Source organism: Microbispora triticiradicis, from assembly GCF_005864065.1.
Taxonomy (GTDB): Bacteria; Actinomycetota; Actinomycetes; order Streptosporangiales; family Streptosporangiaceae; genus Microbispora; species Microbispora triticiradicis.
In genome coordinates, this window is sequence record NZ_VANP01000023.1 from 1 (window position 1) to 56,074 (window position 56,074).

Annotated in this window: 50 protein-coding genes and 1 pseudogene (1 of these 51 cut by a window edge); 24 read left to right on the forward strand and 27 right to left on the reverse strand. The window is 72.2% G+C overall.

Annotated elements, in window-relative coordinates:
• Positions 1-625: 625 nt before the first annotated feature.
• Positions 626-1,750: an AI-2E family transporter gene (locus tag FED44_RS33910; RefSeq protein ID WP_138463222.1), complete on the forward strand. Its 1,125-nt coding sequence runs from the start codon at positions 626-628 to the stop codon at positions 1,748-1,750.
• Between the two features lie 100 nt (positions 1,751-1,850).
• Positions 1,851-2,261: a hypothetical protein gene (locus FED44_RS33915; protein WP_117409155.1), complete on the forward strand. Its 411-nt coding sequence runs from the start codon at positions 1,851-1,853 to the stop codon at positions 2,259-2,261.
• Between the two features lie 35 nt (positions 2,262-2,296).
• Here FED44_RS33915 and FED44_RS33920 read toward each other — a convergent pair whose 3' ends face one another.
• The 3 genes from FED44_RS33920 to FED44_RS33930 all read right to left on the reverse strand — a co-directional run bounded on the left by FED44_RS33920 (position 2,297) and on the right by FED44_RS33930 (position 7,093).
• A complete protein-coding gene (locus FED44_RS33920) occupies positions 2,297-3,670 on the reverse strand; it encodes a hypothetical protein (protein ID WP_138463223.1) in 1,374 nt (457 codons plus the stop codon).
• Positions 3,671-4,113: 443 nt separating this feature from the next.
• A complete protein-coding gene (locus tag FED44_RS33925) occupies positions 4,114-5,589 on the reverse strand; it encodes a carbohydrate-binding protein (RefSeq protein WP_138463224.1) in 1,476 nt (491 codons plus the stop codon).
• A gap of 49 nt (positions 5,590-5,638) precedes the next feature.
• Positions 5,639-7,093, reverse strand: a complete 1,455-nt coding sequence (locus FED44_RS33930) for a carbohydrate binding domain-containing protein (protein WP_138463225.1) — start codon at positions 7,091-7,093, stop codon at positions 5,639-5,641.
• Between the two features lie 646 nt (positions 7,094-7,739).
• On the opposite strand from FED44_RS33930, the gene FED44_RS33935 reads away from it, so the two are divergent.
• From FED44_RS33935 to FED44_RS33945, 3 genes are all read left to right on the forward strand, one after another.
• Positions 7,740-10,619 (forward strand): AfsR/SARP family transcriptional regulator, encoded by a 2,880-nt coding sequence (locus tag FED44_RS33935; protein ID WP_138463226.1) that lies wholly within the window; start codon positions 7,740-7,742, stop codon positions 10,617-10,619.
• 255 nt (positions 10,620-10,874) lie between these two features.
• Positions 10,875-12,305: an NAD(P)/FAD-dependent oxidoreductase gene (locus tag FED44_RS33940; RefSeq protein ID WP_187406078.1), complete on the forward strand. Its 1,431-nt coding sequence runs from the start codon at positions 10,875-10,877 to the stop codon at positions 12,303-12,305.
• A 70-nt stretch (positions 12,306-12,375) separates the two neighbouring features.
• Positions 12,376-12,714: a hypothetical protein gene (locus tag FED44_RS33945; RefSeq protein ID WP_138463227.1), complete on the forward strand. Its 339-nt coding sequence runs from the start codon at positions 12,376-12,378 to the stop codon at positions 12,712-12,714.
• A 48-nt stretch (positions 12,715-12,762) separates the two neighbouring features.
• On the opposite strand, the gene FED44_RS33950 is transcribed toward FED44_RS33945, so the two are convergent.
• From FED44_RS33950 to FED44_RS33960, 3 genes are all read right to left on the reverse strand, one after another.
• Positions 12,763-13,911 carry a glycoside hydrolase family 18 protein gene (locus FED44_RS33950; protein ID WP_138463228.1) on the reverse strand — a complete coding sequence of 383 codons (1,149 nt, stop codon included), beginning with the start codon at positions 13,909-13,911 and terminating at the stop codon, positions 12,763-12,765.
• A gap of 242 nt (positions 13,912-14,153) precedes the next feature.
• Positions 14,154-14,753 (reverse strand): hypothetical protein, encoded by a 600-nt coding sequence (locus FED44_RS33955; RefSeq protein WP_138463229.1) that lies wholly within the window; start codon positions 14,751-14,753, stop codon positions 14,154-14,156.
• Positions 14,750-16,138 (reverse strand): selenium-binding protein SBP56-related protein, encoded by a 1,389-nt coding sequence (locus FED44_RS33960; RefSeq protein ID WP_138463230.1) that lies wholly within the window; start codon positions 16,136-16,138, stop codon positions 14,750-14,752. Before FED44_RS33960 ends, FED44_RS33955 begins: the two co-directional genes overlap by 4 nt.
• 120 nt (positions 16,139-16,258) lie before the next feature.
• On the opposite strand from FED44_RS33960, the gene leuE reads away from it, so the two are divergent.
• Positions 16,259-16,981: a leucine efflux protein LeuE gene (leuE, locus tag FED44_RS33965; RefSeq protein ID WP_111701923.1), complete on the forward strand. Its 723-nt coding sequence runs from the start codon at positions 16,259-16,261 to the stop codon at positions 16,979-16,981.
• Positions 16,982-17,000: 19 nt separating this feature from the next.
• On the opposite strand, the gene FED44_RS33970 is transcribed toward leuE, so the two are convergent.
• Complete coding sequence (locus FED44_RS33970) at positions 17,001-17,846, reverse strand: LLM class F420-dependent oxidoreductase (RefSeq protein ID WP_138463231.1); 846 nt, start codon at positions 17,844-17,846, stop codon at positions 17,001-17,003.
• A 281-nt stretch (positions 17,847-18,127) separates the two neighbouring features.
• Here FED44_RS33970 and FED44_RS33975 point away from each other — a divergent pair, with 281 nt between their 5' ends.
• Positions 18,128-18,769 carry a VC0807 family protein gene (locus FED44_RS33975; protein WP_138463232.1) on the forward strand — a complete coding sequence of 214 codons (642 nt, stop codon included), beginning with the start codon at positions 18,128-18,130 and terminating at the stop codon, positions 18,767-18,769.
• A gap of 117 nt (positions 18,770-18,886) precedes the next feature.
• On the opposite strand, the gene FED44_RS33980 is transcribed toward FED44_RS33975, so the two are convergent.
• The gene (locus tag FED44_RS33980) at positions 18,887-19,345 is read right to left on the reverse strand and encodes a nuclear transport factor 2 family protein (protein WP_167521665.1); all 459 of its coding nucleotides are present in this window, start codon (positions 19,343-19,345) and stop codon (positions 18,887-18,889) included.
• A gap of 44 nt (positions 19,346-19,389) precedes the next feature.
• Here FED44_RS33980 and FED44_RS33985 point away from each other — a divergent pair, with 44 nt between their 5' ends.
• On the forward strand, positions 19,390-20,115 hold the full coding sequence (locus FED44_RS33985) for an SDR family oxidoreductase (protein ID WP_138463234.1): 726 nt from the start codon (positions 19,390-19,392) through the stop codon (positions 20,113-20,115).
• 73 nt (positions 20,116-20,188) lie between these two features.
• Positions 20,189-21,082: a phosphotriesterase family protein gene (locus FED44_RS33990; protein WP_138463235.1), complete on the forward strand. Its 894-nt coding sequence runs from the start codon at positions 20,189-20,191 to the stop codon at positions 21,080-21,082.
• Positions 21,083-21,110: 28 nt separating this feature from the next.
• Here the strand turns inward: FED44_RS33990 and FED44_RS33995 are convergent, their stop codons facing one another.
• The 4 genes from FED44_RS33995 to FED44_RS34010 all read right to left on the reverse strand — a co-directional run bounded on the left by FED44_RS33995 (position 21,111) and on the right by FED44_RS34010 (position 25,631).
• Complete coding sequence (locus FED44_RS33995; RefSeq protein ID WP_138463236.1) at positions 21,111-22,190, reverse strand: sensor histidine kinase; 1,080 nt, start codon at positions 22,188-22,190, stop codon at positions 21,111-21,113.
• Positions 22,187-22,855: a response regulator transcription factor gene (locus tag FED44_RS34000; RefSeq protein WP_138463237.1), complete on the reverse strand. Its 669-nt coding sequence runs from the start codon at positions 22,853-22,855 to the stop codon at positions 22,187-22,189. Before FED44_RS34000 ends, FED44_RS33995 begins: the two co-directional genes overlap by 4 nt.
• Positions 22,856-22,861: 6 nt before the next feature.
• Positions 22,862-24,568, reverse strand: coding sequence for a serine hydrolase domain-containing protein (locus FED44_RS34005; RefSeq protein WP_138463238.1), 1,707 nt, complete (start codon positions 24,566-24,568; stop codon positions 22,862-22,864).
• 91 nt (positions 24,569-24,659) lie between these two features.
• Positions 24,660-25,631 carry a helix-turn-helix transcriptional regulator gene (locus FED44_RS34010; protein ID WP_138463239.1) on the reverse strand — a complete coding sequence of 324 codons (972 nt, stop codon included), beginning with the start codon at positions 25,629-25,631 and terminating at the stop codon, positions 24,660-24,662.
• A 90-nt stretch (positions 25,632-25,721) separates the two neighbouring features.
• On the opposite strand from FED44_RS34010, the gene FED44_RS34015 reads away from it, so the two are divergent.
• Entirely contained in the window at positions 25,722-26,126 is a 405-nt protein-coding gene (locus FED44_RS34015; RefSeq protein ID WP_111701943.1) for a VOC family protein, read from the forward strand.
• A gap of 13 nt (positions 26,127-26,139) precedes the next feature.
• Here FED44_RS34015 and FED44_RS34020 read toward each other — a convergent pair whose 3' ends face one another.
• From FED44_RS34020 to FED44_RS34045, 6 genes are read right to left on the reverse strand one after another with little or no spacing between them, the layout of a single operon-like run.
• Positions 26,140-27,534, reverse strand: a complete 1,395-nt coding sequence (locus tag FED44_RS34020) for an NAD(P)/FAD-dependent oxidoreductase (protein WP_138463262.1) — start codon at positions 27,532-27,534, stop codon at positions 26,140-26,142.
• Between the two features lie 16 nt (positions 27,535-27,550).
• Positions 27,551-28,342, reverse strand: coding sequence for an ABC transporter permease (locus FED44_RS34025; RefSeq protein WP_111701945.1), 792 nt, complete (start codon positions 28,340-28,342; stop codon positions 27,551-27,553).
• Positions 28,339-29,202, reverse strand: coding sequence for an ABC transporter permease (locus FED44_RS34030; RefSeq protein WP_111701947.1), 864 nt, complete (start codon positions 29,200-29,202; stop codon positions 28,339-28,341). The genes FED44_RS34025 and FED44_RS34030 overlap by 4 nt, the downstream gene beginning before the upstream one ends.
• Entirely contained in the window at positions 29,199-30,458 is a 1,260-nt protein-coding gene (locus FED44_RS34035) for a polyamine ABC transporter substrate-binding protein (protein WP_138463240.1), read from the reverse strand. The genes FED44_RS34030 and FED44_RS34035 overlap by 4 nt, the downstream gene beginning before the upstream one ends.
• Before the next feature lie 31 nt (positions 30,459-30,489).
• Positions 30,490-31,635 carry an ABC transporter ATP-binding protein gene (locus FED44_RS34040; RefSeq protein ID WP_138463241.1) on the reverse strand — a complete coding sequence of 382 codons (1,146 nt, stop codon included), beginning with the start codon at positions 31,633-31,635 and terminating at the stop codon, positions 30,490-30,492.
• A gap of 52 nt (positions 31,636-31,687) precedes the next feature.
• The gene (locus FED44_RS34045; RefSeq protein WP_138463242.1) at positions 31,688-33,121 is read right to left on the reverse strand and encodes a gamma-aminobutyraldehyde dehydrogenase; all 1,434 of its coding nucleotides are present in this window, start codon (positions 33,119-33,121) and stop codon (positions 31,688-31,690) included.
• 223 nt (positions 33,122-33,344) lie between these two features.
• Here FED44_RS34045 and FED44_RS34050 point away from each other — a divergent pair, with 223 nt between their 5' ends.
• On the forward strand, positions 33,345-33,836 hold the full coding sequence (locus FED44_RS34050) for an Lrp/AsnC family transcriptional regulator (RefSeq protein ID WP_138463243.1): 492 nt from the start codon (positions 33,345-33,347) through the stop codon (positions 33,834-33,836).
• 7 nt (positions 33,837-33,843) lie between these two features.
• Here the strand turns inward: FED44_RS34050 and FED44_RS34055 are convergent, their stop codons facing one another.
• Positions 33,844-34,497 (reverse strand): cyclase family protein, encoded by a 654-nt coding sequence (locus FED44_RS34055; protein WP_138463244.1) that lies wholly within the window; start codon positions 34,495-34,497, stop codon positions 33,844-33,846.
• A gap of 221 nt (positions 34,498-34,718) precedes the next feature.
• On the opposite strand from FED44_RS34055, the gene FED44_RS34060 reads away from it, so the two are divergent.
• Positions 34,719-36,242 (forward strand): PucR family transcriptional regulator, encoded by a 1,524-nt coding sequence (locus FED44_RS34060; protein WP_138463245.1) that lies wholly within the window; start codon positions 34,719-34,721, stop codon positions 36,240-36,242.
• 82 nt (positions 36,243-36,324) lie between these two features.
• Here FED44_RS34060 and FED44_RS34065 read toward each other — a convergent pair whose 3' ends face one another.
• Positions 36,325-37,221, reverse strand: a complete 897-nt coding sequence (locus tag FED44_RS34065) for a sigma-70 family RNA polymerase sigma factor (protein WP_138463246.1) — start codon at positions 37,219-37,221, stop codon at positions 36,325-36,327.
• 83 nt (positions 37,222-37,304) lie between these two features.
• On the opposite strand from FED44_RS34065, the gene FED44_RS34070 reads away from it, so the two are divergent.
• Positions 37,305-37,754: a carboxymuconolactone decarboxylase family protein gene (locus FED44_RS34070; protein ID WP_111701963.1), complete on the forward strand. Its 450-nt coding sequence runs from the start codon at positions 37,305-37,307 to the stop codon at positions 37,752-37,754.
• 96 nt (positions 37,755-37,850) lie between these two features.
• On the opposite strand, the gene FED44_RS34075 is transcribed toward FED44_RS34070, so the two are convergent.
• The gene (locus tag FED44_RS34075; RefSeq protein WP_111701965.1) at positions 37,851-38,594 is read right to left on the reverse strand and encodes a GntR family transcriptional regulator; all 744 of its coding nucleotides are present in this window, start codon (positions 38,592-38,594) and stop codon (positions 37,851-37,853) included.
• Positions 38,595-38,842: 248 nt separating this feature from the next.
• On the opposite strand from FED44_RS34075, the gene FED44_RS34080 reads away from it, so the two are divergent.
• The 8 genes and pseudogenes from FED44_RS34080 (at position 38,843) to FED44_RS34110 (ending at position 47,707) form a co-directional block, all read left to right on the forward strand.
• Positions 38,843-39,961 carry an ABC transporter substrate-binding protein gene (locus FED44_RS34080; RefSeq protein ID WP_244302498.1) on the forward strand — a complete coding sequence of 373 codons (1,119 nt, stop codon included), beginning with the start codon at positions 38,843-38,845 and terminating at the stop codon, positions 39,959-39,961.
• Between the two features lie 184 nt (positions 39,962-40,145).
• Positions 40,146-40,511: pseudogene (locus tag FED44_RS38640) on the forward strand (ATP-binding cassette domain-containing protein); the annotation flags it as partial.
• 261 nt (positions 40,512-40,772) lie between these two features.
• Positions 40,773-41,516 carry an ATP-binding cassette domain-containing protein gene (locus tag FED44_RS38645; RefSeq protein ID WP_463674811.1) on the forward strand — a complete coding sequence of 248 codons (744 nt, stop codon included), beginning with the start codon at positions 40,773-40,775 and terminating at the stop codon, positions 41,514-41,516.
• Entirely contained in the window at positions 41,516-42,475 is a 960-nt protein-coding gene (locus FED44_RS34090; protein WP_138463248.1) for an ABC transporter permease, read from the forward strand. Before FED44_RS38645 ends, FED44_RS34090 begins: the two co-directional genes overlap by 1 nt.
• Entirely contained in the window at positions 42,472-43,518 is a 1,047-nt protein-coding gene (locus FED44_RS34095; protein ID WP_138463249.1) for an ABC transporter permease, read from the forward strand. Before FED44_RS34090 ends, FED44_RS34095 begins: the two co-directional genes overlap by 4 nt.
• A complete protein-coding gene (gene lsrF / locus FED44_RS34100) occupies positions 43,511-44,395 on the forward strand; it encodes a 3-hydroxy-5-phosphonooxypentane-2,4-dione thiolase (RefSeq protein WP_138463250.1) in 885 nt (294 codons plus the stop codon). Before FED44_RS34095 ends, lsrF begins: the two co-directional genes overlap by 8 nt.
• Positions 44,396-44,465: 70 nt before the next feature.
• Positions 44,466-46,157 carry a glycerol-3-phosphate dehydrogenase/oxidase gene (locus FED44_RS34105; RefSeq protein ID WP_138463251.1) on the forward strand — a complete coding sequence of 564 codons (1,692 nt, stop codon included), beginning with the start codon at positions 44,466-44,468 and terminating at the stop codon, positions 46,155-46,157.
• The gene (locus FED44_RS34110; RefSeq protein ID WP_111701978.1) at positions 46,154-47,707 is read left to right on the forward strand and encodes an FGGY-family carbohydrate kinase; all 1,554 of its coding nucleotides are present in this window, start codon (positions 46,154-46,156) and stop codon (positions 47,705-47,707) included. The genes FED44_RS34105 and FED44_RS34110 overlap by 4 nt, the downstream gene beginning before the upstream one ends.
• 347 nt (positions 47,708-48,054) lie before the next feature.
• Here the strand turns inward: FED44_RS34110 and FED44_RS34115 are convergent, their stop codons facing one another.
• A complete protein-coding gene (locus FED44_RS34115) occupies positions 48,055-49,458 on the reverse strand; it encodes a M1 family metallopeptidase (protein ID WP_138463252.1) in 1,404 nt (467 codons plus the stop codon).
• Positions 49,459-49,613: 155 nt separating this feature from the next.
• Between FED44_RS34115 and FED44_RS34120 the strand changes: the two genes are divergently transcribed.
• Both FED44_RS34120 and FED44_RS34125 read left to right on the forward strand, forming a co-directional pair.
• Positions 49,614-50,360, forward strand: a complete 747-nt coding sequence (locus FED44_RS34120) for an ABC transporter ATP-binding protein (protein ID WP_138463253.1) — start codon at positions 49,614-49,616, stop codon at positions 50,358-50,360.
• Complete coding sequence (locus FED44_RS34125; protein WP_138463254.1) at positions 50,357-51,028, forward strand: hypothetical protein; 672 nt, start codon at positions 50,357-50,359, stop codon at positions 51,026-51,028. Before FED44_RS34120 ends, FED44_RS34125 begins: the two co-directional genes overlap by 4 nt.
• Before the next feature lie 58 nt (positions 51,029-51,086).
• Here FED44_RS34125 and rlmN read toward each other — a convergent pair whose 3' ends face one another.
• Complete coding sequence (rlmN, locus tag FED44_RS34130) at positions 51,087-52,202, reverse strand: dual-specificity RNA methyltransferase RlmN (RefSeq protein ID WP_111701984.1); 1,116 nt, start codon at positions 52,200-52,202, stop codon at positions 51,087-51,089.
• Between the two features lie 105 nt (positions 52,203-52,307).
• On the opposite strand from rlmN, the gene FED44_RS34135 reads away from it, so the two are divergent.
• Positions 52,308-53,342, forward strand: coding sequence for a suppressor of fused domain protein (locus FED44_RS34135; RefSeq protein ID WP_111701986.1), 1,035 nt, complete (start codon positions 52,308-52,310; stop codon positions 53,340-53,342).
• A 63-nt stretch (positions 53,343-53,405) separates the two neighbouring features.
• Here the strand turns inward: FED44_RS34135 and FED44_RS34140 are convergent, their stop codons facing one another.
• The 4 genes from FED44_RS34140 to tsf all read right to left on the reverse strand — a co-directional run.
• Positions 53,406-54,350, reverse strand: coding sequence for a phosphatidate cytidylyltransferase (locus FED44_RS34140; RefSeq protein ID WP_111701988.1), 945 nt, complete (start codon positions 54,348-54,350; stop codon positions 53,406-53,408).
• A 100-nt stretch (positions 54,351-54,450) separates the two neighbouring features.
• The gene (frr, locus tag FED44_RS34145; protein WP_111701990.1) at positions 54,451-55,008 is read right to left on the reverse strand and encodes a ribosome recycling factor; all 558 of its coding nucleotides are present in this window, start codon (positions 55,006-55,008) and stop codon (positions 54,451-54,453) included.
• A gap of 9 nt (positions 55,009-55,017) precedes the next feature.
• On the reverse strand, positions 55,018-55,716 hold the full coding sequence (gene pyrH / locus FED44_RS34150; protein ID WP_244460937.1) for a UMP kinase: 699 nt from the start codon (positions 55,714-55,716) through the stop codon (positions 55,018-55,020).
• 118 nt (positions 55,717-55,834) lie between these two features.
• Positions 55,835-56,074, reverse strand: the 3' portion of a protein-coding gene (gene tsf / locus FED44_RS34155) for a translation elongation factor Ts (RefSeq protein ID WP_111701995.1). 594 nt of this gene lie beyond the right edge of the window; only the last 240 of its 834 coding nucleotides appear in the window; its start codon lies beyond the right edge, outside the window; the stop codon is at positions 55,835-55,837.

Here is a 56,074-nt window from a genome sequence, read left to right on the forward strand (position 1 = left end):
ACGGGGTCATGCATGATTCATGCACTGGCTTTTAGCACACTGTTGAGTTCTCAAGAAACGGACGCGACCACCATCACCCAGAACCCTTGAACCAGGTCCCACGCTCCGGGGCGTTTCGTTTCGCTTGTGGTCTTAATCCTTCCCGACCGGCCATTCCGTGTCAAATCCGCCCTGTTCAGAACCGACTTGACCCGAAACCCGCCAACCGACAGGAATTCGACCGCCCCGTTTCCGGGGCAACCCCTCTAACTTACCCGAACCCTCACCCCGACGCAAAACCACCGGTTCGAAGACCCAGAAGCCACAGGAGACGCCGACCAACCGGCCGCGCACACACAACACAACCACCCAGGTGATCGAAGAGGAGTGCGCCGGACCGCGCCGACATCACAAGATTACCAGGCCCTGTCACCGTCTTGGCCCGGTTCGCGTCCAACGCACTCGCGCACGGATCTGTTCCCAGCTCAGTGCTGGGAGGGAAGTTCCGCGGAGCCGCGGGCCCCGGGTGAACGACGTGCCGCCCGGCTTCATTCCCGTCACGAGTCGCGTACACGCGCAGGGGCAGAGACAGGGGCGTGCTAGGACTGGTCCACCTTGGGTGGCGAAGAAGGGGTAGGAGCCGGACGTGATTCGACAGGGATTCCCTCGTGCCCTGATCGTGCTGGTCGGTACCGCGGCCGCGGTCATCACCCTCGCCGGTGTCCAGGCGGTGGGTTCGATCGTCGGCCCGGTCGTCCTGGCGCTGACGCTCGTCATCGCCGTCTCCCCGGTGCGCGGGTGGCTTGTCCGCCGCCGGGCCCCGGTGTGGCTGCAGGTGGCCGTACCCCTGGCGCTGGTGCTGCTGGTCCTGCTCGGCATGGTCGCGGTGCTCAGCATCGCCGCCGCGCAACTCGCCATCCTGGCGCCGACCTACACGGTCCAGTTCAACGCCATGGTCACCGACCTGCAGCACTGGGCCGCCGGCCTCGGTTACGGCAGCGACCAGCTCAACAAGGCCCTGTCGTCGCTCGATCCCGGCAAGCTGATCGGCGTCGCCCAGAGTCTGCTGAGCAGTCTCCTCGGCGTGTTGTCGAGCCTGTTCCTCATCGTCGTCCTGCTCCTGGCCATGAGCCTGGACGCCCCCGTCATCACGCGGATCGTCGACGCCGCCTCCACCGAGCGGCCGGCGCTCACCAACGCTCTCAAGACGTTCAGCTCCAAGACCCGCCGCTATCTGATCGTCTCGACGGTCTTCGGCCTGATCTGCTCGGTCCTCGACGTGACCGCGCTGTACATCCTGGACGTGCCGCTCCCACTGCTGTGGGGCGTCCTGGCCCTGATCACCAATTACATCCCCAACATCGGATTCATCCTCGGCCTCATCCCCCCGGCGCTGCTCGGACTGCTGGAGGGCGGGCCCAAGACGATGCTGCTGGTGATCGCGGCCTACATGGCGATCAACGTGGTGATCCAGTCGTTCATCCAGCCGAAGTTCCTGGGGGACGCCGTGGGCCTGTCCACGACGGCCACGTTCCTCTCGCTGATCGTCTGGGGATGGGTGCTGGGCCCGCTGGGCGCCCTGCTCGCGATTCCGCTGAGCCTGCTCGTCCGCGCTCTGCTCGTCGACAGCGATCCGGACGGCGCCTGGACCGCCGCACTCATCTCCGGGCGGCTGCCGGAAGGGTCTTCGCAACCCCGCCCCGATACGCGTCCCAATACGCACCCCGACCCGCGCCCTGGAACGCGCTCGGAGCAGTCCGGCGATCACTGACGGCTCTCCGGCCGGCCACGGGCCCGGCGCTCCCCGACACGGAGCGGTTCCGCAGGGTGCGGCAGGGGTACGGCGGGGTGCTCCGGCTTAGGGTCTGGTCATGCGGCGATGGGACGACGACGAGCGGCTGACCGGGATCACGGACGCCTCGGCGATGGAGCCACAGGTGCGGGCCCTGCTCGACGCGATGGGGAGGGACGGGTGGGTCACCGAGGAGCCCGAGGCGCACCTGCTCCCCCATCTGCGCCGGGCGTGCGGCTCGGAGTGGCTGCTCACCGGTGAACGTCTGCTCGACGACGGCGTGTACGAGGTGACGGTCTCGCTGGCCGGCGACAGGGAGGGCGTCCACGTGCACCGCGACGTGATCCGCCTGCTGTCGTCGATCGCCGAGACCGCCTTCTTCGTACGGGAGGCGGGGCCGGGCGTCTTCGAGTGCGTGACCGGGCGGCTCGACGGCGATCCGCCCGGTTACAAGAGCCATGGTCACCTGGTCCGGCTCATCGTGACCTGAGCGACCTTCGCGAGACCGAACCCGACCGGCCGGGCTCAGACGGCCTGTACGCGCGCTCTCCCGTCCGGCGAGGGCAACGGCGCGCCCTCGGCGTTCCTGCGCTTCCACGGGATGGCCGCCGCCAGCAGCGGGAAGACCAGCAGCGAACTGATCGCCCACGGCGCGTGCAGTTCCATCCACGCGGGCCCGTGGAACTGGGTGAGCACGATGTATCCGGCCGCGGCCCACAGCGTGCTGCCGAGGATCGCCGGCCAGGCCCAGCGGGTGGGCCGGGCGACCAGGAACGGCATGAACCACAGCAGGTACTGCGCGCCGAGGCGCGGCGTGAAGATCATGAACGACAGCAGGATGGCGATCGTGACGTCGACGGGGTCGGCCCTGCGCCACCAGACGAGGCAGGCGACGATCGAGGCGTAGATGAGGTACTGGCCGATCCGCGCCGGAGTCGGGTCGAGGTTCCAGTTGCCGCCGCTGACCAGCGCGGTCCAGCCCCAGTCTCCGGTGATCGGGCGGACGTCGCTGGGCCGCAGGCCGATGGTGTTCAGCACCTCCGGTAGCTGCCGCCACTCCGTCCAGCCGCCGATCGGGAGCGTCAGCAGGAAGAACACCGGCGGGACGGCGACGGCGACCAGCGAGACCAGCCGGCTGCGCAGCCCCGGCAGGAACATCAGCATCGCCGGGACGAGGATCACCGGCCAGCTCTTCGCGCACAGCGCGAGGCCCATGAGCACGCCCGCCCAGGCCGCCCGCCACATCGCCGCGCGGTCCTCCTCCGACGGGCGGACGAGCCTCCGGACGATCTCCCCCGGCGGGATCCACGGCAGCGGCAGTGCGCGGTCCGCGATCCGCAGGCGGGCCCACGGCAGCGGCTCCGGCCGCCGCCACTCGCCCGGGCCGCGCGCCACGACGTACGCCGCGACGCCGAAGACCAGCGACACCGGCTCGACCTGGCCGTGTACGGAGGCGACGAGGATCGCGAGGGGGCTGCAGGCGTACTGGAAGGCGCGCAGTTTCGCGGTCCGCCCCCCGGCCAGCCTGCCGACCAGCGGGATCAGCACGATGTCGGAGACGACCGTGACGATCCGGCCGGCGTAGTCCCAGGTGACGCCCAGCCACAGCAGCAGGCCGTACAGGTAGGGGATCATCGGCAGGAAGTGCCAGCCGCCGTTGCTTTCGAGCACCGGGTCGCGGCCGTCCACGATCGCCCGGCCCGCGGGCTGGAAGCTGTTGACGTAGTCGACCGGCTGGAACCTGGTGTCCTTCGCCGCGAGAATCATGATCAGCACACGTACGGCGATGCCGAGCGTCAGCGTGACGGCCAGAGACGGCCGCCAGCCCTTCCACTGGGCGACGAGCGCCAGTACGACGCCGGCGGCGAGGACGATGCTGGTGGGGATCGCGTATTCCATGACGGTGCCAAGCCTGCCCGACGAACGGCAAAACCCGCGACTCAAGGGCGTATTCGGTCGCCCGACCGTCGCGCTACGTCACCTTTCGGGGTACTGTGAGCACGGAGCGTAGCATTCAGGAGACCTCGATGAAGATTCGCCTCTGGATCACTCTTGTCATGGCCGTGATCGTCGGGATGTTGATCGGCCTGCTGGCCCCCACACACGGGGGCGACCGGCGCGACGCGTAGGGGGTGTCGGGCTCGCGGCGCCGGCCGCCTGCCGAGGAGCGCCCGGTCTCCCAGGGCGCGCGGCCGATGGGGTCGCGGGTTGCGTGGTCGTGTCGAGCGGCCCTCTCGAACGGCCCTGTCGAGCGGCCCTCTCGAGCGGCCGTGGCGGGGGCCGGGCCCGGTGTGCCGGGCCCGGCCCCTTTCACCAGGGCCTGCTTCTCCCGGTCGCCGGGGTCAGAAGCCCGCGGTGACCCGGGTGAAGTCCCAGTCGCTCTGCGCGATGCCGCTGCAGTTCGACACCACGCCGCCGCCCGGGCAGCCGCGGTCGCGGTTGACCGACCAGAAGGCGAGCCGGCCCAGGCCCTTCGACTTGGCGTAGTCGCGGATCTGGGTCCAGGTGGACACCGAGGTCAGCTCCTGCTGGTCGGACAGGCCGTTCATGCCGGAGATGCCCATGCGGGCGTACGCCTGGGCGTCGCTCCAGCCCCAGGCCGACTTGAGCGCGTTCTTCAGGCCCTCGGCCGCGTTGACGGTGTTCTGGTACATGTTCGCGCCGCCGCCGAAGTCGAACGGCATGATCGTGTAGTTGTCGATGTTCACGCCGAGCGCCTTGGACTGGTTGATGAGCCGCGTGCCCCACCAGCTCGGGCCGGTCGTGCTGGTGCCGAAGGTGACGACCACCTTGACGTTCGGGTTGTTCTGCTTGACGATCTTGAGCCCGCCGAGGATGCGGTCCTGGACGGCCTCGTTCTCGAACTCGTCGATGTTCTCGATGTCGAAGTCGACTGCGGCGGGGTTGTACGCGTTGATCACCTGCTGGACCGCCGAGGCGAAGGCGGACGAGCTGGAGCAGTTCGGGCCGAGCTTGTTGCCCTGCCAACCGCCGAAGGAGATCTGGACGTTGCCGCCGGCCGCCTTGATCTGCGAGATCGCGGTGGCGTCGGCGCTGCCGGACAGCGGGCGCGAGCCGTCCCACGCCGGGACGCAGCCGCCGCCGGAGAGCATGAAGGCCATCGTGAACTGCTTGACCCCGGTGGCGCTCATGACGGTGGCCGGGTTCGGCGGGTTGCCCCAGCCCTCGTACAGGTAGGGCGCGCCGGGAAGCTTGCCGCCGCTCGCGGGGCAGCCCGTGGTGGTGCCGGTCACCGACGCGCTCGCCGCGGACTCGCCGTTGTTGTTGTACGCCTTGACCGTGTACGTGTGGGTGGTGCAGGTGCCGAGGCCGGAGATCGTGGCGCTGGTGCCGCTGACGGTCGCCCGGACCGACGTGCCCTCGTAGACGCGGTATCCGGTCACCGTGCCGCTCGACGCCGACCAGGACAGCGAGATCGACGAACTGCCGGTGCCGGTCACGGACGGGTTGCCCGGCTTGCCCGGCGCGCCCGACGGCGGCGTCGGCGAGGGACTCTGCGATGGCGTGCCGCCGCCGACCGGCTTCCACAGCGCCGGGACGATCGGCGGCTCCCAGCCGGTCAGGGAGGTGTGCGCCTGGATGCACTCGTAGTCGACGCCCTGGTAGGTGACGCGGGCGCCGATGGCGTACCAGGTGTTCGGGGCCCAGGCGGGGTAGGCCAGCACGACCAGGCCGCTCGGGGCCGCCGAGGCGGAGGCGGTGGTTCCCGCGACCAGTCCGGCGACCGCCAGGAGGAGGGAGGCGACCAGGGCGAGCGCGGCCCTGACGTGCCGGCCCGTACGGAGGCGAAGCTGCATTCTTCCTCGCAAGGTGGGTTGGGGGGTGAGTGGGGGGATCGAGGAGGGCTCAGCCCGTGAAGGCCTTGAAGATGTTCGTGAACTCGTAGGCGGACTGGGAGACGCCGCTGCAGGTGGGCGAGAGGGTGCCGTTCGGGCAGCCGCCGTTGTCCCGGCCCACCGACCAGAAGCCGATCCGTCCCACGTGGTTCGCCTGCGCGTACGACAGGAGCGTGCGGGCGTCGGCCTGGTAGGTCACCTGGCCCGTGTCGTTCTTGCCGATCATCGGGGTGAGGCCGAGCATCCGCTTGATCTGCGCGTCGGTCTTCGACGGCCAGATCTGCTTCATCTGGGCCACGGTGGCGTTCGCCGCCCCGACCATCGCGGCGCCCCAGGAGCCGGAGTAGCCGAAGTCCATCAGCATCGGGTTGACCAGGACGTTCAGGCCCTTGGCCGCCGCGTCCTGGAGGATCTGCACCGAGAACGGATCGACGCCGTAGTCCTGGCCCTGCACCCGCAGCGTGTAGCTGATCACGGTGCCCCGCTCGGCCTGCAACTGCCTGAGCGCCGTGTTGACCTTGCCGGCGTCGATGGCCGCCTCGACGTCCACGTCGAGGTAGTTGGTGCCGACCGTGTCCAGCACCTTCTTGTACGCCGCGAGCAGCGCCGCCGAGGTGCCGCAGGTGTGCTCCAGGTAGGGCCCCACGGCGCCTCCGGTGGCCACGATCACCTGGCCGCCCCTGGCCTGCAGGGCCTTGACGTCGCCCACGATCCGCGCGTCGCCGATCGGGATCGTGCCGCCCCAGGCCGGGTTGCAGCCCGTGCTGTCCCCCAGCGCGAAGGCGAGGGTGTAGTTCTTCACCCCGGTCGCCGTGTACGCGCTGACCAGCGACGGCGTGGTCATCGTGATGTCGACGTACGGCGCGAAGGTGATGGCGCCCGGGTCGGGCGGCGGCCCGGAGGGCGACGGGCTCGCGCTCGGCGAGGGCGAGGGCGACCGCGACGGACTGGCCGAGGCCGACGGGGACGGCGAGGGCGCGGTGCCCGGGCCGTCGAGGACGACGTCGTCCGCGTAGTAGGTGCCCTGGCCGTACCAGCCGTTGAGGTAGACCGTCACGCTCGTCGTGGCGGATCCCGTGGTGAAGGACGTGGCCAGGCGCGACCACGCCGCCCCGGGCGCGCCCCATGTCTGGACTTCGACGGCGGCGCCGGTCGCGCCCAGGAACACGTAGTTGCCCTGGACCCAGGCCGACAACGCGTACGTCGTGGACGGCCTCACCGCGATCGTCTGCTGACACCGGGCGTAGTCGTTGCCGGCCGGCGTCGCCGACAGCGCCTTCGACCCGCCGTGCACCGGACTCGACACCACCTGCGCCGTCGGCGCGCACGTCCAGCCCGACAGGCCCGACTCGAAGCCCGGATTGGCGGCGATGTTCGCGGCCCGGGCCGTTCCGGTGAAGGTGCCGGTGAGCAGGGCGGCGAAGGCGAGGGACGCCGCCGTGGCGATGCCGACGAGCTTTCTCATGCGCGCCGTCCCGGGTGCGGGGCGAGGGTCGTGGAGGACGCGCGGCGCGGATTCGTGATCTGCATGGTCACAACCTCTGTGGGGGGTGAACGGGAGGTTGGCGGAGCTCCGTACGACCGGCGCCTGACGGAGGCGGCCGATCGGGGGACACCGGCCGTACGGAAGCCGGGAGCGCGACGGGACGCGAAGAGGAGGAGACGTCAGGGATGGGAAGAGGCCATGTCGGCTCCCGGGGGCGCTCTTTTAGGAAAGTTTCCTAAGAGTTGTACGGATCGTAGCCTCGTGGTCGCGGGTCCACAAGACCCAATTCGACAGCGTTCCTAACGGAGACTGTCAGGCCGGGGTCGAGGCCACGGGCGCGTTATGCGGGCGTTAAGGACGGGCTGTTCGTCCGTTAAGCGGACATCTCCCCCGCCGCGCCATACCTGCCACAGGAGCACGGACGGCGGCGACAAGCATCGACCGATCAAGGGAGTGTCCTGTGATCACGTTCGCGGCATTATTGCCTCATGGCCGAACCGGTGCCGTTAGACGGCTGCCCTCACGTCCCTCGGACGACGGTCCCCCGGGTGTCCCGCGGAGGCGCGCCGCCGCCGTCGCGCTCGGGGATACACGTCCCGGCCGGTGAACCGGGGAGGGCCCGGCGGTGAGCGTCGCCGAGAGCGTGCGGTTCGGGGTGCTCGGCACGCTGCGCGCGGAGGTGGACGGACGCCCGGCGCACCTCGGCGGTCCCCGGCAGCGGGCCGTGCTGGCGATGCTGCTGATCGCGCGGGGCAGGAACGTCTCCGCGGAGCGGATCCTCACGGACGTGTGGGAGGACTCCCGGCCGCCCTCCATGACGACCCTGCACGGATACGTCGCCGACCTGCGCAGGGCGCTGGAGCCGGAGCGGGCGTCCGGCGCCCCGGCCCGGCTGCTGGTGCGCGAAGGAGCCGGATACGCCCTGCGTGCCGCCCCGGCCATGGTCGACGCCGAGCGCTTCACGGACCTGGCCGCGCGCGGCCGGCGCGCGCTGGAGGACGGCGAGCCGGACCACGCCGCGGAGCTGCTCGGGCAGGCGCTCGCGCTCTGGCGTGGCCCCGCCTACGCGGAGGTGGCCGAGGCCGCGTTCGCGGTGCCCGACGCGACCCGGCTGGAGGAGCTGCGGGCCGCCGTGCGCGAGGACCGGCTCGCCGCCGTCGTCGCGTCGGGGCGGCACGTCGCCGCCGTGGGCGAGCTGGAGGCGCTGGTCTCCGAGCAGCCGCTGCGGGAACGCGGCTGGGAGCTGCTCGCCCTCGCCCTCTACCGGTCGGGACGGCAGGCCGAGGCCCTCGCCGCGCTGCGGAGGGTTCGCCGGCGGCTGGCGGACGAGCTGGGCGTCGAGCCCGGCCGCGGCCTGCGCGACCTGGAGGCGGCCGTGCTCGCCCAGGACCCCCGGCTGGCCCCGCCGCCCGCGCGGTCCGGCCCCGCGCGGTCCGGCCCCGCGCGGTCCCCGCGGGTCGCGGAGCCCCCGCCGTCCTCGGGCAACCTGCCGTTCGCGCTGTCCGGATTCGTCGGCCGCCACACCGACCTCGCGGCCGTCGCCGGCCTGCTGGAGGAGCACCGGCTCGTCACGCTCACCGGGCCGGGAGGGGTGGGCAAGACCCGGCTGGCCCTGGAGGTCGCCCGCGCCCGCGCCCACAACGGCACCCGCGACGGCGGCGACGGGCCCTGGCTCGTGGAGCTGGGCGCGCTGCGCGCCCCCGATCTGCTGGCGGCGACCGTCGCGACCACTCTTGGCCTGCCCGCCGCGTCGTCCGCCGAGCAGCTGGCCGCGATGCTCGCCGGGCGCGACGCGCTGCTCGTCCTCGACAACTGCGAGCACCTGCTGACTCCGGTCGCGACGCTGGCCCACACCCTGCTGACCCGTTGCGGAGCCGTACGGATCCTCGGCACGAGCCGCGAGGCTCTGGGCCTCACCGGTGAGGCGGTCTACGAGGTGCCGCCTCTGGACGCCGCCACGGAGGCCGCCGACCTCTTCCTCAGCCGTGCGTCCGCCGCCGTTCCCGGCTGGACGACGGGGCCGGACGACAGGGACAGGATCACCGCCCTGTGCGCGGGGCTCGACGGGATCCCGCTGGCCATCGAGCTCGCCGCCGCGCAGTGCCGCACGCTGTCCGTGGACCAGATCGCCGACGCGCTGGAGGACCGCTTCACCCTGCTCGTGGGCGGGCCGGCCGGGCGTCCCGACCGCCACCGGACCCTGCTGGACACGATCGCGTGGAGCGACCACCTGCTGCTGCCGGACGAACGCCTCCTCTTCCACCGGCTCGGGGTGCTCGGCGGCGGCTTCGACCTGGAGACGGCGGCCGCCGTCGGCGGGATCGCGCCCGTCCTCCCCCCGCTGTCGGCGCTGGTCCGCAAGTCGCTGGTCACCGCCGAGCCCGGTACGACGCCACGCCGCTACCGGATGCTGGAGACCGTGCGCCAGTACGCCCTGGCCGCGCTCTCCCCGGAGGAACTGGAGGAGACGCGGGCACGCCATCGCACCTGGGCGCTCGCGCGGGCCGAGAGCGTCGAACGCCACCTGCGCGGCCCGCAGGGCGCGGCGTTGCTCGACGGGCTGAGCCGCGACCAGCCGGAGTTCCGCGCCGCGTTCGCCTCCGCGCTGGCGGCGGGCGACGGCGACTACGCGCTGCGGCTGGGCGGCGCGCTCTTCTGGTTCTGGTTCCGGATGGGCCACGTGGCGGAGGGCCTGGCCTGGCTTTCGGAGGCGTTCGCGGCCGCCCCGGAGGCCGGGCCCGGTGTCCGCGCACGTGCCCGCTTCGCCATGACGGCGCTGCTCTACCTGGCCGGACAGACCGCGCGGTCCCACGAGGCGGCCCGTGCGGCCGTCGAGGAGGCCCGCGAGGCCGGTGACCCTGTGACGGAGGCGGGCGCCACCGCCTACGGCGCGTACACGGGCGTGCTGGCCGGCCTGCCGGTCGACGCCGCGGCCCTGACCGGGCGGGCCGTCGAGATCGCCCGGAACACCGCGCTGTCCTGGCTGGAGGCCGAGACGCTCATGGTGCGGGGCATGGCGCTGCGGGCCCTGGGAGATCTGCCGGCCGCCGACGCGGTCTTCCAGGAGGCGATCGCCGCCGCCCACGCCAGCGGCCACGACTGGGCCGCGGACGGCGCCGCCTGGTGCGACATGAAGACCGCTTCGGACCGCGGGGACGGCGACAGGGCGCTGGCCGTCGCGGGGGACCTCCTGGCGGCCATGGACCGCTACGGAGACATCTCCTTCTGGCTGGTGACGGTGCACAGCACGGCGCGGGCGCTGGCGCTGACCGGCCGGGCGGAGGAGGCCGCCGTGCTGATGGGGGCGGTGGAGGCGATCGGCGCCCGGGCAGGCGTGTCCCCTGAGCTGATGGACCCGCTGGACGGCCCGCGCGAGGCCGCCGCGGTCCGCGGGGCGCTGCCGCCGCACGAGTACGAGCGCCATGCCGCCCGCGGGCGGGAGCTGTCCCGGGAGGAGACGAGCCGGTTGGTCAGGACCCTGGTCCCGGGCCGCCGGTCCCGGTGACGCGGAAGACGGTCCTCCCGGCGACCACGGTCTTCCCAGCGACCCAAGCTCTCCCGATGTCCAGGGCCTCGCCGAAGGCCAGGACCTCTCCGTGACCAGGGCCTTCCCGCCGGCCGGCGCCTTCCCGGCCGCCGGGAACCACTGGGAAAGCCGCTGGGAAAGCCGGTTCCCAGCGGCCCCCCAGCGGGCCCGCACATCCTCGTCTTCGTGAGCAGGCGCCGCCCTCACCCGGGCGGCCTGACGACGAGGAAGACCATGATCAAGCGAGTGACGCGCACCCCGGCCGAAATCCGGCCGGACAGGCACGCCGTCGTCGCCGGGGCGGGAATCGGCGGGCTGCTGGCGGCCCGGGTGCTGACCGAGACGTTCGGCCGGGTCACGGTGATCGACCGTGACGAGCTACCGGACCAGGGCGTCCCCCGGCGGGGGGTGCCGCAGGGCCACCACGCCCACGGGCTGCTGTCCCGGGGCTGCGAGATCCTCGAGGACCTGTTCCCCGGGCTGACCGCGGACCTGATCGCCGCGGGCGCCACCCCCTGTGACATCCAGAACGACGTCCGCTGGTACAACGACGGCCGGCGGCTGCGGTCCGCTCCCTCGCGGATGCGCGGCCTGACGGTGAGCAGACCGCGGCTGGAGGCGTCCCTGCTGTCCCGGGTCGCGGCCCTTCCCGGCGTGACGATCCTGGAACGCCGCGAGGTGGTCGAACCGGTCACCGGCTCCGGCGGCGCGGTGACCGCCGTGCGGCTGGCGGGCGCCGGTCATGAGGCGGGGCACGGGCCGGAGGAAATGCCCGCGGACCTCGTGGTCAACGCCACGGGCCGGGGCAACCGGGGCACCGAGTGGCTGCGCCGGCTGGGGTACGAGCCCGCTCCCGAGGAGCGCGTCGACTCGCGGCTGGTGTACGTCTCGCGCGAGTACCGGCGCCGTCCCGGTGACGCCGAGTTCGTCGCCCTCATCGTGGGGCACACCGCGTCGGTGCCGAGGGGCGGGGTCGCGCTCAGCGGGGAGGGCGACCGCTGGCTGGTCACCCTGTTCGGCATGGGCGACGACGTGCCGCCCGTCGACCCGGACGGCTACCACCGCTTCGCCGCCCGGCTCCCGGTGCCGGACCTGCACCTCCTCCTGGAGCGCCTGGAACCGCTCAGCGAGCCGCGGCTGATGCGCATTCCGGTGAGCATCCGCCGCCGGTACGAACGGCTGGACCGTTTCCCCGAGGGCTACCTGGTCTTCGGCGACGCGCTGTGCCAGTTCAACCCGTCGTACGGGCAGGGCATGACGGTCGCCGCCTGCGAGGCCGCCGCGCTGCGCGAATGCCTGGCCGGCGGCGGGGGCGCCGGCCTGGCCCGCCGCTTCTTCGAGCGCGCCGGGCGGATCATCGACGTGCCGTGGGACATGTCGGTCGGCGGCGATCTGCGGTTCCCCTCAGTCGAGGGACCGCGCACCCCGCGCACGAAGCTGCTGAACCGCTACATCTCCCGGCTGCACGTGGCGGCGGAGGCGGACCCGGTGGTCGGGCACGCGTTCCTCAGCGTCGCCAACCTGCAGGCGCCTCCGCAGCACCTGATGTCTCCGGGCGTCCTCGCCCGGGTGCTCCGGCCGCGGGCCGGCCGCACCCCGACATCACCCCCGGCATCACCCCCGGCGGACCCCCGGGCCACGCCCCGGGACCAGGTCCCGGCCTGAACGGCTCACCCGAGCCCTGTCTCCCCACCAGAGCGGTCCCCAAGGGGACCGGAAAGAAAGGACACCTCTCATGATGAAGCGCACCTCCATCCGTCTCGCCCTCGCCGCCGCCGCCGTCGCCGGTGGGCTGGCCGCCGCCTCCGCCCCGGCCCTGGCGGCCACGGGCGTCACGGCCAACTCGGGCCGGGTCGCCCCCGGCGCCACCGGGACCTTCCTGGCGATCTGCCCGTCGTACGCGCCGCACATGCTGGCCGACACCATCAAGATCACTGCCCCGGCGGGGGTGGCGATCTCGACCAGCCTGACCCGCGACTCCGACGTCTTCCACCGCGACCTGCTCAAGGTGACGGCCGTCAACGGGACCGCGGCGAGCGCCTACGTGGCCGTCACGGCCTCGTGCACGAGCTGATCTCTCCTCCCCGGCCGGCGCCCGCCCGGGCACCGCGCCGGAGCGCGTTCAGCGGAGGATGGTGCCCTCGCGCAGGGCGTGCCGTCCTCCGCTCTGGACGGTGACGAAGTCGACCACTCCGGTCAGCTTCTGCAGGTCGAAGCCCGCCTTGACGCGGTCCGGCTCGGCCGGCACGTAGACCGTGAGCAGGTAGCGGCGGCCGTTGGCCGCGCCGAGCGCGTCGAGTTGCGCGCGGAACTCCGCAAGCAGGGCCGTCAGGTGACGCTTGTCCTCAGCGCCGACGTGGTTGCCCAGGTGGCCCTCGCCGCCGGGCCACTCCCAGTCGACGTCGATGCCGTCGAAGACGCCCGCGGCGCTGCCGGGGCCGCCGCGGCTGCCCACGCCCGGCAGGTCACCCCTGATGTACGCGTCGAGGCACGACTTGACGAACCGCTGCCGGGTGGCGGCGGTGCGCGCGACGTCCGAGAAGTACTTGGAATACGTCCAGCCTCCGATGGAGATGAGCGTCCTCAGGTTGGGGTGCCGGGCCTTCAGCTTCTTCAACTGGTTGAAGTTGCCGGCGAGCCGGGCGTCCGGCGGATCCGCCCTGCCGTCCAGCGACTCGGCCGCCGTGAAACCCCGCTGGTAGTCGGCCCAGGCGTCACCCGCGCCGTCGCCCTGGTCGGGGTCCTCGGGGTCGGGCGCGGGCGGCCGGGTGACACCGGCCAGACAGGTCAGCGACGTCGGGTCGATGTTCGCGAAGGCGTAGACGGCGTGCGTCAGCCGGCTCGCCTGGCCGCTCTCCTCCAGGTCGTGCACGGTCGACGTGGCGCCGTACGCGCCGCGCTGGGGGACGTACCCGACCCTGATCGGGCGCGGCGAGGGGGAGGGTTTGGGAGAGGGTCTGGGGGTGACCGTCACGGTGACCGTCACCTCGGGCATGGGCACGGACTCGCTCTCCAGCCGGGCCGCCGCGGCCTTCACCGGCACCATCGCGCCCTGCGCGGCGCCCCGTATCGAAACCTGTGCCGGAGCCGCCGCCCTGACGGGCGGCGCGGCGGCGGGTGGCGCGACGAGACGCGGCTTCACCTGCGTGTTCCGCGCGGCGGGGGCGGCGGTCCCGGTTGCCCGGGCCGGGTCGAAGCAGGCGATGAACAGAGCGGAAAGTACGGCCGACAGGACCACGACGGTGAAGACGCCACGCGTGATCGCTTGCATGGTTGCTCCGAACGGAAAAGGGACCTCCGGCGTCGAAACGCCGAGGGAGGGAATGCCGCGGGAGCGTAGTGACGTCTTCGACCGGCGGACAACCGGCCCAGCCTTAAGGCCGGGTTATGCCCAGCTCATGCCCCAGGCGGGCACGTTCCAGCGGGCCGGCCCGCTGTGTCCATCATGCCCGTCATCTCTGCAAATTTCACTCGTGCGGCAGGGAGCGCGCGCACGCGGGCCGATCCCTGCGGTCAGACGGCGGCGACGAGGGTGAAGACGCCCGCGCCGACCAGGGCGAAGGCCCACATCCGGTCGAGGTTGAACCAGGCCCGGCGCAGGACGGCGACGCCGACGAACTCGAACACGACCACCGCGACCGCGGTCGCCGTGAGGAACATCGCGAGCGTGTGCACGCCCGCGACGAACAGCCCGCCGGACAGCGCGTGCCCGTGGTGCCCTGCGGGCATCCGGGTGAGGACGGGGAGCAGCATCAGCCCGGCGCCGTGCACCGACGACATCAGGAACGACCAGGCGGCCAGTTGCGGCAGCGACAGCCGCATGCCCACCCAGCGGAAGTGCCGCCGGGCGAGCAGGTGCCACAGCCCGAACCCGACGAGCAGGATCCCCGCCCCGATCGCGAGGGCCGTCCCGGTCACGAGCGACCCGGTCGCGGACACCACCGCCACCACGAGGGCCACCGACGCGAGGTGGCCCAGCGCGATGACCGGGAGGGACTGCAGGAGCAGGTCGCGGCTGCGCTCCTGCAGTCCCCGGGCGACGGCGAACAGCCAGCCCATCGCGGGGTTGATCCCGTGAAAGGCGCCGAGCAGGATGACCGCGGTCAGCGTCACGGGTAGCAGTAGGAGTCGGAGGACGCGTCGCCGCCCTGCAGCCGGGTCTGGTGCGGGCGCAGGCCGCGGAAGTCGTCGCCGTGCGGGAAGAACCGCTCGTCGAGCGTGAAGCCGTCCGCGTCGATCTTCGCCATCCACGCGCCGACCCCGTCCGGGTAGAACTGGTCGTCCCAGGCGCCGTAGAGGGAGTTGGTGACGTAGACCCGGCGGCCGTCGCGGCTCACCTCGACCATCTGCGGCCCGCCGGCGAGGCGCTCGTCCGGGGCGGCGGGGTGGGCGGCCCTGTCCACGATGCCGCCGAGGCGGATCGAGCCGATCTCGACCGGCTTGAACGGGTCGGACACGTCGTACTGCTTGAGCTCGCCGGTGCCCCAGCACGACACGTACAGACGCTGGTCGTCCACCGACAGGTCGATGTCGGTGACGAGCGGCGGCACCGCGCCGAACGGCTTCAGCACGTCGGGCAGGTCGTCCGGCGACGCGGGCTCGGCCGGGATCGTGATGACCTTGGTCGCCGCCCAGCGGGAGCCCTCCTTGTGCCACACCCACACCGAGGCCGACAGGTCCTCGACGCTGACGACGACCCCGGCGAAGCCGTACGTCTTCGTCGGGTCGTGGGCGGGGCGGAGCTCCAGCGTCATCTGGTGCTGGTCGCCGAGGTCGACCTCCTGGACGTGCCGGCGCTTGCGCAGGTCCCAGAAGTGCAGCTTGTGGCCGTACTTGCGGCCGAGCAGCAGTTCGCCGACCACGCCGTCCTCGATCATTGAGGGCGTGCCCCACTCGGAGGTGACCAGCACGTCGTGGTTGATGTGCCACCAGAAGTCGTAGGCGAGGTACTGCGGGCCGCGGTCGACCTCCCACCTGCCGAGGACCTCGAAGGTGTTGTGGTCGAGGATGGCGATGCCGCCCGGGCCGTCGTCGCCGTAGCCGCCGAGCGCGCTGACGTACAGCCCCTCGGGGCCGCAGTGGACGGTGTGCGGGCGGGAGTAGCCGGCCCGCTTGCCCAGCTCCTCGGGCTCGACGACCTTCACGAGCTCGGGACTGACCCGGTCCTTGGTGTCGTACACGTAGATGCGCGACGACCGCAGGCCGGGGACGATCAGGTAGCGCCGCTCCACGTGGGGGTGCGGCGCATACGGGCAGAGGGCGCTGCTGCAGGCGTTCCAGCCGAAGTGGTGCAGCTCGTCCCCCGTGTGCGGCAGGTCCGTCCAGCCGACCACCGTCCCGTACGCCGAAGAGGCGGGGTCGGTGTCGAGCACGGCGAGCGCGTCGGGCCGCTGGGCCGACCGGTCGAAGGCGGCCACGTAGGCCAGCTTCTCCGGCGGCGCCTCGGCGGCGTCGCGGGGCGAGGGATAGAAGGTCGGATCGGGCTTCCACAGCGTCATGGAGTCAAGAATTGTCCTTATTACCCACAGGGTCAATAGGGATCTTCGGTGTCTTATCCTGCCGTGACCACAGACGGTGATGACCTATACCCTGACTTATCTCGCTTTACGGAGGCAGGGTTGTTCTTCGGCATCACCAACATCTGGACCTACGTGGTCGGCTCGTTCCTGATCATTCTGCTGCCCGGGCCGAACTCGCTGTTCGTCCTGTCCACCGCCGCCCAGCACGGGATCCGGCGGGGCTACCGGGCGGCCGCCGGGGTCTTCGCCGGCGACTCGGCGCTGATGTTCCTGTCGGCCGCCGGGGTCGCGTCGCTGCTCAAGTCCACGCCGGTCCTGTTCACGATCGTGAAGTACTCGGGCGCGGTCTACCTCGGCTGGATCGGCTTCGGCATGCTGCGCGGCGCCTGGCGCTCGCTGCGCGCCTCCCGCGCCAGAACCTCACCGCCCGGGACCACGGCCGGGACGGCGCCCGGGACGACGACGGGAGGCGCGGCCGTCGCTCCGTCCTCCACCCCGGCCGGGGCGGCCGGTGAGGGGCGCGACCCGTTCCGGAAGGCGCTCACGATCAGCCTCCTCAACCCCAAGGCGATCCTGTTCTTCGTGGCCTTCTTCGTGCAGTTCGTGGACCCGTCGTACGGCGCGCCGGCGCTGTCGTTCCTGATCCTGGCGCTGATCGTGCAGGTGTTCAGCGTGACCTACCTGACCACCCTCATCTTCGGCGGCACGTTCCTCGCGGCGCACTTCCGCCGCCGTCGCAGGCTCGCGGCCGGGCTGACGTCCGGGGTGGGCGCGCTCTTCCTGGGCTTCGGCGCCAAACTGGCCACCGCCACGCTGAACTGATCGCGCCGGGGTCACGAGCTCACTCGCCGTGCGCTTCGGCGAGTGCGGTCTCGAAGGCGTCCATCTCCCGCTGGACCCGGTCGTAGCCGGCCGACGGCAGCCAGGCCATGACGCGGGAGACCCCCGCCTCCTCGCACCGCTCCAGCGCGCCGGGGTCCGCCGGGACCGCCAGCATCACGACCTCGACGCGCCGGCCCGCCTCCTCCGCCCGCCGGAACAGTTCGGGGATCCGCTCCAGAATCCCCGGGCCGTAGTTGGGCAGCCAGGCGTCCCCGTACTCCAGGACCCGGTCGAACACCCGCGGCCCGACGCCGCCCACGAGGATCGGCGGGTGCGGGCGCTGGGCCGGCTTGGGCCAGGACCAGACGGGGTCGAACGACACGAACTCCCCGTGGAACTCCGCCTCGTCGCGGGTCCAGATCTCCCGCATGGCCTGCACGCGCTCGCGCATCAGCGCGAACCGGCGGGCCGGGTCGGTCCCGTGGTTGCGCATCTCCTCGCGGTTCCAGCCCGCGCCGATGCCGAACTCGAAGCGCCCGCCGGTCAGGTCGTCCACGCTCGCGACCGTCTTCGCGAGGCCGATGGGCTCGTGCTCCGGCACCAGGCAGATGCCGGTGCCCACCCGCAGCCGGGTCGTCGCGGCCCCGGCCGCCATCGAGGCGACGAACGGGTCGTAGGTGTGCCAGTAGCGCCGCGGCAGTTCGCCGCCCCGCTCGTCCTTCGGCGCCTCGCCGCCGGGTGGCACGGGAATGTGCGTGTGTTCGGTGAACAGCAGCGCCGCGTGGCCGCGCTGCTCCACGAGGCGGGCGAGCGTATCCGGACGAACCGCATCATGAGTTGCGAAGTACCCGAATCCCGTATTCATCTCGTCACCGTAACCCGCGTCCGTGTTCACGGGGGAAGCGGCCCGAGTCGCGTGACGAAGCGATGACCAGTGCGTTCGTTCCGTCGACGGACTCTCAAATGACATGCCGCATCGGTATCGGATGTCACCTCAGACAGTGCTTCCGGCCCGTCAAGGCCGTACCGTCAGGTACGGTAAGCCACCGATGCAACACCTTTCCTGGGCGTTTCCGACCGCGATGTCCGGGTAGGCGCGTTTGCCAACTACAGCGTCGGTCTCCCCCGCCGGCCCGTTGGAGTGTCATGAACCACACGCCCTTCGCCATGCCCAGGCTCACCGCCCTGATCAAACAGGCGGTCCCCCGGCTCCTCGAAGGCGTGGTGGCTCCTCTCGCCGTGTTCTACGCGGCGCTCGCGGTGCTCGGCCTGCGCGGCGCGCTGATGGCCGCGATCTCCTGGGTCTACCTGGGCGTGCTGTGGCGGCTGGTGCGCCGCCAGCCGGTGCCCGGCACCATGATCTTCGCCGCAATCGCCATCACCGTACGGACGGTGCTCGGCCTGTGGAGCGGCAGCGCGGTGGTCTACTTCATCCAGCCGGAACTCGGCACGATCGTCATCAGCATGGTGTTGCTGGCGTCCGTCCGGATGCGCCGCCCCCTCGTGGAGAAGCTGACGCTCGACTACATCCACCTGCCGTCGTTCGTGCTGCGGCACCAGCGCGTCCAGCAGTTCTTCGCCCGGATCACGCTGCTGTGGGCGTTCGTCCTGCTGGTCAACTCGAGCGTGAGCATCTGGCTGCTGCTGCACCAGTCGATCGGCACCTACCTGCTGGTGCGGACGACGGCCGTGGCGGTCATCACCGGGATCGCGTTCCTCGCGTCCGTCTGGGCGTTCCGCCGGGTCCTGCGGCGGCTGCACACGGAGGCCCCGGCGGTCACCGGTTAGCGACGGCCGCCCTCGACCGGGCTGGACGGGCTCCTGGCCGGCCGCGCCTCTCCCGGCTGAGGCGCGGGCCCCGGCATCGCGTGAGCGGCCACTTCGCCCCCCGGCGGCCGCGGGATCTCAGTCCATCGTGTGGGCGCGCACCGCCTCATCGCCCCGGGTGTGCCAGGCGTCGAACGTCAGGGCCGTGACCTTCCAGCCCTCGGCCTGCCGTACGAGCCCGAGCCGGTAGACGCCCCACACCTCCCACAGGCCGCCGCCGAGCCCCTCGTCGAGCACGTTGTAGGCGTAGCCCTTCGCGGTCACGTGCGCCTCGGCGCCGTCCACGGTCACCGCGAAGTTGCTCACGGTGTGGAAGCTCTGCTTGCGGGCGTGCAGCCCGGTACGCCAGCCGTCCACGAGGGCGTCGGCGCTGATCCGGGCCGGCTCCCCGCCGTTCAGGCTGGTGAAGTCGACGTCGACCCACTCGTCGAACAGTTCCCGGCACACCGGCCAGTTCTTTGCGTCCACGGTGTCGAAGACTGCGGTCACCACGTCCACGATCTCGGCGCGGTCGACCAGTGCGGCGATCTGATCCATGCGCCCCATCATGCCCATGAGATCGTGTGATAGGCACGGTTCCCATGGGAATCGCACTTGTCACCGGCGCCTCGCGAGGGCTCGGCGCCGTCATCGCGGAACGGCTCGCCGCGGACGGCTGGCACGTCGCCGTCAACTACGCCAACGACACCGCCGGAGCGTCCGCCGTCGCCGACCGCATCACCGCCGCCGGCGGCTCGGCGGCCCCGGCCCGGTTCGACGTCACCGACGAGCAGTCGGTACGGGAGGGCGTGGCCGCGCTCGGGCGGGTCGACGTCGTGGTGAACAACGCCACCGGCCCGCAGCCGATGATGCCGGTGGAGAAGCAGACCTGGGACGACCACCTCGGCCAGCTCCGCTTCTTCGTCAAGGCCCCGCTGCTGCTCCTGCAGGCCGTGCTGCCCGGCATGCGCGAGGCCGGCTCGGGCCGGATCGTGAACGTGGGGAGCGAGGTCGCCGACCTCGGCAACGCCGAGTTCGGGCACTACGTCTCGGCCAAGGCCGCGATGCACGGGCTCACCCGGTCGTGGGCGCGGGAGCTGGGGCCGTACGGGATCACCGTCAACACGGTCGAGCCCGGCTGGATCCCGGTGGAGCGCCACGCGGACGTGCCGCCCGAGGACTACACCGGCTATCTGCGTGACGTGCCGCTGGGACACATGGGCGTGCCGCTCGACATCGCCGAGGCGGTGGCGTTCCTGGCCTCCCCCGGCGCCCGGTTCGTGACGGGTCAACGCCTCGCCGTCAACGGCGGCAGGACGATGAGCTGACCAAACCTCGAGAGAGGTAAAGAATCTGGAGATCCAGAGAGGGTTTCGTCAAAAAATGAGTTAATGTCCGTTCATGTCCGGCGCATATTTCCCCCGCATCCAAACCGTCACCGGCGCCCTTCCCGTCTCTGAGATCGACGGGCCGGTGCTCCCCCACGAGCACCTGCGCACCGACACCCGCTGGGGGATCGGCGTGGACTCCGATCCCGCCCGGTGGCTGGACGAGGAGCGGTACGTGCTGGCCGAGATCAAGGATCTCGGCAGGGGCCGGGAGCTGGGTCTCGTCGTCGAGCACAGCTGCGTCGGCATGGCCCGCGACCCCGCGTCCCTCGCCCGGATCTCCATGGGCGCGCGGGTCCCGATCGTCGCCGCCACCGGCTTCGCCGCCCAGCCGTTCGCCGGCGCGGCGATCACCCGGTACGGCGTCGACGACCTGACCGCGGACCTGCTCCACGAGATCGGCGCCGGGCTGGACGGGACCGGCGCCCGGCCGGGCGTCATCGTCGCCGCGTCGTGGGACGAGACGCCCACCCCCGCCGAGGAGCGGGCGGTCACGGCCGCCGCCCGGGCCTCGCTGCGCACCGACCTCCCGGTGGCCGCCGGCGGGCTGGAGCTGCTGGAACTGCTGCTCTCCCAGAACGTGCCCGCCCAGCGGCTCAGCGCCCCGGGCGCCGACACGCCGGCCCAGCGCAAGATCGCCGAGACCGGCGCGTACGTGAGCGTCTCCGGTGCGGAGGACGTGCTCACCCTCCTCGACGCCGGTCACGCGGAGCGCATCCTGGTCAGCAGCGGCGTACGGCTGCGCGAGCACCTCGCCGGTTACGGCGGGCAGGGGTACGGCCGGCTGTTCTCCTCGGTCGTCCCGGCCCTGCGGGCGGCAGGGGTGGACGACGTCACCCTCCGCCTCGTCACCCGCGACAACCCCGTCCGCTGGCTCACCGCCGGCCAGGGCCGCCTCGCCGCCTGACCACACAGCCCGACCACACCGCCTGATCTCACCGCCGTACCTGGCCGCGCGGGCGGCGCAGGGTGAGGCGGAAGGCGCAGCCCGGGGCGCCGGGATCGCCGGACACGACAGTGAGGTCGCCCCCGTGGGCCCGGGCGATCTGCCGGGCGATGGGCAGGCCGAGGCCGGTGCCGGGCACGTCGCGATGGCCGCGCCAGAACCGCTCGAACACGCGCTCCCGCTCCTCCTCGGGAATGCCCGTCCCCCGGTCGGCGACCGTGACCACGGCCAGGCCGGGCGTGAGGCCGATCTCCACGGTCACCGGCGTGCCCTCCGGGCCGTAGCGGACGGCGTTGTCGACGAGGTTCGCGAGGGCGCGGGTCACCGTGGCCTCGTCGACCGGGCACACGGCCTCCGCCGGGCCTGCCAAGGACAGCGTCATCCGCTTCCCGGCGGCCAGGACCTCGGCCTGCCGGAGCACGTCACGCGCCACCTCCATGAGGTCGGCCGGCCGGTGGTCGAGCGTACGGGCGCGTCCGCGGGCCTCGGTCAGCAGGTCGTCGACGGTCGCCCGCAACCGCCGCGCCACGCTCTCCGAACGGCGCAGCCCGTCGCGGTAGACCTCCAGGGTGGGCCGGGGGTGGGCGAGCAGGACCTCCGCGTTGGTCATCAGCACCGACAGCGGGCTGCGCAGCTCGTGGCTCGTCTCCTCCAGCAGCCGCCGCTGGGCCGCCGCGGCCGCCGCCAGCCGGTCCAGCATCGCGTCGAACTCGGCGGCCAGCGCCACCACCTCCAGTGGGCCGTGGCCGAGCCCGATCCGGCGGCTCAGGTCGGTGCCGCCGATCTCCCGGGCCACCGCGCGGACCCGGTTGATCGGGGCGACGGCCCGTCCCGCCCACCACCAGGCGGCCGCGGCGGCGGCCGGGGCGAGCGCGAGGAGGGTCCAGGAGAGCCACGGCAGGCGGTGCGCCGAGGCGCTGCGCAGGTGCTCGGCCCCGTTGAGCGCCTGCGCGGTCGTCTCGGTGTCGGTCAGCAGGACCACGCCGAACAGCACCAGCGGCGGGACGTAGAACCCCAGGAAGGCGAGCACGGCGAGCCGGACGCGGAGCGAGCGCCAGGGCCGCGTCACGGTCCCTCCAGGCGGTAACCGGCGGCGGTGACGGTGGTGATGACGGGCGGGTCGCCGAGCTTCCTGCGCAGCCGGCTGAGGATCACCCGTACCGAGGTGGTGAAGGGGTTGGCGTTCGCGTCCCACACGTGCTCCAGCAGGTCCTCGGCCGACAGCACCCGGCCGGGGTGGTGCATGAAGTAGCGCAGCAGGGCGAACTCGCGCGACGTCAGCTCCAGCTCGTCGCCCGCCCGCCAGGCCCGGTGGGTGACCTGGTCGAGCTCCAGGTCGCCCACCCGCAGCAGCGAGCCGTGCTGGTCGCCGCGACGGCCCAGCGCCCGCAGCCGGGCCACCAGCTCGGCGAAGTGGAACGGCTTGACCAGGTAGTCGTCGGCGCCCGCGTCCAGCCCCGCGACGCGGTCGCCGACCGCGTCACGGGCGGTGACGACGAGCGTTCGCCGGGGGCGGCGCAGGTGCGCGTCGCCGGCGAGCCGGCGCAGCAGGTCCAGGCCGTCGCCGTCGGGCAGCCCCAGATCGAGGCAGGCCACGTCGTAGGAGGTGACCCGCAGCGACTCCTCGGCCTCGCGGTACGTCGCCGCCACGTCCACGGCGTACGACTCGTTGCGCAGGCCGAGGGCGACCAGTTCCGACAGCTCGGGGTCGTCTTCGACGAGGAGCACGCGCACGGCGGGTCAGCCGGACCGCTCGGCGGTGACGGTGCCGGACGCGCCGGTGACGGTCATGCGGCGGCCCTCGAACGCGACCTCGACGCGGGGGCCGGTGCCGGTGGGATCGTCCGGGCGGAACCGGCCGGCGCCGCCCGACGGCACGAGCGTCAGCGCCGGCGGCTTCGCCGGGACCTCGGCGGCCATCACCCCGCCCTGCTCGTTGACCGCGTACCAGGCCAGGACCGGCCCCCTGCCGGTGGTGAGCGTGACGTACGTGCGGGTGTCGGCGCCCTTCGTGACCGTGCCGGCGAGCGTGAGCCCCGACACCGCGCCGAACGCCTTCCCAAGGGAGGCCCGTTCCCTGCGGCCCTCCTGGGTCCGGCCGTTCAGCAGCGCCAGCACCCGCTGTTCGTGCGCGCGCAGCGCCGCCTCCGTCACCTCCGGGCCGGGCGGCGCCAGCGCGCGGACCGCGCCAGCCCCGGTCGCGGAGACGGTCAGCCTGCCCCCTTCGGCGGACACCTGGAACCCGCCTCCCCTCTCCAGCCGGTACGTCCCGACCATAGCCGCGAGATCGCCGCCGCGGGCGGGGCCCGCGGCAGTGGTGGCGGGGCTGGGCGCGGGCAGCGGGCGGCCGGCCAGCAGCGCCGGTCCCACCGCCCGCAGCAGCGCCTCGGCCGGCAGCTTCGCGGTGTTCGACGCGATGGCGACCACGCGCCGCTGGGCCGGGACCCAGGCGACGACCGCGTTGTGGCCGACGTCGCCACCGCCGCCTGCGGCGCTCAGGAACCGCTCGCCGTAGACCGACCGGTCGAAGGCGACCCAGCCGGGCGTCTCGGACCTGCCGTTCCCCAGCGGCCACCCCGGGCGGGCGACGAGTCCGGCCGACGCGGGCGTGACCACCCGGCCGGTGAACAGCGCGTACGTCCACTCCGCCAGATCGGGCATGGTCATCGCCAGCCCGCCGTTGCCCTCCGCACCCCAGTACGGCCCGGCGAAGCCGCCCTGGTGTCCCGGCTTGCCGTCGTCGAGGTAGCCGACCGCTCTCGGGCCCGGCGCGGCCGGGCGCCCGTCCCAGAACCCGCCCGCCGTACGACCGCCGGGCAGCCGCAGGACGGCGGAGCCCACGTAGTCGCGGTAGCCGCGGCCCGACAGGCGTTCGACGACGAGGGCCAGCAGGGTGTATCCGGCGTTGGAGTAGACGTACCCGGTGCCCGGCGGGAAGGCGAGCTTCAGCCTGCCGATCGCGGCCAGCGCCGCGTCCGGCGACAGCGGCTCGTAGTCACCGCCGTGGGTGCCGTTGAGCCCGCTCGTGTGCAGCAGAAGCTGCCTGACCGTCGCGCCGGCCACCGGGCCGCGCAGCCGCGGCAGGATCGCGCCCACCCGGTCGTCGAGCGACAGCCGCCCCTCGTCGGCGAGCCGGAGGATCGCGGCCGCGGTGACCGCCTTGGTCACCGAGCCGATGCTGAACACCGTGCCGGGCGTGTTCGGCCGGTGGGCGGCGGCGTCGGCCGTGCCGTACGCGGCGCGGCACTCGAACGCGCCGTCCCGGAGTATCGCGACCGACCCGCTGAACCCCGCGTCCGCCCAGGCCCCGAACGCGCGGCCGAGTGCGGGGGCGCACGCGGGCGCCTCAGGGGTACGCGCCGGGCGGCCGGGCCCGGCGCCGCAGGCCGTCAGGAGCAGGGAGGCGACGGTCAGTCCCGCCGGCAGTCCCACCAGGAGTCTTCGCATGCGGGAAACGTACGGACCCCCGCGCGAACCTGATGTGAACGGAGCCGACGGCGACTCGCCGGCCCAGGACGGCCGGAGAACCCCGGCCGTCCTAGGCCGGCTCCCGTCCCGAGTAGCGGGCGACGAGTTCGGCGCCGATGCGGGCGAGCTCGTCCCGGACGGCGCTCGGCTCGACGACCTCGATCATGGCGCCCCACCCCGCGAGGTGGCGGGCGACGTCCAGCGGGGTCGGGGCGGCGAGGCGCACCCGGACACGGCCCCGGCCCGCCTCGCCTTCGGTGTGGCAGTGCCGTCCGAACCGGTCGCGCAGGACCGGCACGAACCGCTCCTCGACGAGCACGGTCGCCCAGGTGCGCGAACGCCGCCGCTCGATCTCCTCGACCACCTCCTGCCAGGCGGCGGCGAGGACGAGGCCGGCGGGGCGTTCGGCGGTCTCGCCGGTCGCCTCGGCCCGGACGATCCTGTCGACGCGGAAGGTCCGCCGCCCCCGGTCGGTTCCCGCCAGCAGGTACCAGACGTCGTCCTTGTCGATCAGTCCCCACGGGTCGACCAGCCGCTCCGCGGGTTCCGCGTCCCTGCCGGCGTAGGTCAGGCGGACCCTGCGACGGCTCACCACGGCGCTCTGCAGCAGGTCGACCGTGGCGGGCCGCGGGCGGTCGCGTTCCCCCCACCGGACGGGATCGACCAGGGTCGCGTCGCGGGCGGCCTCAGCGTCGGCCCGGAAGGTCCGGGGCAGGGCCGCCAGGAGCTTGCGCAGCGCCGCTCCGGCCTCGGCCGGCCCCGACGCGGACGGCCCGGCCGTTGCCGGGCCGAGGAGCAGGAACAGCGCCTGCGCCTCGGCCGCCGACAGGCCGCTGAGGTCGGTACGGGCGCCGCCGACCAGCGACCAGCCGCCGCCACGCCCCGGCTGCGGATAGACCGGGACGCCCGCCGCCGACAGCGCCTCCAGGTCCCGGCGGGCGGTGGCCACGGACACCTCGAGTTCGCCGGCCAGCTCGGCCGCGGTCACCCGGCCGCGCGCCTGCATCAGCAGCAGGACGGCGACGAGACGGTCGGCGCGCATGGTTCCCGATTCTGCCCGGAAAAGTGCTCAGAAGGTGAGCACTTCAGGCCGGAGGATTGACGACATCACCCGTCGAGAAGGGAGACCCCGATGTTGCGAGGCCTCAGCACCGTCAGCTTTTACGCCGACGACGTCACCGCCGCCACCCGCTGGTACGCCGGACTGCTCGGCGTCGAGCCGTACTTCACGCGCTCCGTCGAGGGGACGCTCGCCTACGCCGAGTTCCGGATCGGCGACCACGAGGACGAGCTCGGCGTCGTCGACAGCCGCTTCGCCCCCCGCCCCCGGCCGGACGAGCCCGCGGGCGCGGTCGTCTACTGGCATGTGGACGACGTCGAGGCGGCCGTCGACCGGCTGCTCGCCCTCGGCGCCACGACGTACGAGAAGCCCGTGGAGCGCGGCCCGGGATTCGTCACCGCCTCCGTGGTCGATCCCTTCGGCAACGTCCTCGGCGTCATGTACAACCGGCACTTCCTGGAGGTCCGCGGCCGGTGACGCGGCCGCCGCGTCAGGAGTCGAAGCCCACGCCGAAGGCGTCGAGGGTGCGCAGCCAGGCGTTGCGGCGGCCCTCGTGCTCGTCGGCGCGGGCGATGGCCCAGCGGGTGAGCTGGATGACGCCCGACCGCACCGGCTCGGGCGGGAAGGGCATCGGCTTGTGCCGCACCATCTCCAGCTCGGTCCGCTCGGTGAGACGCCCCTGGAGCAGGTCGAGCATGACGTTGGCGCCGAAGCGGGTCGCCCCCACGCCGAGACCGGTGTATCCGGCGGCGTAGGCGAGACGCGAGCCGTACGCCGTGCCGAAGAAAGCGCTGAACCGGCTGCAGGTGTCGATGACCCCGCCCCACCGGTGGGTGAAGCGCAGGCCGTGGAGCTGCGGGAACGTCTCGAAGAAGTGGGTGGCGAGCTTCTCGAAGGTGGCGTCGCGCTGGTCGTACTCCGGCCTGACCAGCCCGCCGTTGTGGTAGACGGCGTCGTAGCCGCCCCACAGGATGCGGTTGTCGTCGGTCAGGCGGTAGTAGTGGAACCGGTTGGCCGAGTCGCCGACGCCCTGGCGGTTCCGCCAGCCGATCTCCGCCAGCAGGCCGTCCGGCACCGGCTCGGTCATCAGCGCGTAGTCGTACACCGGCACCAGGAAGTGCCGGAGCCGGCGCAGCAGCGGCGGGAAGGCGCCGGTGCCGAGCGCCACCCGCCCGGCCCTGACCCGGCCCTTCGGCGTCCCCAGCTCCAGCGCCGGGCCGTCCTCGTGCAGCGAGCGCACCGGCGTGTGCTCGAAGACGCGCACGCCGAGCCGGACGCAGACGTCGCGCAGCCCCCAGGCGAGGCGCGCCGGGTCGACCATGGCGACGCCGTCCCGGTCCCACACCCCGCCGAGGTACGTCGGCGAGTCGATCTCGGCCCGCACCCGCTCCCGGTCGAGCCGCTCCAGCCGCACGCCGAGCGAGGCCGCCGCGCTGACGTCCTCGTCGAGCCCGGGGAGCTGCCACTCCTCGGTGGCGACGCGCAGCTCGCCGGTCCGCTCGAAGGAGCAGTCGACGCCGTGGCGGGAGAGGGTCCGCTCGATCTCGTCCAGGTTCTCCCGGCCGAGCCGCTCCAGCGTCGCGATCTCCGCCGGCCAGCGGTCCCGGCCGTTGCCGAGCCCGTGCGTCAGGCTCGCCGCGCAGAACCCGCCGTTGCGGCCGGAGGCGGCCCACCCGACCGCGCGGCCCTCCAGGAGGACCACGTCGAGCGAGGGGTCGCGCTCCTTGGCCATCAGGGCGGTCCACAGCCCGGTGAAGCCGCCGCCGACCACCGCGAGGTCCGCCGTGGCGTCTCCGGTCAGCGGCGGCAGCGGCTCGGGTGCGAGCGGCCGGTCCAGCCAGTACGGCCTGCGCTCCGCGTCGGCGAGCGCCTTCGACGGAACCACGAATTCCACTTCCTTCTTAGGCGTTGGCGCGGCGGCGGGCCAGGAGGGCGTTGCCGAGGGCGATCAGCACACCGGCCGCGAAGATCAGCGTGCCCATGACGTTCACCTGCGGCGGGATGCCGACCCGGGTGGCGCCCCAGATCCACAGCGGGAACGTCACCGTGCCGCCGGAGTTGAAGTTGGTGATGACGAAGTCGTCGATCGACAGCGCGAACGCCAGCATCGAGCCCGCCAGCACACCCGGGAAGATCATCGGCAGGGTGACCAGGCGGAACGTCGTCCACGGCCCCGCGCCGAGGTCGCGCGCCGCCTCCTCCAGGGAGGCGTCCAGCGTCATCACCCTGGCCCGCACGGTCACGGCCACGAACGAGATCGAGAACATGACGTGCGAGATCACGATCGTCCAGAACCCGAGCGGCACGGCGAGCGTGACGAACAGCGACAGCAGCGACGCGCCCATCACGATCTCGGCGCAGGAGATCGCCGCGAACATGACCAGGTTCATCGCCCCGGCCCCGCGGAAGCGGTAGCGGCCGAGCGCCAGCCCGATCAGCGACCCGAGCACCCCGGCGACCAGCATCGTCAGCACGGCGATGACCAGCGAGTTCACCAGGGCCTGGGTGAGGTCGCCGATCTCGAACAGCTTGCCGTACCACTTGAGCGTGAAGCCCTGCCAGCTCGTGTTGAACCGGCCGTGGGTGTCGTTGAAGCCGAAGAGGATCATGACGGCGATCGGCAGCACCAGCCACGCGATCACGAGCCAGGTGTAGATCTGCAGGAGGCGGCCCCGCAGCAGGCCACGCTTCATCGCGCCGCCACCTCCAGCACGTCCTCGGTGCCGAGCGCCCTCGCGTACGCGAAGATGCCCACCAGCAGCAGGGCCATCAGCGTGAACGACAGCGCCGAGGCGGTCGGGTAGTCCTGGTTGATCAGGAACTGGTTCTGGATGACGTTGCCGACCATCGTGTTGCTGGTGCCGCCGAGCACGGACGCGTTGACGTAGTCGGACGTGGCCGGGACGAACGTCATCAGCACCCCGGCGAAGACCCCCGGCAGCGACAGCGGCAGCACCACCCGCAGGAAGGTCTGCGCCTTGCTGGCGTACAGGTCCTGCGCGGCCTCCAGGACGCGCGGGTCGATCCGCTCCAGCGCGACGTACATCGGCAGGATCATGAACGGCAGGAAGTTGTACGCCAGGCCGCCGATCACCGCCGCGCTCGTGGCCAGGATGTGGAAGTCCTGCGGCACCAGCCCGGCCGACTTCAGCGGCCCGAGCAGCAGGCCGTTGTCGGACAGGAAGAACTGCCAGGAGATGGTGCGCAGCACGAACGACACGAGGAACGGCAGCAGCAGCATGAACAGGTAGACCGACTTGCGGCTACCCCCCTTGAAGGCGATCCAGTACGCCACGGGGAACCCGATGACGATCTGGATCAGGGTCGAGGCCAGGCCGTACACCAGGGACCGGATGATCTGGTCGTGGTAGGTGCTGATCCCGTCCACGTAGCTGTGCCAGTTGAACGTGAACGCGTAGCCGTTGACCACGTCGCCGGACTGCAGCGACAGCGACAGCATGACCACCGTCGGGATGACGAAGAAGATCGCCAGCCAGAGCGTGCCCGGGAAGAGCAGCGCGTACGGCGTCAGCGAAGCCCTGAGCCTGCTCATGCCGTCGTGATCGCCTGGAAGATGGACTCGAACTTCTTCTGCTCCTGCGGCGTCGCGAAGTTCTTGTAGCTGCGCAGCCTGGCGTAGTCGTCCTCGGCCGGGAACACCAGCTCGCTGGCCGCCACCGCGTCGAGGAGCTTCTTGTCCTCACCGGTGGCCTTCGCGGCGTCGGCCGCGATGACGTCCTTGGCGGCCGGGACCGGGGTGACGTAGTTGATGAACTCGGCCAGCCGCCCGGCGACGTTCACGTCGTAGAAGAAGTCCATCAGCGTGATCGCGTCGACCGGGTTCGTCGCGGTCTTCGGGATCATCATGTTGTCGGTCCAGATGGTCGCGCCCTCCTTGGGGAGCACGAACTTCAGGTCCGTGCCGTCGGAGACGTTCTTCTGGAAGACGTCGCCCGACCACGCCATGGTGAGCCAGATGTCGCCCTTCGCCAGCGGGTCGATGTACGCCTGGTCGTAGTACTTGCGCACGATGCCGGCGTCGCGCTGCTCCCGGAGCTTGGCCGCGGCCTTCTCCCAGTCGGCCTCGGTCGACTTGTCGGGGTCGATGCCGAGCGCGAACAGGCCGAAGTTGGCGATCTCCTGGGAGTCGGACATCATGCCGACCTTGCCCTTGTACTTGGGGTTCCACAGGTCGGCCATGCTGGTCGGCGGCGTGTCGACGTACTTCGGGTTGTACGCGATGCCGGTCATGCCGGACGCCCACGGGATGCTGTAGACGTTGCCGGGGTCGAACGACTCGTTCTTGTACCGGTCGCCGGCGTTGGCCGCGAAGTTCGGCAGCTTGGAGTGGTCGAGCGGGACGAGGTAGCCGAGCTGCACGAGCTGGGTGAAGTGCAGGCCGTTGGTGACGACCATCAGGTCGTAGTCGATCGACTGCCCGGCCGCGAGCTGCGGCTGGATCTTGGCGAACCAGCTCGGGTTGTCCTGGATGACCTCCTTGTAGGTCACCGTGATCCCGGTCTGCTTGGTGAACTGCTTGAGCTCGGGCTGCTTGGGGTCCATGTAGAGCGGCCAGTTGGCGAAGTCCACGTGGCCGTTCTTGGTCTTGCCCGACCAGTACTTCTCCACCTCGGACTGGGCCTGCGCGGAGGAGGTCGGCTTGGCCGTGCCCTTGCCCTGCACGCCGCAGGCGGCGAGGGCGAGCCCGGCGGCCGACAGTCCCGCGAGCCGGAAGGCGTCGCGCCTGCCGAGCCGGCGCTGGGTCGTGCCGCGGAGGAAGGCGGGGTCCTGCCTGTGAGGATGGTTCATGGGGTTCGTGTGCTCCGGGGAGTTCGGGGTTTTACCTCAGCGCGTAGGAGTGCCAGGGCTGCCAGGAGAGCCATACCTCGTCGCCGCGCTCGGCGGTGATCGTGCTGTCGTTCGCGTTCTGCTCGAACACCGTGATCTCGGCCCCGTCGCCGAGCACCACGACGTAGCTGTTGTACGTCCCGAGGTAGACGACCTCGGCCACGGTCCCCCGGACGACGCTCAGATCGCCCTCCGGCTGCTCCTTGGCGAGCTTGATCTTCTCGGGGCGGACGGTGAGATCGACCGCCTGCCCGGTGGAGAGCGCGCCGTCCGCGGGGACGAGGATCCGGTCGCTCGGGCCGAGGGCGAGCACGGCCGTGTCGCCGCTCACCTGCTGCACCGTGCCGCTGAACAGGTTGGAGGTGCCGATGAAGCCGGCGACGAACTTGCTGGCGGGCCGCTCGTAGATCTCGCGGGGTTCGGCGAGCTGCTCCACCAGGCCGTCGTTCATGACCGCGATGCGGTCGCTCATCGTCAGCGCCTCGCTCTGGTCGTGCGTCACGTAGACGAACGTGATGCCGACCTCGCGCTGGATCCGCTTGAGCTCGATCTGCATGGCCTGGCGGAGCTTGAGGTCGAGCGCGCCGAGCGGCTCGTCGAGCAGCAGCGCGCGGGGCCGGTTGACCAGCGCGCGGGCGAGCGCGACCCGCTGCTGCTGGCCGCCGGACATCTCCTTGGGACGGCGCTTCTCACGGCCGGTGAGGTCCACGACCTCCAGGATCTCGCCGACGCGGCGCGTGATCTCCGCGTCGGGGACCTTCTTGCGCCTGAGCCCGAACGCGACGTTGTCCCAGACGTTCATGTGCGGGAACAACGCGTACGACTGGAACACCATGTTGATGTCACGCTTGTTCGGCGGGACGTGCGTGACGTCCTCCCCGTGGAGCCTGACGACCCCCTGCGTGGGGTCCTCGAACCCGGCGATCATTCGCATACTGGTGGTCTTGCCGCAGCCGGAGGGCCCGAGGAGGGAGAAGAACTCCCCTTCCGCGATCGCGAGGCTCACGCCCTTGACCGCCCGTACGACCTCGCCGTGCGAGGCGTACTCCTTGACCACGTTGTCGAGTTCGATGGCGGGCACGCTGACTGATCCGGGGGCGGCGACCGCCGCCCCCGGGCCCGCCTGGATATCTGTCATTCCAGGCTTATCCCTCTTTATCGATAGGTCGTACGGCTCGCGCCGGGGGAACCTATTCGCCGATGTAGTGCATCACGTGCTTGACGCGGGTGTAGTCGTGCAGCCCGAAGACGGACAGGTCCTTGCCGTAGCCCGAGTGCTTGAAGCCGCCGTGCGGCATCTCGGACACGAACGGGATGTGGGTGTTGACCCAGACCACGCCGAAGTCGAGGCGCTTGGACATCCGCATCGCGCGCCCGTGGTCGGAGGTCCAGACCGAGCCCGACAGGCCGTAGCGGACACCGTTCGCCTTGGCCAGCGCGTCGGCCTCGTCGGTGAACGTCTGGACGGTGATGACGGGGCCGAAGATCTCGTCCTGCACCATCTCGTCGTCCTGCCGCAGCCCGTCGACCACCGTGGGGGCGAAGAAGTAGCCCTTGTCGCCGACGCGGGCGCCGCCGGTGAGGACCTTCGCGTGCTCGGGAAGCCGCTCGAAGAACGACTCGACCCGGGCGAGCTGGTTGGCGTTGTTCAGCGGGCCGAAGTAGGCGTCCTCCTCGTCGAGCCCGCCCAGCTTGGTGGCGGCGGCGGCCTCGGTCAGCGCCGCGGCGAACTCGTCGTGGATGCTCTCGTGCACCAGCACCCGGCAGGCCGCGGTGCAGTCCTGACCCGCGTTGTAGAGGGCCGCCCCGGCGATCCCCTCGGCGACGGCCCTGATGTCCTTCACGTCGTCGAAGACCACGACGGGGGCCTTGCCGCCCAGCTCCAGGTGGACCCGCTTGACGTCGTCGGCGGCGGTCTTCGCGACCGCCATGCCCGCGCCCACCGAGCCGGTGATCGCGACCATGCTCGCGGCCGGGTGACCGACCACCAGCGCGCCGGTCTCCCGGTCGCCGGTGACGACGTTGAAGACGCCGGCCGGCAGGACGTCGCCCAGGATCTCGGCCAGCTTCAGCGTGGAGGCCGGGGTGGTGTCGGACGGCTTGAGCACGACCGTGTTGCCGGCCGCGAGCGCGGGAGCGATCTTCCACACGGCCATCATCATCGGGTAGTTCCACGGCGTGACCTGGCCGATGACGCCGATCGGCTCGTGCCGGATGACGGAGGTGTGGTCGGCCATGAACTCGCCGGAGGTCGGGCCCTCCAGGGTGCGGGCCGCGCCCGCGAAGAAGCGGAAGTGGTCGGCGGCGACCGGGGTCTCGTCCTCGGCCATGCGCGCCCGGGGCTTGCCGGTGTTGCGGCACTCGGCCTCGTTGATCTCGTCGGCCCGGGCCTCGATCGCGTCGGCGACCTTCAGCAGCAGCGCCGCGCGCTCACCCGGCGTCGTCTGGCCCCACGTCTCGAAGGCGGCCGTCGCGGCGGCGTACGCGGCGTCGACGTCCTCCTGTCCCGACACCGGTGCCTGGGCGTAGACCTCTCCCGTCGTAGGGTCTACGACGTCGGAGAAACGGCCGCTCGCGGCGTCGACGAACTTCCCGTTCACGAAGTTCTGGAGACGGGTGGTCACCGTTGACCTCCTGTTGAGGTAGCTAGGATGTCGCGACTCTGACAGAGGAAAGAGCCTACGACAAGGGATTTCGTGGCTAAGATACCAAATTGCTACGGAATCGCTTGACGGAAGCGACTGAGCTGACACCATGTCAGACCACGATCGCAACATGGCAAAAACGGTGCCGTAACACGAGGTCGGTAGGACCGACGCGCTCTCCAAGAGAGGACACCCCCCGAGGATGACGACTCCGCCTAGATCCCGCGCGGCTGCCGCGAAGGGCGGGCCGGTGGTGCTCGACGAGATCTCCAAGCAGATCATCGAGCAGCTTCAGACGGACGGGCGCAAGCCGTACGCCTCGATCGGCAAGGCCGTGGGCCTGTCGGAGGCGGCGGTGCGCCAGCGGGTGCAGCGCCTGCTGGATCTCGGCGTCATGCAGATCGTCGCCGTGACCGACCCGCTGACCCTGGGCTTCCCGCGCCAGGCGATGATCGGCATCAAGTGCGAGGGCGACCTGGAGCAGGTCGCCGACGAACTGTCGCAGATCCCCGAGATCGACTACGTCGTGCTCACGGCCGGCTCGGTGGACATCATGGTCGAGGTGGTCTGCGAGGGCGACACCCACCTGCTGGAGATCCTCGGCAAGATCCGGGCCATCTCCAGCGTTCGCGCCACCGAGACGTTCGTCTACCTCAAGCTGCACAAGCAGACCTACTCCTGGGGCACGCGCTGACCTCCTCCTAGCGCGTGACCGCGACGGCGCGTACGGGAGACCCGTCGGCCGCGTGGAGGCGCAGCGGCAGCAGGGAGACCTCGATCGGACGACCGGCGGCCTGGGCCTCCAGGAGCGGGCCGAGGTTGCGCAGGTTCTCCGCGATGACGGCGTGCGCGCCGCACAGCACGCGGTGCGCGGGCAGGTCGGCGGGGGCGGGAGTCGGGTCGACGCTGAGGGCGTCGACGCCGACGGTCCGCACGCCCGCGGCGACGATCAGGCGGGCGGTCTCCGGCTCCAGGTACGGGTGGGCCAGGTAGCCGGGGGTGCCCCAGTGGGCGTCCCAGCCGGTGGCGACCAGCAGGACGGTCCCCGGCCCGAGCCGCCCGCCGACCGGGCCGAGCATCGCGGGGGTGATCGGCGCATGCGGCGGCAGGCCCCGGGCGTCGAGTACCGCCGCCGGGCCGAGGAACCGCTCCAGCGGCAGGTCGTCGAGCGTGGGCAGCGCGTCGTCGATGTGGCACGGCGCGTCCACGTGAGTGCCCGACTGCGACCCGAGGTGCAGGCGGAGCACGTTCACGCCCTCCTCCGCCACCGTGAGAGCGGGCGCGATCTCCACCTCCGGATCGCCGGGGTAGACGGGCATGCCGCTCACGACGGGCACCGACAGGTCGACGATCATTGCTTCTCCCCGGCGTCAGGCCGTGCCCGGCGCGAGCAGGCCGCTCAGATCGTAGGCCACGTCGAGCGCCGGTAGAGGTCCGTCCGGCGGTCCCGCCGGGGCGTCGATCAGGGTGGGGCGGCCGGTCATGCGTTCCTCCAGGTCAAGGGAGACCGCTTGAGTGTGCCCCACCCCTCCGAATAAGGACAATTGGGTCTATCACCAGAAATAAGCTCCACGATGTGGACACGCACACCACGGTGGAGGACCTGCTGCGCTCCCCCGCGCTGCAACTGAGGGTCGTGGCCGGTGAGCGCGGCCTCGGCAGGTCGGTCTCCTGGGCGCACGTGAGCGAGCTCGACGACCCGACCCCCTGGCTGCTCGGGGCCGAGGTCATCATGACGACCGGCATCGGCGTGCCGCGCGCCGCCGCCGCGCAGCGCGCGTACCTGGAACGGCTGGACGACGCGGGGGTGGCCGCGCTCGCGCTCAGCGCGGGCCTGCACGTCCCGCCGCTGCGCCGGGCCTTCCTCGACGCCGCCGAGGAGCGGGGGTTCCCGGTGCTGGAGGTGCCGCTGGCCGTGCCGTTCATCGCGATCGCGCAGGAGGTCGCGGCGGCCGTGCAGGAGGACGCCCGGCAGCGGCTGGGAGCCCAGCTACAGGTGTTCGGCGCGCTGCGCTGGCTCGCCTCGGAAGGGCTGGACACGGCCGGGCTGTTCCAGCGGCTCGAACGGCTGTCGGGGTACGCCATCCACCTGAGCACCCCGCAGGGGCGGCCGCTGCTGCCCGGCGTGCCCGCGCCCCCTCCCGGCGTACGGCTGCCCGCCTCGGCGGACGCGCCGCCGACCATCCCCGGCGGTTTCGCGCTCCCGGTCCCCGCGCCCGGCGGCCCGGCGGGATGGCTGGTGGCCTTCGAGCGGCAGGGCGCCCGCCCGGCCGGACTGGCCGTGGTGCAGCACATCGCGACCGTCGCCGCGCTGCGGCTCGCGATGGTGCGCAGCCGGCGCGAGACGCTGCGGCGGCAGGGCGCGGAGACGCTGGCCGAACTGCTGCAGGACGTGCTCGACCCGGAGACCGCCCGGCGCAGGCTCGCCCTCATGGGCCTCCTCCCGGACGTCGAGGTCGTGCTGCTCGTGGCGCGCGACGCCGAGGACGACGCCGTCGTGGGCGCCCTCGGCGAGCACCCCCACCTCATGCTCCGCCGGCACCGCGACCTGTACGTGCTGACGCCGGCCTCCGTGATCACCGGCGACGCGGGGACGGGCGCCGCGCCGCGTGGGGAGGACGGCGGGGCGGGCGCCGGAGAGGCGGGGGCGGCGTTGCGGGAGATCCCGGGGATCGCGGCGGGCGTCAGCCGCCCGCTCCCGCCCGGGTCGTCGCTGCGGGTCGCCCAGCCCGAGGCGCTGTGGGCGGCCTCCCGCGCCGCCGAGTCCGGCCGGCCGCTGGTGACGTACGGCGAGGACACCACGGGCCGGTGGCTGCCGGACGACGTGGGCGTGCTGGCCGCCCTGGTCGAGCACGTGCTCGGCGACGCCCTGCGGTACGACACCGCGCACGGATCGGACCTGGTCGCGTCGGTGCGGACCTGGATGGAGCGCGACCGCCGCGTCGACGACGCCGCGCGGGCCCTGCACGTCCACCCCAACACGCTGGCGTACCGGCTGCGCCGGTTCGGCGCGCTGACCGGCCGCGACCTGTCGGCGACCGGCGACTTCGCCGAGGTGTGGCTCGCCATCCGCGCCGCCTCCCAGCTCGGCGGTCTCTAGGACCGGTACGGACTTCGGTCTCCACGACGACTTCGCGGGCCCGGGTGGCCCACGGTGCCGCGATCTCATGCCCGGCGGTGGCTCACGCCGGATCCGGGAGATCCGCCGACGCGAGCCTGGCCGGGTCGATGACGGTGGAGATGGCGACGATCCGGCCGTCGACGACGGTGAACGCCATGACCGAGAGCGGAGTCCCGTCCTCGCGCCAGGAGACGAACCCGGGAAGGCCGTTGACGAGCACCGCTCGCCCTCGCGCGGCCGCGCCGGCGGCGACTCGCGCGGTCGCGCCCGCGGCGACCTTGGTGGCGCCGAGGACGACGACCACACCGTCGGAGGTGTCGACGGTCAGCTTCACCTCGGGGTCGAGCACGCGCAGCAGCCCCTCGAAGTCGCCGCGGTGGGCCGCCGCCAGGAAGGCCTGGACCACCTCGCGCTGTTCCCGTCCGGCGGCCCTCGGCCGTCCGGGCTCCTGAGGGTTCGCCCGCACCTTCCCGCGGGCGCGGCTGGCGAGCATCTTGGCGGCGTCGGTGGACCTGCCGAGAATCCGGCCGATCTCGTCGAACGGCACCGCGAACAGGTCGTGCAGCACGAACGCCAGCCGCTCGCTCGGCCGGAGCGCCTCCAGGACGACCAGGAGCGCGACCCCGACCGAGTCGGCGAGCGCCACGTCGTCCTCCGGCGCAAGGCTGTCGTCGGCTGTCACCACGAGTTCGGCCAGCCGGTCGTCGTAGGACGCCTCGGGGCGGGCCCGGCGCGACCGCAGGACATCCAGGCTGATCCGGCCGACCACCGTGGTCAGCCAGCCGGCGAGGTTGTCGATGGTCTCGGTGCCCTGGCGGGAGAGCCGCAGCCAGGCCTCCTGGACCACGTCCTCGGCGTCGGCCCGCGAGCCGAGCATGCGGTAGGCGACCGCGCGCAGCCGGTCGCGCTGGGCCTCGAACGCCTCGCCCACCGGGTCGGCCGGGCTGGTGTCGGACATGTTGTTACCTTCCTCGAATCCGCCACGTCATGGGTGATGACGGGCCCGGACGGGCTCGGGTAACCGATGAAGGGGCGATACCGATGGAAGCACGGATGAAGAGCCGGGCGAATCCCGACGTGACGACGGCGATCCAGCACCTCTACAAGGCGATTCACGCCAGTGGCGTCGACCCGCGCGTGCTCGATCTGGTCCACCTGCGGGCCAGCCAGATCAACGGCTGCAGCCCGTGCGTCTTCGCCGGGGTCGCGGCGGCCAGGAAGCACGGGGAGACCGACGAGCGGCTGCACAACGTGGTCGCGTGGCGCGAGACGCCCTTCTTCACCGAGGCGGAGCGAGCCGCGCTCGCGCTGACCGAGGCCGCCACCCGGATCCAGGACGGCGCGCCGGGTGTGACCGACGAGATCTGGGACGCCGCCGCCGCGCACTTCGACGAGGCGCAGCTGTCCGCGATCAACCTGGAGATCGCGCTGACCAACTTCTTCAACCGGATCAACCGTACGGTCCGGGAGCAGGCCGGCAGGAGCTGGTGAGCCGGGCGGGGCGTCGTCCGTCCGGAGGCCGCGGCCTCCGAAGCGAGGGATGACGCCCCGCCGCCCGGGACGCCGGAGGCACGGACGACGGCGTGGTCAGCGGATGCCGACGTAGAAGCGGGTCTGGTCGCTGCGGTGGAGGGCGTGGTAGGCCTCGAACCTGGTGTTGTCCTCCAGCCACGCGACCGACTCGATGCCGAGGAGCGGCGTCGAGGTGGACACCTCGAGGAGCGCCGCGTCCTCCCGGTCGGGGAAGACCGCCTCGATCCAGCGGTCGGCCGCCGCGGGCTCGATGCCGTACCGGCGCCGCAGTGTGTCGTAGAGCGACTGGTTCTCCAGGACGACCCGCTCCAGGCCGGGGACGAGCCGGGCGGGCAGGGCCGTCTCGACGAGCAGCCACGGCTGGCCGTCGACGCGGCGGAGCCTGCGCAGCCGTACGACCTGTTCTCCCTCTGGGATCCGCAGCAGCGCGGCCTCCCGCTCGTCGGCCTCGCCGAGCTCCTGGCGGATGGTCTGGGTGGTGACCCGGCGGCCCGACTCCCGCAGGTCGTCGGCCGATCCGGACATCGACCCGACGAACCTCAGCTCCGTCTTGCGGGGGGCGACGAAGGCCCCCTTGCCCTTCACCTTGTAGATCAGGCGCTGCTGGACCAGCTCGCGCAGCGCCTCCCTGACCACCGTGCGGGAGACGCCGAACAGGTCGCTCAGCTCGGCCTCCGACGGCAGCGGCCGGTCGGGGCCGCGCTCGCCGCTCTCGATCTCCGCGCGCAGCGCCCGCATGAGCTGCATCCACAGCGGTTCCGCCCCGTCGCGGTCCAGGGGCGGATAGGTCAGGGTCACGGGAACCTCCTTGGCGGCACCGCAGCAGCATGCCCGACCAACACCTGTCACTACAAGTGGTCGGAGCCGTCATCAAGATTATCCATGACTCTCCAAGTAGTACGACCGGAAACAACCTCTTGACATGCCCGAAACGCCGTCTTAGTTTGCTTGTCACTACAGGCCTGTAATGACAAGTCGGCATCGGGCCGACGTGTCCCAGCCGATCTCCCCCTCGCGAACCCGCTCTGACTGGAGACACCATGCACATGCGTCCCACACGCCGGCCCTGGCGCGCCGCCTCGGCCGCGGCGATCTCCGCTCTCGCCGTCCTGGCCGCGGGCTGCGGCTCCGGTGGCTCCGGTGACACCGCCGCCGCGGACGGGGCCGCGAGCGGCGGCGACGGCGGCGGCAAGCCCTTCATCGCGCTGAGCAACGGCTTCATCGGCAACGGCTGGCGGCAGACGATGATCGCCAAGTTCGAGGCCGCCGCCCAGCAGGCCAAGAGCGACGGGCTGATCGGCAAGTACAAGGTCGTCAACGCGCCGGGCGACAACTCCGCGACCGAGCAGGTCGCCCAGATCAAGAGCCTGCTGCTGCAGAAGCCCGACGCCCTGCTCATCGACCCGGCCTCGCCGACCGCGCTGCAGCCCGTCATCCAGCAGGCCTGCAATTCGGGCGTCAAGGTCGTGGTCTTCGACTCGGCCATCGACGCGCCCTGCGCGCACGTCCTGCAGAACAGCTTCGTCGACTGGGCGACGTACGCCGCGAAGCCGCTCCTGGAGGGCATCGGTGGCAAGGGCTCGGTCATCGTGAGCCGCGGCGTCGTCGGGTCCCAGCCCGAGGCCGAGATGCTCGACACCACCAAGAAGATCCTCGGGGACTACCCCGGGGTGAAGACCGTGGCGACGGTGACCGGCATGTGCGACGGCGCCACCGCGCAGAAGGCGGTGCTCGGCGTGCTGTCCAGCGTGCCGAAGGTCGACGGCGTCATCGGCTGCGGCGACGGCTACGGCGTCGCCCAGGCGTTCGCCACGGCCGGCAAGACCGTGCCCGCGGTGGACTTCGAGACCAACGGCCGCGCGCTGAGCTACTGGCGGGACAACAAGATCGACAACGGCTCGGTCGCCGTCATGTCCGACCCCGGCCAGTCGGTCGCGGCCCTCTGGGAGGCGCTCGACCTGCTCGACGGCAAGGACGTGCCCAAGCAGATGACCTTCCCGATCGTCCTGATCGAGCAGAAGGACCGCGACGCCTGGGCCTCGGTGCTCAAGCCCGACGAGTACGCCGCCTGGCCGTGGACCCGCGACCTGTTCCGGCAGCAGGTCGAGGCCGTCAAGACCGGCGGCAAGCCGGTGCAGCCGCCGATCCCGTCGGCGCAGGGCTGACCCGCTCCACACACCGACGGCACGCAGGAGACGGAGGAGACCGGGCATGCACGTCGACAATCTCCCGGCCGGCGGCACCGCGCCGCCGGACACGGACACGGGACCGGCCGGGCGGCCGCCCGTCGTCACCGCCAGGGGCGTGACCAAGACGTACGGGCGCACCCGGGCGCTGACGGGCGTGGACCTGGAGGTCCGCGCGGGTGAGGTGCTCGGGCTGGTCGGCCACAACGGCGCCGGCAAGAGCACCCTCATGCGGGTCCTCGCCGGGCTGGAGCCCTGCGACGCCGGCACGGTCCTCGTCCACGGCGCGAAGGCGTCCGCCGGAGACTTCCGCACGGTGCGGATGGCCTACCAGGAGACGTCGCTGTGCCCCGATCTCACCGTGGCGGAGAACATGTGGGTGTCCTCGCGGCACTGCCTGCCCCGCCTGCGGTGGCGGCGGGCCGCGAGCGACGCGGTACGCCGCCGCCTCGACGAGATGTTCCCCGGTCACGGCGTCTCCCCGCGCGACCGGGTGGAGGACCTGTCGCTCGCCCGCCGCCAGATGGTGGAGATCGCCCGCGCCTGCCTGGTGGACCGGCTCGACCTGCTGATCCTCGACGAGCCCACCGAGTCGCTCGGCCCGGACGCCGCCCGGTCGCTGTACGCCTACGTGCGGCGGCTGACCGAGGCCGGGACGTCCGTGCTGCTCATCTCGCACCGCATCCGGGAGGTCCTCTCGGTGGCCGACCGCGTCGCCGTCCTGCGCGACGGCGCGGTCACCGCCGAGCGGCCCGCCTCCGGCCTGAGCGAACCGGACGTCCTCGGGCTGATGGGCGCGCACGTCGCCGCTGCGCCGACGTTCGGCGCGCCCGCCGCCGCCGGGACCGCCGCCCGCGAGACCGTGGCCGAACTGCTCGGGGCCACCGGCCCCGGCCTGCGGGAGGTCACCCTGCGGGTCGGCAGGGGCGAGGTCGTGGGCCTCGCCGGGCTGGCCGGTCAGGGCCAGCAGGAGGTGCTCGAACGCCTGTGGCGGCCCGTCCGGCGCGACACCACCGTCGGTGTGAGCCGGGCCTACGTGCCCGGCGACCGGCAGCGCTCGGGGGTGCTGCCCCTGTGGAGCGTGGGCGACAACCTGATCGTGACAGCGCTGCGCGGAATCGCCCGGCGCGGGCTGCGCCGCCCGGCGGAGGAACGCGCCGTCGTCGCCGACTGGGTGAAGCGCCTGTCGATCAGGGGCGGCGCGGAGGCCGGGATCACCGAGCTGAGCGGCGGCAACCAGCAGAAGGTCATCGTCGCCCGCGCGTTCGCCTCCCCGGCCGGGCTCGTGCTGCTCGACGACCCGTTCCGGGGCGTGGACGTGCACACCAAGACCGATCTGTACGGCCTGATCCGGCAGGAGGCGGCCAAGGGCCGCAGCGTCGTCTGGTACTCCAGCGAGAACGCCGAGATGGCCCACTGCGACCGGGTCTACGTCTTCCGCGCCGGCCGGGTGGTGGCCGAGCTCACCGGCGAGGAGATCTCCGAGGAACGCATCATCGGCGTCTCCTTCGCCGAGAAGGGAGAAGACGACTGATGGCCCAGCTTCTCGCCCCCGCCCTGCCGGGCCGGGCGCGGATGCGCCGCTCCGCACCCGCCGCGGTCAGCGCCGTGGCCCTGATCGTGATGATCGGCGTCTGCTCGTCGCTCCAGCCGGGCGTGCTGACCGTGGAGGGCCTCACCCTGGTCCTGTCCGCGACCGTGCCGCTGGTGATCGCCGCGCAGGCCCAGATGACGCTGATGGCCGTCGGCGACATCGACCTCGGGATCGGCAACTTCGTCGGCCTGGTCACCGTGGTCTCCGCCACGCTGCTGGTGTCGTCGCCCCTGACCGGCGTCCTCGTGCTGGCCGGGCTGGTCGCGGCGTACGCCGTCCTCGGTTTCCTCATCCACCTGCGGCAGGTGCCGGCGCTGATCGCGACCCTCGGCGCGTCGTTCGTCTGGCTCGGCCTCGGCCTGTTCCTGCTGCCCACCCCCGGCGGCACGACCCCGGAGTGGCTGGCGTCCTTCGGCGCGTGGCAGCCCGCCGGCTTCCCCGCGCCGCTGCTGCCGATCGTGGTCGTCGCCCTGCTGGTCTACCTGCTCTCCGCGCGCAGCGCCCTCGGGGTGCGGATGCGCGGTCTCGGCAGCAATCCGGTCGCGCTGCGGCGGGCCGGGCTGCGCCCGGTGACCTCCCGCGTCGTCGCCTACGCCGCGGCGGGCGTGCTCGGCGTGCTGTCCGGCCTCGTCCTGGCCTCACAGACGGGCGGCGGGGACGTGTCGTCGGCCTCCAGCTACACGCTCATGACGGTGGCCGCGGTGATCCTCGGCGGCGGCTCCTTCGCCGGCGGCACCGCGGTGCCGTGGGGCGCGGCCGTCGGCGGGGTCACGCTGGGCCTGGTCAGCGTGGTTCTCAGCCTGCTCGACGTGCGGTCCGACATGCAGTCAGCCGTACAGGGAGTGATCGTCCTGGCCGTGCTCGCCGGCCGCGTCGTCGTGGGGAAGGTGCTGCGATGAACATCCGCGTGGCCGGGCCGCGCTCCTGGAGCGGCCCCCGGAACGGCGCCCCCTGGGTGTGGGGCTTCGCCGCCGCCGCGCTCGTGTGGCTGGTGATCCTGGTCATCTCGGGCCAGGGCGGCGGGCAGACGGTCTCCCTGGCCCTGTCCCTCGCGCCCTACCTCGTCATCGTCGGGCTCGGGCAGATGCTCGTCGTCACCGCGGGCCCGGGCAACATCGACGTGTCGGTCTCTTCAATCATCTCGCTCGCCGGGTTCGTCTCGGTGGCGGCGGCCTCCGCGACCGGCTCGGCGGCCGTGGGCATCCTCGCGGGCATCGGCGTGGGCGTCCTCGTCGCGGCGGTCAGCACCGTGGCCATCCTCGGCCTGTCCGTCCCCCCGATCATCGCCACGCTGGCCGCGGGGCTCGTCGCCTCGTCGATCACGCTGTCGACGGCCAACGGCTTCACCGCCGTGCCCGACGCCGGTCTCCGCGCGGCGCTCAACCTCCGTCCGGCGGGCGTGCCGGTCCTCGCGCTGGCGATCGCGGTGCTGACCGTGCTCGTCGCCGCCCTGCTGCGCCGTACGGTCTACGGGCGGTCGCTGGTCGCGGTGGGGCAGAACCGCCGCGCCGCCGAACGGGCCGGCGTCCCGGTCGCCCGGGTCATCGCCACGACGTACCTGCTGAGCGGGGCGCTGGCCGGGCTGACCGGCGCGCTGCTCGCCGCCTACATCGCGCCCTCGGCCGATCTCGGCACCCGCTACCTGCTCGACTCCGTGGCCGTCGTGGTCATCGGCGGCACGCTGATCTCCGGCGGCCGGGCGGTCCCGGTGGGCGTGTGGGGCGCGGCCCTGTTCTTCATCCTCCTCGACGGCCTGGTCAACCTCGTCGGCTGGAGCACCGCGGCGCAGAACCTGCTCAAGGGCGGCCTGGTGCTCTTCGTCCTGTTCCTCGCAGGCGGAGGCGACCGTAGCGGAGGCCTGGCCTCCCTGTTCAGACGGCGTCCGCGACCCGCGGCCGCCACGACCACCACCACTATCACAGGAGACGACACTGATGGCTGACACCGACGGCCTGCTCGACGCCCGCGACTTCGGGACGTCCGGGCCCGCGGCGGGCGGCTTCCACGTCAAGGGCGCGCACGGGCAGGACTGGGGCCTGCGCAACCGCCTGTCGCGCATCTTCCGGCCGAACACCGGGCGCACGGTCATGCTCGCCTTCGACCACGGCTACTTCGTGGGGCCGATGGCCGGTCTGGAGCGCCTCGACACCCGGATCGCCCCGCTCACACCCGCCGCCGACGCGATCATGATGACCCGCGGCGCGCTGCGCACCAGCATCCCCGCGACCACCGGCGCGGGAATCGTGCTGCGCGCCAGCGGCGGCCCGAGCATCCTGCGCGAGCTGTCCGACGAGCACATCGCGCTCGACATGGAGGACGCGCTGCGCCTCAACGCCGCGGCCGTGGCCATCCAGGTGTTCATCGGCGGCGAGCACGAGTCGCGGTCGGTGTCCAACCTGGCCGCGCTGGTCGACGCCGGTCAGCGGCACGGCGTGGCCGTGCTCGGCGTCACCGCCGTCGGCAAGGACATGGTCCGCGACGCGCGCTACTTCCGCCTGGCCACCCGGATCAGCGCGGAGATGGGCGCCCACATCGTCAAGACGTACTACGTGGAGGAGGGCTTCGAGACCGTCACCGCGAGCTGCCCGGTGCCGATCATCGTGGCCGGCGGCAAGAAGCTGCCGGAGCTGGACGCCCTGACGATGGCCTACCGGTCGATCCAGGAGGGCGCCGCGGGCGTCGACATGGGCCGCAACATCTTCCAGAGCGAGAACCCCGCCGGGATGCTCGCCGCCGTCCGCGGGGTCGTGCACGACGGGCTCAAGCCCGAGGAGGCGTACGAGATCTTCCAGGAGAAGACGGCCGGCGCCGCGATCTGAACCCCCAAGGGCGCGGGTCCGGTGAGCGCCGCCCGCGGACCCGCGCCCGTCATTCCCCCGGGAGCCTCCCATGTCGCACCATGTCCCCTCCGGCGAGAACCACGTCGTCGATCTCGCCGTCATCGGAGCCGGTATCAACGGGCTCGCCATCGCCCGGGACGCCGCGGCCCGCGGCCTGCGCGTCATCGTCGTCGACCGCGCCGACGTGGGCTCGGGCACGTCGAGCACCTCCAGCCGGCTCATCCACGGCGGCCTCAAGTACCTGGAGCGCTACGACTTCGCGCTCGTGCACGAATCCATACGAGAGCGGCACCTGCTGTTCCGCACCGCTCCGCACCTCGTCCGCGACTACCCGATGCTGATCCCCTTCTACAAGGGGAACACCCGGCCCGGCACGCTCATCCGCCTCGGCCTGCTGGCGTTCGATCTGCTGGCTTTGGGCCGGGGACGCGGCCTCAGCCGGACCGTCCCGGTCCGCACTGTGGCCCGCAGATGGCCCACGCTCTCCCGCGACGGCCTGCGCGGGGCCGCGCTCTTCCACGACGCGCAGGTGCCCTGGGCGGAGCGGCTCTGCGTCGAGCTGTTCCTCGACGCGCGCCGCCTCGGCGCGCGGGTGCTGACCTACACCTCCGTCACCGGACTCGTCGTCGAGGGCGACCGCGTCGCGGGCCTGCGCACCGAGGACGTGCGGACGGGGGCGCGCGGCGAGATCCGGGCCGCCGTCACCGTCAACGCCGCCGGGCCGTGGATCGACCGGATCCTCGACGGCCAGATCGAGAGCCGCCGCCTGAACGGCGGCACCAAGGGCAGCCACGTCGTGCTCGACCCGTTCCCCGGCGCCCCCGACACCTGCATCTTCTTCGAGGCGGCGGCCGACGGCCGGCCGATCTTCGTCTTCCCCTGGCAGGGCCGCTACGTGCTCGGCAGCACCGACCTGACGTACGAGGGCGACCTGGACGAGGTCGTCGCGAGCGACACCGAGATCGAGTATCTGCTCGCGGAGACCAACCGGATCTTCCCCGGCGCCGGGCTGACCCCCTCCGACGTGCTGTGGAGCGTCGCCGGGATCCGGCCCCTGCCGTACACGAGCGGGGTGTCGGACAACGCGAAGATCAGCCGTGGGCACACGGTGCTCGACCACGGGCCGGCGTACCGGGGGCTGCTGACCGTCATCGGCGGCAAGCTCACCACCCACCGGGCGCTGGCGGAGGACGTCACCGACGCGGCGCTGCGCGTGCTCGGCCGCCGTCCCCGCCCGTGCGTCACCCGGGAACGGCCCCTGCCCGGCGCGGAGACCTCGGCCTGGCCGGAGTTCGTCCGCGACTTCCTCCGCGACTCCCCGCTCGACCGGGCGTCCTCCCGCCGCCTGCTGCAGCTGTACGGCGTGCGCGCCCGGCGGGTGCTGGAGATCGCCGCCGGGGACCCCTCGCTCGCCGAGGTGGTCGACAAGGAGACCGGGGCGCTCGCCGCCGAGGTCGTCATGGCCGTGCGCGAGGAGGGGGCGGTGACGCTGGCCGACGTCATGCTGCGGCGTATCCTTGTCGGGCTCAACGGCGACATGGGCCTGAACAGCGCCGCGACCTGCGCGGACGTCGCCGTACGCCACCTCGGCTGGGACGAGGACCGGGCCCGCTCCGAGGTGGCCGCGTACGAGAGGGAGTTGCGGCGTCACCGTCCCCGCGCCCTGGCCGAGGCGGCGGGCGCGGGCGGAAGCACTGGCGGGGGCGTGGGCGGGAGCAGGGGCAGCGGGAGGACGGCATGACGAACCAGGCCACGTGTTACATCGGGGTCGACGTGGGCCTGACCGCGTCGAAGGCGGCGGCGTTCGACGCGGAGGGACGCGAGGTGGGGGTGGTGCACGCCCGCACGCCGCGCACCAGCGTGACGGCCCACCGCCACGACGTGGACATGACCGGCCTCGCCGAGACCGTCGTCTCGCTGCTCGGCGACCTCGCGGGCAAGCTCGCGGCCGACGGGTACGTGCCGGCCGGGATCGGCGTCGCGGCCCACGGCAACGGGCTCTATCCCGTCGACGAGTGGCTGCGGCCGGTCGGGCCGGCCATCGCGTCGTCCGACAGCCGCGCCCAGCACATCGTGGACGCGATCGAGCCGGAGGCGGCCCGCCGCCTCGCCGCCGAGACCGGCTCCATCCCGTGGGCCGCCCAGCCCGCCGTGCTGCTGCGCTGGATGCACGACGCCGAGCCGGAGGCGTACGCGAGGACCCGGTGGGCGCTGTCGTGCAAGGACTGGGTGACCTCGCGGCTCACCGGCGTGCCCAGCGCCGACTACAGCGACGCGAGCGCGTTCGGGATGGTCGCGCTGGACACCCGCGCCTACACCCCGACGGCACTCGAACTGGTGGGGCTGCCGGCCGCGGACCTCGACCGCTTCCCTCCGCTGCGTGAGTCGGGGCAGGTCGTCGCCGGGCTGAGCGCGCGGGTCGCGGAGCTGACCGGGCTGCCCGAGGGGCTGCCGGTCATCGCGGGCTGCATGGACTGTGTGGCCGCGACGCTCGGCGCGGGCGGCCGGGCGCCGGGCGACGTCACGATCATCGTGGGGACGTGGGCCATCAACGGGGTCGTCGTCCCCGCGGCGACGCCCGCGCCCGAGGTCACGCTCAGCGCGCTGATGCCGGACTCGGGCACGATGCTCGCCATGGAGGTCGCGCCCACGTCGGCCGCCAACCTCGACTGGCTGAGCTCGGCCTCGGCCCCGCACCGGCAGACGGGCGGCGGCGTCCCGGCGGCGGAACTGCTGGAGGAGGCGGCGACGGTCGAGCCGGGCGCCGGCGGTCTGCTGTTCCTGCCCTTCGTCAACGGCGCCCCCGAGCATCCGGCGGCCTCCGGGACGTTCCTCGGCGTCTCCGCCGTCCACCGCCGCGGTCACCTCACCCGCGCGGTCATCGAGGGCGTCGCCCAGTATCACCGGGTCCAGCTCGACCGGGTCCTGGCCAGCGGGGCCGACGTCGGCGACCGGCCCTGGCGGCTGGCCGGCGGCGGCGCGCGGTCGGAGGTCTGGGCGCAGGTGTTCGCCGACGTTCTCGGCCGTCCCGTCCGGCGGCAGCTCACCAGCGAGCTGGGCGCGCGGGGGGTCGCCTCGCTGCTGCCCGCCGCGCTCGGCCACAGCGACGTGCCGTGGTCGGTCAGCGACACCGACGACCTGTGCGTGCGTCCCGGTCCCGCCCGCGAGGCGTACGTCCGGCAGGCGGAGGTGTTCGACCGGTGCCTCACCGGGATGTCGGCCGCATGGGTGGAGATCGAGCGGTACCGTACGGCGGGGTTCGAACCCGCTCCCGCGGCCTCCGCGGGCTGAGCCCCGCCCGCCACCTCCGGCGTGGATCCGTCGTCACGTGGCGCCCGCGTCGCGGGCGCGTGGAAGCCGGACGTCGCGCGGGACGTCCGGCGGACGTGTGAAGCCCGGTGTCGCGGCCGTGCGGGGTCGCGAACGCCGTGGGCGTCACGCTGACGGCCGCCCGGAGACGGCGGGTGCGGGGGCGGGTGCGCGGGCGGCGGGTGTCACACCGGCCGCCCGCGCCCGCCCGAACTCCTCGCATGACCCGGTCGCGTCACTTGACCCGGGCCCGTGGCGCGGCCCGGACTCGTCGCGAGTGCCTCGGCGCGTCGTACCGTCCGGGCCCTGCGTGAGGACGTCGGCGCGTCTCAGAGCTTGGGCTTGTGCGCCTTGTAGAGCCAGGCGTCGAACAGGGCGTCGAGGTCCTGGCCGGAGAGCCGCTCGGCGAGGTCCACGAAGTCCTTCGTGGTGACCGTGGAGTGCCGGTTCTCCTCCGTCCACGTGCGCAGCAGCGTGAAGAACGTCTCGTCGCCGATCTTCTTGCGCAGGGCGTGCACGGTCATGGCGCCGCGCGTGTAGATCGCGTCGCCGTCGAACATGCCGGCGCGTCCCGGATCGCCCGTCCTGAGCTTCCAGAAGTCGCTGCCGCTCTTCTTCTTGTAGAGCTTCGCGAAGGTCGTCTCGGCCGACGGGCCGCCGTGCTGCTCCTCGTACAGCCACTCGGCGTACGTCGCGAAGCCCTCGTTGAGCCAGATGTCCTTCCAGCTCCACAGGCCGACGCTGTCGCCGAACCACTGGTGGGCCAGCTCGTGCACGATGACCAGGTCGTCGGCCATGCCCTTGTCGTACACCGGCCTGCCCTGGGTCTCCAGAGAGTAGGAGACGCCGAGCTTGTCGGCGATGCCGCCGGTGGACGTGAACGGGTAGGCGCCGAAGACCTTCGACTCCCACCTGATCGCCTTGGCGGTGGTGCGGTGCAGGTACCTGAACTCCTTGGCCAGCGAGGGGTCGTACGCCGTGATGCTGGGGATGCCGTCGACGGTGCCCTCGGTGACCTTGAACTTCCCGATCGCGACCGTGGCGAGGTACGGCGCCATGGGCTGGGACATCTCCCACCTCCACGTGCTGTAGCCGCCGCGGACGCCGACGATCCCGGAGTTCTTCGGCTCTCCGTTGGCGAGGACCGTGACGCCGTGGGGCGCGGAGACCTGGAAGCTGAAGGTGGCCTTGTCGCGGGGGTTGTCGTTGACCGGGAACCAGCTGCGGGCGCCGTCCGGCTCGGCCACGACGACGGCGCCGTCCGTGGTGTTGATCCAGCCGGAGGCGCCGAGCGCCTCGTCCTGGATCGACTTCGGCCGGCCCGCGTAGGACACCTCGACCGTGAACTTCTCCCCCGACGGCAGCCCGTGCCGGGGGGTGACGACGAGTTCCTGGCCCTTCCGCCGGTACGCCGCCCGCTTGCCGTTCACCTCGACGCGGCTGATCTTCGGCCCGGAGAAGTCGAGGTTGAAGCGGGACAGGTTCTTGGTCGCCGTGGCCGTGATCGTGGTGGTGGCGCTGATGTGGTGCGTCTTCGGCGTGAACCTCAGCTTGATCGCGTAGTGGCCGGCGTCGTACCCGCCGTTGCCCGCGTGCGGGAAGTACGGGTCTCCCAGGCCGGCCGAGCCCGGCGTGTAGGTGTCGGCCCAGGCCGCGGGGGCGGCGACCAGGGAGGCGGTCAACGTGAGACCAGCGGCGAGGACAGCCGTCAGGGGGGATGATCTGCGAAGCATGAGCACCATCGTGGTGCATCGCGCCACGAAATTGACACTTGTTGCGATTTATGAGGGTTTTCCGGCGGAGCCGGACGCCGCTCCAGCCCGGACGCAGGGCTATTGATCACGAATACCCGAAATGGGCGGAGATCCTTCGATAGGCTCGGGAACCTATGCGGATCGCCAGCGTCTCCTTCCGGTACGGACGGCGCGACCCGTGGGTCCTGTCCGACGCCGATCTGGTCCTCGATCCCGGGGACGTCGCCGAGGTCGTGGGCCCCAACGGCACCGGCAAGTCGACCCTCCTGCGGCTCGCCGCCGGGCTGCTCAGGCCCGTGCGCGGACGCGTGGAGGGCCGCCCCCGGGTCGTCGGGTACGCCCCCGAGCGCTTCCCCGCCGACCAGCCGTTCACGGTGGCGGCCTATCTGCGGCACATGGCGGCGGTCCGCCGCGTGACCCAGGACACGATCGGCCACTGGAGCGAGCGGCTCGGCATGGACCACCTGCTCGGCCGGCGCCTGCCGGACCTGTCCAAGGGCAGCGCCCACAAGGTGGGCCTCGCCCAGGCGCTGCTCGCCGAGCCGGGGCTGCTCGTGCTCGACGAACCGTTCGCCGGACTCGACGCCGCCACCCGCGCCGAGCTTCCCCGGATCATCGGGGAGATCGGCGCGCGCGGCGGGATCGTCGTGGTGAGCGACCACCAGGGCGACCTGCGCGACTTCCCCGGGCTGCGCCGTTTCGAGGTCCGCGACCGCGCCGTACGGGAACTGGAGCCGGTCGAGCCGGCCGGCGAGGAGCCCCTGACCGTGCTGGAGGTGGCGGTGCCCGCGTCGAGGGCCGCGGAACTGGCCGGCCGCCTGCGCGCCGAGGGCTGCACGGTGCGTAGCACGGCCCGCGTCGCCGGGGAGGCCGCGGAATGACCTCCGTGATCGCCCTGGCGCGGTTCCGCGTCGCCGGATACGTCGCCTCGCACCGGGCCCTGCAACCACTGCTCGCGCTGCTCGCGCTGCTCGCGGTCCTCTACGCGACCGCCGTGCCCACGGGTCAGGAGATCGCCGCCACGGCCGACTCCGCGGCCATGCTCGTGCCGGTGCTCGCGTGGGCCGCCCGCGGCCTGCTGGACACCGAGCCGGACGAGCAGCGCTCCGTCGCCCTGTCCGCCCTGGGAACGCGGGAGCTAGTGAGCGGCCTGCTGGCGGCGTTCGCCTCGCTGCTCGTGCTCACCGCGATCGCCGAAGCCGCGCTGCTCGGCCGGCTGACCACCGCCCCCACCACCGGCGTGCTGCTGACCGGCGTGTGGCTGCATCTGCTGTCGGCGGCGGCGGGGCTCGCCCTCGGGGCATTGACGAGCCGCCCGATCCTGCGCTCCCCGGCGGTCTCCACGATGGCTCTGATCTTCGGGTACCTGCTGATGCTGATGCTCAGCCTCACCGGGGCCCGCTGGCTCACCGTGCCGGTGATGGGCTGGATGCGGGACGCCCACCACGGAGTGCTGCTGGCGAACGCGCCCCTGCTCACGGCGCAGTCGGTGCTGTGGCCCGCGATAGGCCTGGCGGCCTACACGTGGCTGCGCCGCACCCGGCCGTGACCCGCCGCGGCTGACCCTACGGCCGACTCGCCACGGCCGACTCGCTACGGCCGGCCCGCTACGGCTGGGGCGCGGCGGCGAGCTGGCCGCACGCCCCGTCGATCTCCCGTCCCCGCGTGTCCCGCACGGTGACGGCGACGCCGTGGGACTCCAGGCGGCGTACGAAGGCCCGCTCGTCCTCGGGACGCGACGCGGTCCACTTCGAGCCGGGGGTGGGGTTGAGCGGGATGAGGTTGACGTGCACCAGCTTGCCCTTGAGCAGGCGGCCGAGCAGGTCGGCCCGCCACTCCTGGTCGTTGACGTCCTTGATCAGCGCGTACTCGATGGAGACGCGCCGCTTGGTCCTGGCCGCGTAGCTCCAGGCCGCGTCGAGCACCTCGGCGACCTTCCACCGCGTGTTGATCGGCACGAGCGTGTCCCTGAGCTCGTCGTCCGGAGCGTGGAGGGAGACGGCGAGCGTCACCGGCAGGCCCTCCTCGGCCAGCTTGCCGATCGCCGGCACCAGGCCGACCGTGGAGACGGTGACCCCGCGGGCCGAGATGCCGAGGCCCTCCGGCGCGGGATCGACCAGGCGGCGGACGGCGCCGATGACGGCCTTGTAGTTGGCCATCGGCTCACCCATGCCCATGAAGACCACGTTGGTGACGCGGCCCGGCCCGCCCGGGACCTCGCCCCTCGCCAGTGCCCGCGCCCCCGCGACGACCTGCTCGACGATCTCGGCGGTGGACATGTTGCGGGTGAGCCCCGCCTGCCCCGTCGCGCAGAACGGGCAGTTCATGCCACACCCGGCCTGGGAGGACACGCACATCGTGACGCGGTCGGGATAACGCATGAGGACCGACTCGACCAGCGAGCCGTCGAACAGCTTCCACAGGTTCTTGCGGGTGGTGCCGCCGTCGCAGGTGATCTCGCGTACGGACGTCAGCAGCGGAGGCATGAGTTGCTCCACCAGCCGCTCGCGCAGCGGCGCCGGCAGGTCGGTCATCTGCTCCGGCGAGCCGGTCAGCCGGGTGAAGTAGTGCCGCGAGAGCTGGTCGGCGCGGAACGGCTTCTCGCCGATCTCGGCCACGGCCGCCCTGCGCTCGGCCATCGTGAGGTCGGCCAGATGGCGCTGCGGCTTGGCCCGTCGGGGCGCGACGAAGGTCAGCTGCCCGGTCTTCGGCTGCTCGCTCACGCGAAACCCTTTCCATCTCCTCGCGGCCGTCCTCTTAACGACTGACGCGAGCGGTTCTACATTCTGTCTGGCGGCCGAATCCCGCAGGCCTACGAGAGGTGAGGTGTGGACATCACTGTCGTGCTCACCAGCCCCAACCCCTACGGGAGCCGCACACTGACGATCGAAGCCGACCGGACCTCCTCCGTAGCTTACCTTCGCGACGCGCGAGGGATCGTCCACGGAGCGGTCTGGCTGGCCAACCACGTCCCGGCCCCCGCCGAGGACGACCCCGCACGGGTGGGCGCCGGGCTGCCGCCGGTGCTGCCCGCGAACCGCACCACGCGGCCGCAGGGCACCCCGCCGCTCGACCCTGCGGCGCTGTCGGTGCTGTGGTTCGAGGAGGGCGACGGCGTCGCCCTGTACGAGAACGGCGAACTCCTCGCGGTCATTCCGTCCTGGGCCGACCTCGACCGCGGCCTGCCCGGATACGCCAGGGACGCGGTCGGGGAGTCGCCGTACGCCTGGTCGCTCGCCGAGGCGCTGGAAGGGCTCGCCCCCCGCGTGGCCAAGGCCCGCGCCTACTGGCAGTGGCGGCAGGCGGAGGGAAGCTGGGCCACCTTCCAGCAGTTCGTGCTGGGCCACCTCGACGGCAGGCTCGGCCCGCCGGGGCGCTACTGGGACGTCGGCGGCGACCGCCTGCCGCTCGTCGGCGTCAGCGAGCGCCCGCCGACGTTCACCAGGGACTACACCGTCCTGTCGACCGTGGGCATGAGCTGCCAGCGGATGCCCACCGCGGAGATGTACGACACGGCGTGCCGGGTGGAACTCGCGCTCGCGACCAGGCAGGATCCGAGGGTCGCCGCCCGGTTGTTCTCCTGGCTCGGGCAGTACCCGTGGCGGTCGGTGACCTGGCTGGGACATGGGCACACGGCCCGCTGGTTCCAGAAGCCGGTGACGTTCCCGCTGGGCGGCGGGCATGAGGGGGTCCTCATGCTGATGGACCCGCCAGGATTACCGGATATGTCCGGATTCATGTTTGGCGGGGACGTCGTACGGTGGCTGTGGCTGCTCCCGCTCACCGACGCCGAACTCCGCCTGGTGGCCGAGCACGGACATCGGGCGGTGACCGAGCGGCTCACCCTCACCAGCCGGATCTGACCCGGGGTCGCGGTCGCCGGGCGGTTGGTTGTGAGGCGTACGGTAGTCAGGCGCGGCCGGTCGTCAGGCGGCCGGAACGAGCAGGGTGAGCAGCAGCCACACGGGGACGAGCGTGAACAGCAGCGAGTCGAGACGGTCCATCGCCCCGCCGTGGCCCGGCAGCAGCGTGCCCATGTCCTTGATCCCGATGTCGCGCTTGATCACCGATTCGACCAGGTCGCCGAGCGTCGCGCAGGTGACTCCGGCCAGGCCGACGACCGCGCCCTCCCAGTACTCGCCGCCCAGCAGGAAGTGCACCAGTAAGGCGCCGGCGACCACGCAGGCGAGGGTGGACCCGGCGAAGCCCTCCCAGGTCTTCTTCGGGCTGATGAGCGGCGACATGCGGTGCCTGCCGAAGAAGATTCCGGCGAAGTAGCCCCCGATGTCGCTGCAGACCGTCACCGCGACGAACACGATCACCCGGTCGGGCCCGTCCTCGGGGGCCAGCAGCAGGGGGACGAACCCGGCGATCAGCGCCGGGTAGGCCGCGACGAACAACGCGGCCGTCGCGTCCCGGACGAAGCCCTCGGCGCCCTGGAACATCCGCCACGCCAGCAGCACCATCACGGTCACCGCGAAGGCGCCGACCAGGAACGTGGCGCCGCCCCAGTACGGGCCGAGCACCATGGCCGCCATGCCCGCGAGCAGCGGCGCGAGGGGCACCCGCACGCCGTAGCCGCCGAGCGCCTTGACGATCTCGTGAACACCCACGCCGACGGCCACCAGGACCACGACGAGGAACGCCACCTTGACAAAGTAGAGCGAGCCGATGACCACCGCGCCCAGCGCGACGCCGACCGCCACGGCGGCCGGGAGGTTGCGCCCGGTGCGGCCGGTGGCCTTCCCGGCGTCGCCGGACGGCGCGGCCGCGTCCGCCGGGTCGTCCCTCTCGGTACCGTGCCCGGCGCCGGAGGGGCCGGTCGCGCCCCCCGCCGGGTTCCGGTCGCCGGCGGCAGCAGTTCCGTCCACAGCGTCTCACTCTCCATATACGCGTGATCCTTGTGCCGCACCTGCCCATGGCGCGGCACAAGGATCACGGTCATGCCGTTCGGCCCGGGGGGCCGCGGTGTCAGACCTCGAGCAGCTCGGCTTCCTTGTGCTTCAGCAGCTCGTCGATCTTCGCGACGTGCTTCTGGGTGAGGTCGTCGAGCTCCTTGACCGCGCGGTGGACCTCGTCCTCGCCGGCCTCGCCGTCCTTGACGAGCCTGTCGAGGATCTCCTTGGCGTGCCGCCGGATGTTCCGCACGGACACCCGGCCGTGCTCCGCCTTGTTGCGGGCGACCTTGATGTACTCCTTGCGGCGTTCCTCCGACAGCTCGGGGAACACCACGCGGATCACGGTGCCGTCGTTGCTGGGGTTGACGCCGAGGTCGCTGTCGCGGATGGCCCTCTCGACCCCGTTCAGCGAGCCCTTGTCGTACGGCTGGATGAGCACCATGCGCGCCTCGGGGACGTGGAACGACGCGAGCTGCTGGATGGGCGTCGGCGACCCGTAGTAGTCAACGTTGATCTTGTTGAACATCGAGGGCGTCACGCGGCCGGTGCGGATGCTCGCGAAGTCGTCCTTGGCGACCGTCACCGCCTTGTCCATCTTCTCCTCGGCCTCGAGGAGGGTTTCGTCGATCACTGCGGCTCCCTACTTCCCTGCCGGACTCACCAGCGTGCCGATCTTCTCACCGCGGACCGCCCGCAGGATGTTGCCCTCGCCCATGAGGTCGAAGACCACGATGGGCAGGCCGTTGTCCATGCACAGGCTGATCGCGGTGGCGTCCATGACCCCGAGTCCCCGCGTCAGCACCTCACCGTACTCAAGCTGGTCGAATCGGACCGCGTCGGGGTTCTTGCGCGGGTCCGAGTCGTACACGCCGTCGACCTGGGTGCCCTTCAGCAGCGCCTCGGCGCCGATCTCCAGCGCGCGCTGCGCGGCACAGGTGTCGGTCGAGAAGAACGGCGACCCGAGGCCCGCGCCGAAGATGACCACGCGCCCCTTCTCCAGGTGGCGGATCGCCCGGCGCGGCAGGAACGGCTCGGCCACCTGCTGCATCGTGATGGCCGTCTGCACGCGGGTGTCGATGCCGCGCTTCTCCAGGAAGTCCTGCAGGGCGAGACAGTTGATGACCGTCCCCAGCATCCCCATGTAGTCGGCCCGGGCGCGGTCCATGCCGCCCTGCGACAGGGCCGCGCCGCGGAACATGTTGCCCCCGCCGACGACGACGGCCACCTGCACGCCCTCGCGGACCGCCTCGGCGACCGAGTCCGCGAGCTGGGCGACGACGCGCGGGTCGATCCCGAGGGACTCGCCGCCGGCGAACGCCTCACCCGACAGCTTCAGCATCACCCGCTTCCACCGCAGCGGCCCGTCGTACGACGAAGCCGCCGGCGTGGCGGGTCTGGTGTTCTCCTGCACGGCGGCGGCCTCCTCGTGTCGCGTGGGTCGATCCTGGCAATTAAGCCTAAGCCTGGCCGACCTTGTAGCGGGTGAAGGCCAGGACCTTGACGCCGGCCTCGTCCGCGACCTTCGCGATCGTCTTCTTGTTGTCCTTGACGAACGCCTGCTCAAGGAGCGTGAAGTCCTTGTACCAGCCGTTGACCCGGCCATCGACGATCTTCGGGATGGCACCCTCGGGCTTGCCCTCCTCGCGGGTCATCTGCTCGAACAGCGACCGCTCCTTCTCGATGACCTCGGCGGGCAC

What these genes read in the sequence shown, in the direction of transcription:
- FED44_RS33990 (WP_138463235.1), top strand. Translation starts at nt 20,189, where the DNA reads ATGTCCGGCGCATATTTCCCCCGCATCCAAACCGTCACCGGCGCCCTT.
- FED44_RS34120 (WP_138463253.1), top strand. Translation starts at nt 49,614, where the DNA reads ATGCGGATCGCCAGCGTCTCCTTCCGGTACGGACGGCGCGACCCGTGG.
- FED44_RS34065 (WP_138463246.1), bottom strand. Translation starts at nt 37,221, where the DNA reads ATGTCCGACACCAGCCCGGCCGACCCGGTGGGCGAGGCGTTCGAGGCC.
- FED44_RS34115 (WP_138463252.1), bottom strand. Translation starts at nt 49,458, where the DNA reads ATGCTTCGCAGATCATCCCCCCTGACGGCTGTCCTCGCCGCTGGTCTC.
- lsrF (WP_138463250.1), top strand. Translation starts at nt 43,511, where the DNA reads ATGGCTGACACCGACGGCCTGCTCGACGCCCGCGACTTCGGGACGTCC.
- FED44_RS33915 (WP_117409155.1), top strand. Translation starts at nt 1,851, where the DNA reads ATGCGGCGATGGGACGACGACGAGCGGCTGACCGGGATCACGGACGCC.
- FED44_RS34030 (WP_111701947.1), bottom strand. Translation starts at nt 29,202, where the DNA reads ATGAGCAGGCTCAGGGCTTCGCTGACGCCGTACGCGCTGCTCTTCCCG.
- FED44_RS33980 (WP_167521665.1), bottom strand. Translation starts at nt 19,345, where the DNA reads ATGGATCAGATCGCCGCACTGGTCGACCGCGCCGAGATCGTGGACGTG.
- FED44_RS34095 (WP_138463249.1), top strand. Translation starts at nt 42,472, where the DNA reads ATGAACATCCGCGTGGCCGGGCCGCGCTCCTGGAGCGGCCCCCGGAAC.
- FED44_RS34050 (WP_138463243.1), top strand. Translation starts at nt 33,345, where the DNA reads ATGACGACTCCGCCTAGATCCCGCGCGGCTGCCGCGAAGGGCGGGCCG.
- FED44_RS34090 (WP_138463248.1), top strand. Translation starts at nt 41,516, where the DNA reads ATGGCCCAGCTTCTCGCCCCCGCCCTGCCGGGCCGGGCGCGGATGCGC.
- FED44_RS33975 (WP_138463232.1), top strand. Translation starts at nt 18,128, where the DNA reads ATGAACCACACGCCCTTCGCCATGCCCAGGCTCACCGCCCTGATCAAA.
- FED44_RS34125 (WP_138463254.1), top strand. Translation starts at nt 50,357, where the DNA reads ATGACCTCCGTGATCGCCCTGGCGCGGTTCCGCGTCGCCGGATACGTC.
- FED44_RS33940 (WP_187406078.1), top strand. Translation starts at nt 10,875, where the DNA reads ATGATCAAGCGAGTGACGCGCACCCCGGCCGAAATCCGGCCGGACAGG.
- FED44_RS33985 (WP_138463234.1), top strand. Translation starts at nt 19,390, where the DNA reads ATGGGAATCGCACTTGTCACCGGCGCCTCGCGAGGGCTCGGCGCCGTC.
- FED44_RS34035 (WP_138463240.1), bottom strand. Translation starts at nt 30,458, where the DNA reads ATGAACCATCCTCACAGGCAGGACCCCGCCTTCCTCCGCGGCACGACC.
- FED44_RS33970 (WP_138463231.1), bottom strand. Translation starts at nt 17,846, where the DNA reads ATGAATACGGGATTCGGGTACTTCGCAACTCATGATGCGGTTCGTCCG.
- FED44_RS34080 (WP_244302498.1), top strand. Translation starts at nt 38,843, where the DNA reads ATGCGTCCCACACGCCGGCCCTGGCGCGCCGCCTCGGCCGCGGCGATC.
- FED44_RS34105 (WP_138463251.1), top strand. Translation starts at nt 44,466, where the DNA reads ATGTCGCACCATGTCCCCTCCGGCGAGAACCACGTCGTCGATCTCGCC.
- FED44_RS33950 (WP_138463228.1), bottom strand. Translation starts at nt 13,911, where the DNA reads ATGCAAGCGATCACGCGTGGCGTCTTCACCGTCGTGGTCCTGTCGGCC.
- FED44_RS38645 (WP_463674811.1), top strand. Translation starts at nt 40,773, where the DNA reads ATGGGCGCGCACGTCGCCGCTGCGCCGACGTTCGGCGCGCCCGCCGCC.
- FED44_RS33960 (WP_138463230.1), bottom strand. Translation starts at nt 16,138, where the DNA reads ATGACGCTGTGGAAGCCCGATCCGACCTTCTATCCCTCGCCCCGCGAC.
- FED44_RS33930 (WP_138463225.1), bottom strand. Translation starts at nt 7,093, where the DNA reads ATGAGAAAGCTCGTCGGCATCGCCACGGCGGCGTCCCTCGCCTTCGCC.
- FED44_RS33945 (WP_138463227.1), top strand. Translation starts at nt 12,376, where the DNA reads ATGATGAAGCGCACCTCCATCCGTCTCGCCCTCGCCGCCGCCGCCGTC.
- FED44_RS34040 (WP_138463241.1), bottom strand. Translation starts at nt 31,635, where the DNA reads ATGACAGATATCCAGGCGGGCCCGGGGGCGGCGGTCGCCGCCCCCGGA.
- FED44_RS33920 (WP_138463223.1), bottom strand. Translation starts at nt 3,670, where the DNA reads ATGGAATACGCGATCCCCACCAGCATCGTCCTCGCCGCCGGCGTCGTA.
- FED44_RS34070 (WP_111701963.1), top strand. Translation starts at nt 37,305, where the DNA reads ATGGAAGCACGGATGAAGAGCCGGGCGAATCCCGACGTGACGACGGCG.
- FED44_RS34055 (WP_138463244.1), bottom strand. Translation starts at nt 34,497, where the DNA reads ATGATCGTCGACCTGTCGGTGCCCGTCGTGAGCGGCATGCCCGTCTAC.
- FED44_RS34005 (WP_138463238.1), bottom strand. Translation starts at nt 24,568, where the DNA reads ATGCGAAGACTCCTGGTGGGACTGCCGGCGGGACTGACCGTCGCCTCC.
- FED44_RS34025 (WP_111701945.1), bottom strand. Translation starts at nt 28,342, where the DNA reads ATGAAGCGTGGCCTGCTGCGGGGCCGCCTCCTGCAGATCTACACCTGG.
- FED44_RS34110 (WP_111701978.1), top strand. Translation starts at nt 46,154, where the DNA reads ATGACGAACCAGGCCACGTGTTACATCGGGGTCGACGTGGGCCTGACC.
- FED44_RS34010 (WP_138463239.1), bottom strand. Translation starts at nt 25,631, where the DNA reads ATGCGCGCCGACCGTCTCGTCGCCGTCCTGCTGCTGATGCAGGCGCGC.
- pyrH (WP_244460937.1), bottom strand. Translation starts at nt 55,716, where the DNA reads ATGCTGAAGCTGTCGGGTGAGGCGTTCGCCGGCGGCGAGTCCCTCGGG.
- FED44_RS33925 (WP_138463224.1), bottom strand. Translation starts at nt 5,589, where the DNA reads ATGCAGCTTCGCCTCCGTACGGGCCGGCACGTCAGGGCCGCGCTCGCC.
- FED44_RS34015 (WP_111701943.1), top strand. Translation starts at nt 25,722, where the DNA reads ATGTTGCGAGGCCTCAGCACCGTCAGCTTTTACGCCGACGACGTCACC.